The sequence below is a fragment of the Methanosarcina sp. DH2 genome, from assembly GCF_020804225.1.
Lineage (GTDB): Archaea > Halobacteriota > Methanosarcinia > Methanosarcinales > Methanosarcinaceae > Methanosarcina.
Window position 1 is genome coordinate 1 of record NZ_WJBI01000026.1, and the last position, 43,089, is coordinate 43,089.

31 protein-coding genes and 1 pseudogene are annotated in these 43,089 nt (G+C 43.2%); 7 read left to right on the plus strand and 25 right to left on the minus strand.

Annotation, left to right across the window (positions count from 1 at the left end; genetic code table 11):
- Positions 1–197 (plus strand): hypothetical protein (locus FXV91_RS19020; RefSeq protein WP_229392367.1); only part of this gene is annotated, 197 nt, incomplete at its 5' end.
- A gap of 49 nt (positions 198–246) precedes the next feature.
- Here FXV91_RS19020 and cobT read toward each other — a convergent pair.
- Both cobT and proS read right to left on the minus strand, forming a co-directional pair.
- Positions 247–1,296, minus strand: coding sequence for a nicotinate mononucleotide-dependent phosphoribosyltransferase CobT (gene cobT / locus FXV91_RS19025; protein ID WP_229392368.1), 1,050 nt, complete (start codon positions 1,294–1,296; stop codon positions 247–249).
- 636 nt (positions 1,297–1,932) lie between these two features.
- A complete protein-coding gene (gene proS, locus FXV91_RS19030; protein WP_229392369.1) occupies positions 1,933–3,375 on the minus strand; it encodes a proline--tRNA ligase in 1,443 nt (480 codons plus the stop codon).
- Positions 3,376–3,536: 161 nt separating this feature from the next.
- Between proS and FXV91_RS19035 the strand changes: the two genes are divergently transcribed.
- Complete coding sequence (locus FXV91_RS19035; RefSeq protein ID WP_229392370.1) at positions 3,537–3,842, plus strand: hypothetical protein; 306 nt, start codon at positions 3,537–3,539, stop codon at positions 3,840–3,842.
- On the opposite strand, the gene FXV91_RS19040 is transcribed toward FXV91_RS19035, so the two are convergent.
- The 6 genes from FXV91_RS19040 to FXV91_RS19065 all read right to left on the minus strand — a co-directional run bounded on the left by FXV91_RS19040 (position 3,839) and on the right by FXV91_RS19065 (position 11,384).
- Complete coding sequence (locus FXV91_RS19040; protein WP_229392371.1) at positions 3,839–4,483, minus strand: ZPR1 zinc finger domain-containing protein; 645 nt, start codon at positions 4,481–4,483, stop codon at positions 3,839–3,841. The genes FXV91_RS19035 and FXV91_RS19040 overlap by 4 nt on opposite strands.
- On the minus strand, positions 4,480–4,860 hold the full coding sequence (gene sepF, locus FXV91_RS19045; protein WP_229392372.1) for a cell division protein SepF: 381 nt from the start codon (positions 4,858–4,860) through the stop codon (positions 4,480–4,482). The genes FXV91_RS19040 and sepF overlap by 4 nt, the downstream gene beginning before the upstream one ends.
- A 183-nt stretch (positions 4,861–5,043) precedes the next feature.
- Positions 5,044–5,529: an RNA-binding protein gene (locus FXV91_RS19050; RefSeq protein WP_229392373.1), complete on the minus strand. Its 486-nt coding sequence runs from the start codon at positions 5,527–5,529 to the stop codon at positions 5,044–5,046.
- 160 nt (positions 5,530–5,689) lie between these two features.
- On the minus strand, positions 5,690–6,853 hold the full coding sequence (locus FXV91_RS19055; RefSeq protein WP_229392374.1) for an MFS transporter: 1,164 nt from the start codon (positions 6,851–6,853) through the stop codon (positions 5,690–5,692).
- 253 nt (positions 6,854–7,106) lie between these two features.
- A complete protein-coding gene (locus tag FXV91_RS19060) occupies positions 7,107–8,240 on the minus strand; it encodes an MFS transporter (protein ID WP_229392375.1) in 1,134 nt (377 codons plus the stop codon).
- Positions 8,241–9,368: 1,128 nt separating this feature from the next.
- Positions 9,369–11,384 carry a sodium-translocating pyrophosphatase gene (locus FXV91_RS19065; RefSeq protein ID WP_229392376.1) on the minus strand — a complete coding sequence of 672 codons (2,016 nt, stop codon included), beginning with the start codon at positions 11,382–11,384 and terminating at the stop codon, positions 9,369–9,371.
- A gap of 1,080 nt (positions 11,385–12,464) precedes the next feature.
- On the opposite strand from FXV91_RS19065, the gene FXV91_RS19070 reads away from it, so the two are divergent.
- A complete protein-coding gene (locus FXV91_RS19070; protein ID WP_229392377.1) occupies positions 12,465–14,495 on the plus strand; it encodes a sodium-translocating pyrophosphatase in 2,031 nt (676 codons plus the stop codon).
- A 707-nt stretch (positions 14,496–15,202) separates the two neighbouring features.
- Here the strand turns inward: FXV91_RS19070 and FXV91_RS19075 are convergent.
- Complete coding sequence (locus FXV91_RS19075) at positions 15,203–15,661, minus strand: hypothetical protein (RefSeq protein WP_229392378.1); 459 nt, start codon at positions 15,659–15,661, stop codon at positions 15,203–15,205.
- Positions 15,662–15,698: 37 nt separating this feature from the next.
- Positions 15,699–17,180 (minus strand): dihydropteroate synthase-like protein, encoded by a 1,482-nt coding sequence (locus FXV91_RS19080; RefSeq protein ID WP_229392379.1) that lies wholly within the window; start codon positions 17,178–17,180, stop codon positions 15,699–15,701.
- Between the two features lie 58 nt (positions 17,181–17,238).
- On the opposite strand from FXV91_RS19080, the gene FXV91_RS19085 reads away from it, so the two are divergent.
- Positions 17,239–17,376 carry a hypothetical protein gene (locus FXV91_RS19085; RefSeq protein WP_229392380.1) on the plus strand — a complete coding sequence of 46 codons (138 nt, stop codon included), beginning with the start codon at positions 17,239–17,241 and terminating at the stop codon, positions 17,374–17,376.
- 7 nt (positions 17,377–17,383) lie between these two features.
- Here the strand turns inward: FXV91_RS19085 and ftsZ are convergent, their stop codons facing one another.
- Positions 17,384–18,565: a cell division protein FtsZ gene (gene ftsZ, locus FXV91_RS19090; protein WP_229392381.1), complete on the minus strand. Its 1,182-nt coding sequence runs from the start codon at positions 18,563–18,565 to the stop codon at positions 17,384–17,386.
- Between the two features lie 1,016 nt (positions 18,566–19,581).
- Here ftsZ and FXV91_RS19095 point away from each other — a divergent pair.
- Positions 19,582–20,241 carry an HAD family phosphatase gene (locus FXV91_RS19095; RefSeq protein WP_229392382.1) on the plus strand — a complete coding sequence of 220 codons (660 nt, stop codon included), beginning with the start codon at positions 19,582–19,584 and terminating at the stop codon, positions 20,239–20,241.
- Between the two features lie 144 nt (positions 20,242–20,385).
- Here the strand turns inward: FXV91_RS19095 and FXV91_RS19100 are convergent, their stop codons facing one another.
- The 12 genes from FXV91_RS19100 to cdhA form a co-directional block, all read right to left on the minus strand.
- Positions 20,386–22,299 carry a beta-CASP ribonuclease aCPSF1 gene (locus FXV91_RS19100; protein ID WP_229392383.1) on the minus strand — a complete coding sequence of 638 codons (1,914 nt, stop codon included), beginning with the start codon at positions 22,297–22,299 and terminating at the stop codon, positions 20,386–20,388.
- A 111-nt stretch (positions 22,300–22,410) separates the two neighbouring features.
- Positions 22,411–23,043 (minus strand): archaeal proteasome endopeptidase complex subunit beta, encoded by a 633-nt coding sequence (psmB, locus tag FXV91_RS19105; RefSeq protein WP_229392384.1) that lies wholly within the window; start codon positions 23,041–23,043, stop codon positions 22,411–22,413.
- Between the two features lie 306 nt (positions 23,044–23,349).
- A complete protein-coding gene (locus FXV91_RS19110) occupies positions 23,350–23,862 on the minus strand; it encodes a TIGR00295 family protein (RefSeq protein WP_229392385.1) in 513 nt (170 codons plus the stop codon).
- 10 nt (positions 23,863–23,872) lie between these two features.
- Positions 23,873–24,367, minus strand: coding sequence for a transcription factor (locus FXV91_RS19115; RefSeq protein WP_229392386.1), 495 nt, complete (start codon positions 24,365–24,367; stop codon positions 23,873–23,875).
- Positions 24,368–24,487: 120 nt separating this feature from the next.
- Positions 24,488–25,687: an ATP-grasp domain-containing protein gene (locus tag FXV91_RS19120; RefSeq protein WP_229392387.1), complete on the minus strand. Its 1,200-nt coding sequence runs from the start codon at positions 25,685–25,687 to the stop codon at positions 24,488–24,490.
- A 23-nt stretch (positions 25,688–25,710) separates the two neighbouring features.
- A complete protein-coding gene (locus tag FXV91_RS19125) occupies positions 25,711–26,775 on the minus strand; it encodes a 60S ribosomal export protein NMD3 (RefSeq protein ID WP_229392388.1) in 1,065 nt (354 codons plus the stop codon).
- Between the two features lie 535 nt (positions 26,776–27,310).
- Complete coding sequence (gene acsC, locus FXV91_RS19130; RefSeq protein WP_229392389.1) at positions 27,311–28,720, minus strand: acetyl-CoA decarbonylase/synthase complex subunit gamma; 1,410 nt, start codon at positions 28,718–28,720, stop codon at positions 27,311–27,313.
- Between the two features lie 3 nt (positions 28,721–28,723).
- On the minus strand, positions 28,724–30,037 hold the full coding sequence (cdhD, locus tag FXV91_RS19135; RefSeq protein ID WP_229392390.1) for a CO dehydrogenase/acetyl-CoA synthase subunit delta: 1,314 nt from the start codon (positions 30,035–30,037) through the stop codon (positions 28,724–28,726).
- A gap of 263 nt (positions 30,038–30,300) precedes the next feature.
- Positions 30,301–31,062, minus strand: a complete 762-nt coding sequence (locus FXV91_RS19140) for an AAA family ATPase (RefSeq protein ID WP_229392391.1) — start codon at positions 31,060–31,062, stop codon at positions 30,301–30,303.
- 55 nt (positions 31,063–31,117) lie between these two features.
- Complete coding sequence (cdhC, locus tag FXV91_RS19145) at positions 31,118–32,527, minus strand: CO dehydrogenase/CO-methylating acetyl-CoA synthase complex subunit beta (RefSeq protein WP_229392392.1); 1,410 nt, start codon at positions 32,525–32,527, stop codon at positions 31,118–31,120.
- A 24-nt stretch (positions 32,528–32,551) separates the two neighbouring features.
- The gene (cdhB, locus tag FXV91_RS19150) at positions 32,552–33,064 is read right to left on the minus strand and encodes a CO dehydrogenase/acetyl-CoA synthase complex subunit epsilon (RefSeq protein WP_229392393.1); all 513 of its coding nucleotides are present in this window, start codon (positions 33,062–33,064) and stop codon (positions 32,552–32,554) included.
- A gap of 2 nt (positions 33,065–33,066) precedes the next feature.
- Entirely contained in the window at positions 33,067–35,484 is a 2,418-nt protein-coding gene (cdhA, locus tag FXV91_RS19155; RefSeq protein ID WP_229392394.1) for a CO dehydrogenase/acetyl-CoA synthase complex subunit alpha, read from the minus strand.
- Positions 35,485–38,428: 2,944 nt separating this feature from the next.
- Between cdhA and FXV91_RS19160 the strand changes: the two are divergent.
- Positions 38,429–38,710, plus strand: a pseudogene (locus FXV91_RS19160) (DUF134 domain-containing protein); the annotation flags it as partial.
- A gap of 562 nt (positions 38,711–39,272) precedes the next feature.
- Positions 39,273–39,908 (plus strand): LysE family translocator, encoded by a 636-nt coding sequence (locus FXV91_RS19165; protein WP_229392395.1) that lies wholly within the window; start codon positions 39,273–39,275, stop codon positions 39,906–39,908.
- Positions 39,909–40,157: 249 nt separating this feature from the next.
- Here the strand turns inward: FXV91_RS19165 and FXV91_RS19170 are convergent, their stop codons facing one another.
- Both FXV91_RS19170 and FXV91_RS19175 read right to left on the minus strand, forming a co-directional pair.
- A complete protein-coding gene (locus FXV91_RS19170) occupies positions 40,158–41,336 on the minus strand; it encodes an ATP-binding protein (RefSeq protein ID WP_229392396.1) in 1,179 nt (392 codons plus the stop codon).
- A gap of 937 nt (positions 41,337–42,273) precedes the next feature.
- The gene (locus FXV91_RS19175) at positions 42,274–42,585 is read right to left on the minus strand and encodes a DUF3303 family protein (protein WP_229392397.1); all 312 of its coding nucleotides are present in this window, start codon (positions 42,583–42,585) and stop codon (positions 42,274–42,276) included.
- Between the last annotated feature and the right edge of the window lie 504 nt (positions 42,586–43,089).

The following is a 43,089-nucleotide window of genomic DNA, read 5'->3' on the forward strand; positions in this document are numbered from 1 at the left end:
GGGTAGAGCCTCTGGACTCGCTCTCATTAGAGAGGGGGATGAAGGAAGAGGATCGCTCAGATATTGTTTTTAGGCTGAGTAGTCTCAAGGAAGCCCCTCCCTCAGACGATCCGGTTTGCCGGATTGGACAGGGAGGAGTAGTTCACTTTTTTGTCTGTTATTTGAAAAAAGAAAGGAAAAATCAACTCATTTGTTGAATAAACATTAATTTCCGCAAAAAAGCGGTTTAAAATTGGTTTTCTTTCTTCAGTGTCCCGCTTTGAGAAGTTTACAGACATTTTCCACTTCGGCTCTGAACTGGTCCTGGGTAATCCCGAAAAGGCCTGCAAGATACATGGCTCCGCCTGCACCTGCACCTTCTTTTATAGTGCCATTTTCATACCTGTGAAGCCCTTTAAGGCTTGACTTGCCGAAACCAGGGTCTGCAACGTACACTACAGGTACCCCAAGAGTTCTGGTCAGCTCAATGAAATTTGCGGATTTATCTTCCACTACATAGCGTGTGGTTGCGATAGCGAGCTTTTCCGTATTGAATCCCAGGTGTTTAATCAGGGCGTAAACTGCTGCCATCTGAGTCCCACCGGCAAGGACAACACTGGTTTCAGTGCCCTGGAAGCCTGCAACAAGGCCTACGACTGCAGGCATCATAGGATCTCCCATACAGGCAATAGCTTTCATGGGGTCGTCTTTCAGGCAGCCAAATGTAAGACCTGAGGCTTTCATTCCTTCTTCAACAACCTGTTTTTTAAGCTCAAGGGGATTTTCATCTGCGCTACTGCTAACATTTCCATTATATCCGAGCGTCATTAAAACTCCCATTGCCGTTGTTGTGCCTCCGGGGATGCTTTCTCCGATAATTACCTGATCTACCTGGTTTCTGAGCCTCTTGGCAAGGAATTTTGCTCGCTCGTAAATGCCCTGTACATCTCTTACTGCAATCGACTTCCGGATATCCTCTCCGGGCCTTGCTTTAAGGTCAATACACGGGACCTCCGGCGTTACTATTAAGCCGGAATTTATGAAATGATAGGGAACGTCAGTAAGCTTCAGCGCCGAACGGGTCATAATTGCAGGGGTTGGGGTGTCATAAGGAGGAGTCATGGGAAGCACCGGTACACTGATAATGTTTCCTGTTTCCATAAGTTCCGCATCCCCTGCAGGCGTATAGTCCGTAAGTTCAGCTGTTTTCCCTGCTGCTGAGAGTTTGGGTATATGTGCTGTTTTTGTGCTGGAAAGTATGCACAAAAACATCGGTTTTTTAGGCTTTTTCACTACTTCCGGTTCTATCCAGGCCATTCATATCTCCTCTATGAAATTAACGCAGATAAGTCTATACATCGCAAATAAGTCTATAAGTCACGGATAAGTCTGTGGATAATTCTCAAACTTTTTTCCGGAATGGATTTCGTATAGATAAGCGAGTTCCATGCATAAATTGAGATAAATTGATGTAAATTTCCTCGAAGTCCAGTGAAGAATTCTTCTACTTAGTATTTAATATTTATCGGCACTCAATTATATTTTAATTATACTCAAATTAACTTTACTTTATTTTGCCCAAATTCCAGAACCAGTTGATTAGTCTTCAAGAAACATATGGTAAAGATCAGTTGTGTAAAGGTATAAGGACATTTCATGTATCTATTTTGACTGAAGCCGGGCATTTATGATATGTTAGTTAGTAGAGGTTAATGCCCTGAAAATAAACCTTCCCGGGAAGGGCTGCCAGTTTTTTTTTGAAAAAAAATAGAAAATGACCGTCTGAAGGGATTTTCTCTCTGCATTTATCCTTATGATTATCTTACGCATCTATCCTTATGTTTGAAAACCCGGATTCTTTAAGGTAAATCGTATAAAAGAAAAAACCAGAAATATGAGGCGCAGCTGCCCCATATTTTCCTGCTAATATTTAAGAAATGATGTTTGCCTGGCTCAGTATGTTCTTGCAACGTAAACGCGGGTCTCTGTTTCTTCTCCGCAGGAAGGACATTTTTCCTTTCCTTTTCCTCTGGGGGTGAGGGGAATTCCAAGGATACCTGCCCCTATCCGGTCTTCCATTGCAAGTCCGCACTCTCTTTTGCCGCACCAGGGGATTGTTGCAACTCCTTTCTGAATCTTTTCCTTTACTTCATCAAGTTCGGTGCAGTCAAAGATACGGCTTTCGAGTCCAGACTCAGCTTTTTCATAAAGGCTTTTCTGGATTGCCTCAAATTTCAGGCGAACTCCGGTCTCGATCTCGGAAAGAGGGATCTGTTCCTTTTCCCCTGTATCTCTCCTGACAGTGACCGCAACACTATTTTCCAGGTCTCGGGGACCGATTTCAATCCTGAGGGGTACGCCTTTCATCTCCCATTTGTAATACTTTGCTCCGGGACGCAGGTCACTTGCATCGATCTCTACCCTGATACCTATTTTCTTCAGGCGCTCCTGGACATCCCTGCAGGCTGCAAGCACTTCTTCTGCCCCTTTCTTGAATATGATCGGGATAATGACTGCCTGTACAGGTGCTATTTCGGGAGGCAGGATAAGCCCTTTGTCATCTCCGTGGATGGAAATAGTGGCTGCAATGCATCTTTCTGAAATCCCGTAACATGTCTGGTGAGCATAGCGCTGTTCGCCGTCAGGAGCCTCGTACTTGATATCGAAGGTCTTTGCAAAGTTGTCGCCAAGGTGGTGGACAGTTCCTATCTGGAGTGTCTTCCCGTCAGGCATCACGGCATCAATAGCATCGGTGTAGTCTGCGCCAGGGAACTTATCCCAGTCAGGTCTCCTTGAGCGGAGCACAGGGACTCCCAGCCTGCGGTATATCTCGGTATATAGCCCAACAGCTTCCTTTACCTGAGCCTCTGCGTCTTCCCAGGTGGCGTGCACTGTATGGGCTTCTTTAAAGGAAGTGATCTCCCTGAGCCTTATCAGAGGGCGGGTGTGTTTTGTCTCATACCGGAAGGTGTTGACTATCTGATAGAGCTTGAGAGGAAAGTCTGCATGAGACCTGACCCACATTTTGTACATCGGATATATTGCAGTCTCACTTGTGGGACGGAGAGCAAGGGGTATGTCAAGAGGGTCTTTTCCTCCATGGGTAACCCAGTATACCTCATTCTCAAAGCCTTTGATATGCTCGGCTTCTTTCATGAACTCATTTTCGGGGATAAGCAGAGGGAAGAGAGTTTCCTGGTGTCCGCTATTGTCAAGAATTTCCCTTATGATATTGTAGGTATTCCTCCTTATGGCAAAACCGAAGGGGTACCAGACGTAAAGTCCCTTTACAGGGTAGCGGACATCCATTATTTCTGCCATCCACAGGAGTTCATTATACCAATCACTGAATTCCTCTTTTGGAGGGAGTGCTGCTTCTTTTTCGCTTTCTGCCATACCTTCACCGTATTATTGTGATTTCAGTTAATTCTTATGATAACCCTATCTGAAACTAGTTAATCCAGCATAGTGACTTCATCTATTACCTTATAACGGGATGTTGTCAGGTTATATGCCAGGTTATATATGAGGTGCTGTTACGTATTACGAGATTATTGTTGCATAATGGGATGTCGCTATCTCATATAATAGAACTAAGGACTGGGCTTCCTGGCGGCGTAACGACCTTAGCCGCAGGCACATTGTATTTTTCAACCCGTCACCTATCCGGAAGGCTCTGCTCATGGCTTTTCCGGTTTTGCACCCTGAGCGGCATATTCCTGCTGCTCCGTTTCAGTAGAAAAAATACATGTGCAGCCCTTGACGTGCTTGCCTTTATTGAAATAAAAGTAAATAACTATATGGGGGCTCCACCCCCAGAAATCCTGGCCGGGCTGTTACTAAAAATCGGAAAAAAGAATTAATCTCCTCCGAGGGGTTGGACGTTATCCGAAGTATCATGTTCAAGTTCGGATTTATCAACATCGAAAACTATCATGCCGGTGTTTAGCTTCTCAGCCTCTTCTTTTGAGAGGCTTGTAGCAACAGCCTTTTTTGAAATTATTGCGCTGTTCCCGAGTGGATCTTCAATAATGACTGTAATCTTTCTCTTGCTTTCCATCACTTCATTGAGCATGCACAGGAGTTCCTGGCTGCGGGCGAACTTCTCTTCATCCTCCTGCACCCATTTGCTGGCGGTCATAAGGACATTCTGGACCCTCTGCAGCACACCTTCGATGTTCGTTATATACGAATCAGAAACCGTGCCGGGCTCTACAGCAATCCCCATTTCCGGAATGCGAATTGTTCCTGAAGTTGAGCGGATGACTCTTGCATTCAGGTCTTCCTGGCTCTCTACTGACAGCTCGTAGCGCATGGGCTCCTTACTGGAGAGGATCATAGTATCTGCAAAACGGAAAGTGCACTCGCATCTTGCAGTTATGTACATGATCTCACCGAAGTAGGGGATATTATCTCTCTGCCACTTCATTACAAGGTCGCTCTGACACAGAGGGCAGGAGATCCTTGTCTCAAAGTTTTCATTCTTAAAATAATCCTGATTCAATATTTTCCACCAATAATCTTTGATCTGTCGATTTTAATGCCAGTAGGAGTTACAATCACAGTGTTTCCTTTGACGCCTGCAATATCTCCATGGACATCGACAACAACATCTTTCAGCTCTTTTAAAACCCTGTCCCTTAGCAGGTCATCGCCTCTGATGTTTGAGATATCAACCATAAGGATGTTTCCGTTGTAAATTTCCTGCTTGAGTGCGGAAACCTGGTTGATGCTTGATACTTCTGCAATTTTTACGTAAGTCTCTGCAGGCTCGTCCTCCATGACTTCTTCATATTTACTGAGGTCTATTTCAGTGTAATCTTCGGCACTGGTTGAACTTTTTACACTGCCGCCAAGGATTTTGTCTATGAGTTTTGCCATTTATGCACGCCTTTTGTATTTTTTTAAATTTGGATAGTACTGTCCTATATTGGAATCTATATTAATTAATTTTGCTATTATAAAGCCACACTGGTTTCCAGCTTCTGTTCAGAAGTTTTTTCGTTTACTGTAGAACAATTCATTCCTGAACAAAGTACCTCTCTACAGGCACTCTTAGTACTCTTATAACTCAAAATTCCAGATTTTATCCCCTACATGGGATATTGACTTTATGGCTTTTCCCGAATCTGCATCAACCATCTGTTGCCCCTCCATAAGGGCTTTTCCTATTGCAAGAGGTTTTCTGTGAGTTTCTTCTACTACAATCACAAAGTCCCCTTCTTTTATTTCATGGTCAGCTTCCACGATTCCGGGAGCCATAATGTCCGCTCCGTTTGAAACAAAACGAATTGCTCCTTTGTCTACGATAACAAGACGTTTTTGCAGCCCCATCTCAAGAGCTCCGCGGACCGTAGGGAAAAGATGCCCCTCTATTTCAAACAGAAGAGGCCTGCCTTCCACAAGGATAAGGGAATATTCATCCAGGGTAACCTTTTCGAGAGTCTTGTTTTCCAGCTCTATCATCTCTTCACCGAAGGCGGACTCAAGATCTTTTAGCATCTTAATCTTTGCATTTTTCCTCAGCTGAACTCTTGACTTTACTTTCAATTAATCACCTGATTTCAAAAAGTTGCGGTTATTCATAGGATAGGGTTTTTGAGCCTTTTAAAGCTTGTGTGGGGGCTCATATGCGATTTTTCCCGAAGACTTAATCTCTCTGTATGTTTTTTATTCATTGCTCCTGGCTTCTGCTCAACGTATTAGGTTTTTATTCAATTTTTATAAAAAGTATTATAAGAAGCGCCAGAGAACTTCCGAGAAATACTGTTTCATAGCCTAAAGGCTCTATAAATAAACTTCCAAAAACCGGTATCAGCCCGAGACCTGCATAAATTCCTGTATTAAATAGCCCCATTGCAACCCCACTCGAGCTGATTCTGGATACGGCAGCAACGAGGCCTATAACTGCAGCCCCTCCTCCTGCACCGATAAGGAAGAATGCCAGCAGAGGTGCTTTTACAGAGAGCAGAATCCCTGCAGCTGTAAGGATTACTCCTGCTCTTACTATGCTTTTATAATCCGCCCTGGTCCTTCCTGCAGCAAGGGAGCTTAACATTGCAGCCACGTATGAGGCAGAAATTGCAAGACCCAGCTCCGGTTTTGTTAGGAAGCCTGCACTGTAGTCCGCGTAATTTGAAGTCAACAGGCCTGTGGCTCCGTAGAGGAGAACTGAGATTCCCCAAAGTTTCCAGAAGCCGCTTTCAAAAAAGGCTTTTCCGGATTTTTCCAGATACTCGCCGGGTTTGAAAGTCACCTGGTTTTCAGGTTTCTCTCCTGAAGAGTCTCTAATATCTGAGGCGCCGGATTTTTCCTTTTTCCTGCCAGAGTTATCCGAATATATCAGTTTCCAGGCTTCCCGGAGAAAGAGGGCAAAAGAAAAGCCTGCAAGTAAAGTAAAGATGCTTATTGCAGTCTTGATCCCCAGTTCTGCAAGCATACCTGAAAAAAAAACTCCTGCAGCGAGTCCGGCATTTAACAGGAAATTAAATTCTCCAAGGCTTTGCTGGCGGTCTTTCCATTCCGAAAGTATGGAAAAAGCAGCAGGAAAAAAAGCCCCGCAGCCCAGGCCTTCTACGAAGCGTGAGATGCCAAGAACCCACAGGTTATCGGAAAAGGAAATAAAAAGTCCTGAAATAACAGTAAGTGTGATTCCCAGCCCTGCTACTTTCAGGTTTCCTGTCCTGTCCGCAAGGATTCCGAAAGGGAGCAGAGTGAGCAGGGCTCCTATAAAATATCCGGAATAAAGTAAGCTTGAGATGGCAGGGCTTGCGTTTCCCTTTCCTGCAAGCTCAGGAAGGACAGGGATTGCTGCATTGGAAAGACCCTGAATAGCAAAGACTGAAGAGTAAAGTATGAGTTTTTTCGAGTTCATGAGTTTTTCGGTTGTATATTTTTGCCAGTAATTCGGTCTTCTGTAACCGGTTATTTGATTTTTGCAATCGATTTTTTCCGCAATTTGATTTTTCAGCAGGCTTCCTATTTTCTGATTTTCCTGGGACCGAATTCTTTAGGATCCTTATTATGAATTTTTTCTTTTTTTACTGATGTCTTTATCTTTTTACTTGATATCTTTTTTACTTGAATCCTTGCTTCTGTCAACTCTTATTTGCTCTGGGCCCTGTTTTTCAGTCTTTCAATAGAAGAGTTCCTGCGAGAATACATCCGTTTGCGATAAATAACTTCTCAAAAGTCAGAACCTCTGTAAGGAGCCCTGCAGCAATCGGAAGCAGAGAAAGTCCTGCATATATGGTTGTGTTAAAGAGCCCCATGGCAAGACCTCTGTCTGCATCCATTCTTGCAACAGCAAGGGCAAAACCTACCATTGCAATTCCTGACCCGCCTCCAAGGCTTGAGAAGCCCAGGAAGGGGTGATTGATAGCAAAAAAGGCCCCAAGGGCAGAAAAAACCAATCCTATCCAGATTACGGTTTTTTCCTTTACGACAAAACGCCCAACCAGAAGAGAAGTGACCATGGCGCAGATATAGAGGCTTGCAATAGCGCTTCCAAGCTGGGCTTTTGTTAAAACTCCAAGACTATAGTCCGGATAGTAGGCTATGAGAACCCCGACAGCTCCGTTAAGGATGAAAGAACTCAGCCATATCACTGAATTGTGGCGGTTAAGGAGCCCTGCAACTTCCCTGAAAGAATGTTTAAAATAATTTTTATGAGAGCTCGGGCCTGACAGCAAATCCGATTTCTCACCTGTTTCTTTTGGATTAATAAGCTCTTTATAGCTGGGAAGAAGAGGGATAACCAAAAGAAGAGATAAAAAAGTGAAAATAAGGACAGCGCCTTTGAGGAATATTTCTGCCAGTAGCCCTGAGAATAGAGCTCCTGCAGCCAGTCCTGCATTGAAAAGAAAGGTAAATTCTCCCATGCGGCGTCCGGGGTCTTTGCACTTTGAAAGTGTAGAAAATGCTGCGGGAAAAAAAGCTCCGCAGGCAGAACCTTCAACAAACCTGGCAATTAAAAGAGCCCAGAGGTTTTCGGAGAAAAGGATAATCAGCCCTGAAATGACTGTAAGGACAATACCAAGTCCTATGAACCTGAGATTTCCGAACCTATCAGCCAGAATCCCGAACGGGAGCATTGTTGCAAGGGCTCCCAGAAAGTACCCTGAAAAGAGCAGGCTTGATGCGAGTTCCCCATACGTACTGTGGTAATGGGCTGCAAGTTCCGGAAGGATAGGTATTACAGCATTGGAGAGCCCCATAATTGCAAAAACTGCAACATAAATTAAACGCCTGTCAGGGTTCATAAAACTAAAAACCCGCAATCTCGTATAAGTTTCTTATTGTGGTGTTCTTTCAGAGCCTGTTACTTAGAGTATGTTACCTCTTTTTGAATGTCCTGCGGGTTTTTCTCTTGGACAGGCACAAAATATATATGCAAAACGTAGAATTCAAAATAGTGTTCTGGCATGATATTTTTGATATTATATTAGACTGGAATGAAATGCATAGCTATTTATATAATTAATTTGAATAGGTGTTATTGTGAGTAATGTGAGCGGGAAACTTTTTTCACATACCATACCCCCCACTCCCCATATGACCCCCCACTCCCCAACCCGCTCACACTACTTCTAATTATCCAGCATTTTTTTATCTATTTCTTCCTTTTTTGTCTATTTATGCCAGATCAAATTTTTTCTGTTGCTTCAGCGGATTTTTCAGCGGGGGCTTCCTGACTTTTTCGGTTTTTACTATGTTGCAGTGATTCAGTAATTTGTTTCTTGTCATGCATTGTGATATGGGGTTATAATAAGGCTCTTTACCTGGTAATCTAACCCTCGGATTGTTTTAGTCAAGAACTATCTATTAAGTCTAAACTTTCAGCGAATTTTACTACAATTAATTTTTCCTATTTAAGAACAATGAAATTACTTGCTTATTATCTTTTCTATTTTTATCTTTCTGTTCCGTACTCATTAAAGTCTTATTATTTCCTTTTTTCGTTATTCGTTTCTTTATAAAATGCCTTATGAATGTTTTAATCCCAAAACAAATTAATTCTGTTTTGTAAGAAGCAAATTACTTATAAATGTAAAATTCTTGGAGGGTCACTATTTGACTATAAAATAATAAACATAAAATTGTATGAAACTGATAATTTTTGCAGGAAACTTATGGAATAAAAGTAAAATTAATCCCGGATTCTACTTATTGAAATTAAGTAGTTATGTAAAAGTTGAGTATGCTATAAAAGTTGAGTATTCTATGATAACAGCCTCAAAGCACAGACAAGCCCTAGAGATGTAGAAAACAGAACTGAAAACCGGTAAATATTAATTAATATAATATAAATGATAACACATCATAAAAAAGTAATATGTGAAATTGGGGGATGAATCCCGGTTTAAGGGATTCCAGATCCTTCTCTTTCCTTAAAATAGGCCGCTGTGAATTATAAGGGATGAGAAGAGAATTGCCACCATGTTCACAACTTTAATCAGGGCGTTAAGGGCAGGTCCAGCAGTGTCTTTGAAAGGGTCGCCTACAGTATCCCCGACGACTGCAGCTTTATGAGCTTCTGAGCCTCTTCCGCCGTAATTTCCATCTTCAATCAGTTTTTTTGCATTGTCCCAGGCTCCTCCTCCATTATCCATCATGAGGGCGAGCATAAACCCGACTATAATAAGCCCGATGAGAAATCCTGCAAGCGCTTTCGGGCCAAGGATGAACCCTACAAGCAGAGGTACGATTACTGCAAGGAAGCCGGGCATTGCCATCTCATGGAGGGCTGCTTTTGTCACGATGTCAACACAGCGCCCGTATTCCGGCTTTGCAGTCCCTTCCATAATGCCAGGAATCTCTCTGAACTGCCTGCGGACTTCATTTACGACTTCAAAAGCAGCTTTTCCTACTGCACTCATTGTAACTGCACTGAACACGAAAGGCAGGAGGGCTCCGAGAAGAAGCCCTGCGAGCACCACCGGATCATCGAGGTTCAGGGACTGCCCCTGAAGGTTTACCTTGCTGCGGTAATGTGCAAATAGGGCGAGTGCACCCAGAGCTGCCGAACCTATAGCATATCCCTTGGTAACAGCCTTTGTAGTATTCCCCACTGCATCAAGGGCATCCGTAACTTTTCTGACCTGAGCCGGAAGATTTGCCATCTGGGCAATTCCTCCTGCATTGTCTGTAATGGGGCCGTAAGAGTCCAGAGCAACTATCATGCCTGTGGTTGAGAGCATTGCAACGGCTGCAATGGCAATTCCGTAAAGCCCTATCCCTGCGTCTGCAGCTCCCCCTACAATAAAGTATGAAGCGAGTATGCCTACCACAATTATTACGGTAGGTACGAGCGTGCTTTCAAAACCTATTGATAATCCTGAAATAATATTGGTTGCAGCCCCTGTTTCTGAAGAGGATGCAATTGTCTTTACCGGTCTGTAGCTTGTAGAAGTATAATATTCCGTAATCATCACCATAAGCACCGTGATAATGATACCTACGAGAGTAGCATAAAAAAGCCTTATATCTCCCATAAGGGAATCGGTTACGAAATAGAAAGCAATCAAACTGATAATTGCAGAGCCACCTACACCTTTGTAGAGAGCCTGCATAATCTTCCCTTCTTTTCCTATTTTCACAAAGAAGACAGATATAATTGATGCAAAAATTGCGACAGAACCAAGTATCAGCGGGTAGAGTATAGCATTTTCGTAAGTGCCGGTAATGAGGGAACCGAGGAGCATGGCAGCCAGAGAAGTAACCACATATGTCTCAAAGAGGTCTGCCCCCATACCTGCACAGTCTCCCACATTGTCACCTACATTGTCAGCAATAACTCCTGCGTTCCTGGGGTCATCTTCGGGAATTCCGGCTTCTATCTTACCTACAAGGTCGGCACCGACATCAGCAGCTTTTGTAAAGATCCCTCCGCCAACCCTAGCAAAGAGGCTGATAAGGCTAGCTCCGAAACCAAATCCTACAACCAGGTCAACATCCCCATACAGGATGTAAAAGCCACTTGTCCCGAGCAGTGCAAGCCCTACCACTGCAAGTCCTGTCACAGCCCCCCCGCGGAATGCAACTGACATGGCTTTCTCAAGCCCGCTTGATGCAGCATGAGCGGTCCGGACGTTTGCCCTGACTGAAACGCTCATCCCTATATAACCGGCAGCAGCCGAACTTATGGCTCCTGCAAGGAACCCGATGGCGATTTTCAGCCCATCATCAAGCAAAACGAGAATCAGGAACGAAAGAATGATTGAAACCATTGCAATCGTTTTGTACTGACGATTTAGATAAGCCATGGCCCCTTCCTGAATCGCTCCGGCTATTTCCTGCATTTTCTCATTGCCGGTATCTTCCTTCAGGATGCTTTTTGCGAAAAAAGCAGCGAATACCAGACTTATAACGCCTGCTAAAGGAGCAATAAATATTAAACCTTCCATAAATTTCCTATCCTTTGGTTTTGATACCCATTCACATTAACATATTTTTATAATCCCTTCAAGACTTCCTATCCTTTAGCGTCGATTTCCCTCTCATTATTTCCCTTTCATTATTTCCCTTAATACATTCATACATATATTTCTTTGAAATTTATCATGATTTTACGTATCAATTTAGTATTACTTTCAAGTATAATCTTTAATTGTCAAAGCCTCATTTTCGACGAAAGCGTAAATAGTTATTTTTTATATAAACTTTTGTGCCATTTTGCCTTATGGAAGGTTTATTTGCTCCTTACAATACGACAATTTTTTTCTCCTAAATAGTGATAAACAGAACTCGAATCTCCAGTATATGGAGTATATTTAAAGGCAAAAAGAGGGTCAGATTAAGGGTTTACTCAATATAGTCTCCGGAAATACCTGTGATTATTGTCCCGTGTTCTTTCCGGTACTTCTTTCGACGCTCTCAGTTTTGTCTCTGATTCTGTAAACAGATAGTGGATAAGAATGGAAATGAGGACGAAGAAACTGTTTTTTTCATTCTGTTCACCATTAGATATTTATTTATTCTACTAGCAAGGTAATAAGTTGCCGTATTCCTCCATCATTGAGAGGGGGAACCCTGGTTTTTTGCCTTGAGGGAATTGGGCAGGGACCAGACATGAGCAGGGGCCGTTCAACCTTTAAAGGTCTCATGTATCAGTAAGAGCTGTCTAATCAGGATGAATTGCCTGAATAATACAAGCATTCAACCAGCAAAAGTCGTTTAAATCACAGGAGCTATCTAAAAAACAAATCTATAACAAAAAAAGAAGGCAAAGTACCAGTCTATATTAGTCTATGGAACAGGCAGAATATAACTGTTGAGTAGATTTATATAAGATTGTAGCAACGTGTCTGTCCGCAATGATAAATTTTTGTTGTGTAGGGGCTGAAATTCCCAGTTCCTTCGGATTTTCAATGGAAAATCGAGTATTAATTTATATACAAAGACTCATTTATTATCACAAAAAGTACTTTGGAAGATTACTATCTTAAAGTGCTTTTGATGTGTTTTCCGGTAGGATGGTTGAAATTATGGATATGTTAATCTACCTTGCACCAATATGTGCCCTTATTGGTCTGATTTTTGCAGGTATATCCTACAAAAACGTCCGAGATGAAGGCGAGGGTAATGATCTTATTAAGAAAATTACTGCGTCAATTCACGGTGGAGCTATGGTCTATCTTAATAGGCAATACCGTGCGATCGCTGTTTTTGTTGTTTTCCTTGCAATCGTAATTGCGTTAATTCTGCCAAACGGAGTTCTCACCGCAGCATGTTTTGTTCTCGGTGCAGTGCTTTCCGCAACAGCTGGATATGCAGGGATGCTTACGGCTACTATTGCAAATGGGCGGACCACACATGCTGCCACTCGAGGTATTGGTCCGGCTTTTAAGGTCTCATTTGCATCCGGTACCGTAATGGGAATGAGTGTCGTAGGCCTCGGTCTCTTTGGACTGTCCATGGCATTTATAATTCTTGGAAGTACCTTTACAGACCTGGACCTGCTCACTACCGTAAACATCGTTGCAGGTTTTTCACTTGGAGCTTCATCTATCGCCCTCTTTGCGCGTGTAGGCGGCGGGATATTCACAAAAGCTGCTGATGTCGGTGCCGACCTTGTAGGCAAGGTCGAAGCCGGGATTCCGGAAGACGACCCGAGAAACCCTGCTGTAATTGCCGACAACGTCGGAGACAACGTCGGAGATATTGCCGGAATGGGAGCTGACCTTTATGAATCATATGTAGGTTCAATTGTTGCAACAATGCTTCTTGCAGCGTCAACAGCAGCAACGACTTTCCCTGGCATTCCAGTTCAGAATGTTGTTCTGGTTCCACTGATTATTTCAGCTGTTGGAGTTCTTGCATCTATTATCGGTACTTTTTTTGTCCGTACAAACAAGACCGAATCTTCAGCAATCCACATGGCATTTAATATGGGGCTGATTGTTGCAATCGTTCTTACTGTCATTGCTTCATATTTCGTTACAGGCCAGCTCCTTGGAGAGTACGGGTTGAATGTATTCTTTGCAACCGTTGCAGGGCTTGTTGCAGGTTTCCTCATCGGGCAGATAACGGAGCACTATACATCATATGATAAAAAGCCGACTCTCAGTGTTGCACATTCCTGCCAGACAGGCTCAGCTACAAATATCATCACAGGTTTTGCAAAAGGAATGGAGTCAACTCTCTGGCCTGTTATTATTATCAGTATTGCAATCTATATTTCGTTCCAGCTCGCTGGTCTCTATGGTATAGCTATTGCAGCTGTCGGAATGCTTGCAACGCTCGGGATCTCCCTCTCAGTCGATGCTTACGGCCCTGTAGCTGACAACGCAGGAGGTATTGCAGAGATGTCCCACCAGAAGAAAGAGGTGCGCCAGATTACCGATACGCTTGATGCAGTAGGAAACACTACGGCAGCTATGGGTAAAGGTTTTGCAATCGGGTCAGCAGCTCTTACTGCACTTGCCCTCTTCGCTTCATATGGTATTGCAGTCGGTCTCGATGCTATTGATGTTATGAATCCTAATGTCTTCATCGGGCTTACAATAGGTGCAATGCTTCCTTACCTCTTCTCATCAATGACCATCCTGGCTGTCGGAAATGCAGCAGGTGAAGTGGTTGTTGAAGTGAGGAGACAGTTTAAAGAAATTGTAGGTTTGATGGAAGGCACAGCTGATCCGGATTACACCAAATGTATTGCAATCTCAACACACTCTGCTCTTAAAGAGATGATTCCACCCGGAATCCTTGCTGTTGTTGCACCCCTTCTAGTCGGGCTTGTGCTTGGCCCCGGTGCTCTTGGCGGACTCCTTGCAGGTTCTGTTGTTTCAGGTTTCATGCTTGCAATCACAATGTCTAATGCAGGAGGTTCGTGGGACAATGCAAAGAAATACATTGAACTCGGAAACTTTGGTGGAAAAGGTTCTAATGCCCACAAAGCAGGTGTAACTGGTGATACTGTAGGTGACCCTTTCAAGGATACGGCAGGTCCTGCAATCAACATCCTCATTAAGCTCATGAGCATTGTGGCTGTTGTGTTTGCACCCTTGTTTATATGATTTAGTTTTTCCCTTCTTTTTTTATTTTTTTATTTTAGCTTAGTTTACTCTGGTCTTCCTTTCAGTGTTTCTTTTACTTACTTTCCAGTATTTCTCTTGCTTAATCTATGGCAGGTTGTTTATTTCCTGTGTTTCTTACTGCTTTTTTTGATTATCTGAAGAATGTGCCCTTTCTTCCAGATCTCAAGTTTTCCGGTTTGATGGCTCATGAGGGTTGATGGCTCATGAATTAATTATCCACAGCTTAAGCTCTATTGCGTACCAGGGATAAATGCAAGGAACAAAAATAGCATAGCATCAGCTCTTCATTCCTTTCTGTCCCATAGGCAAGCCTCTTGTTCACACTACGTAAGTTATTCACACACGAGATTATTTACACACAATTTTTTTCACACACTACAGGCTGTTCGTACACGATGGTTATTTATGTATCGAATAGCCAAAAAGGAATACAGTTTCCTATTTGATATTAATACAGTAAAAACCTTTCGGTTTTATACGGTATTCCGGAAGAGTTTTCTGCCTTTAATCAAAAACAATTTCTCTGAATGTGAATTCAGCTATTTTTTAAAATTTTAATTTATTTTGTAAACCCACTTTCTAAATAAGAGAAAAAAAGACCCTATGTAAAGGAAGAATATGTAAGGAAGGATATGTAAGGAAAATATGTCTGTTTTTAAAGCAGCGGTTTTTTCGGCAGGGGGAGTTCAGTTAACTCCCCTTACCTGAAGCAGCTGGAATTCGATCTCATCAGGGATTGTAGCAAGGAACACAAAAGTGTTATACCCCAGTTTCTGTACTTCTTTGATTGCATGCGCCTGGGCTTCATTCAGGTCTCTTGAGTCACTCACAATACAGAAGGACTTCCTGTTTCCCGTATTCACAAGGAAATTAAACGTCTTCCCGTGGATATTGAGGAAAGCAACCAGGTTCTTAAGCTCGTCCCAGGTATTGCACATATGAATGTTCCTTGACCCCATATTTTCCACATACCAGTCCCTGCTCACATAAGAGTAAGAAGCATACTGTTCGTTCAATTCATCGTAGGATTTGATGATTTTATTGAGGTCTTTCCTCAGGTTTACCCATTTCCAGTCCTGTGTTGTGAAATAGCGGGATGCCACTATCTCAAAGATTGATTGCTTATCTTCATTTTCGAGTTTCATTTTCTCACATCTCCGTGTCACCTGCTTTCCGGTGTGTTCAGAAAACATCATCCTGGGCATAACTCCGGTTAAAGCGCAGGGCAAGTTCGGCTTTTTCCAGTTCTCTTCCGAGGTATGCAGCATGGTCCAGGCGCGAGACCAGATCAAGTTCAAGTAGCGTGTCCATAACTTCCCTGGCATTCTCTCCTGCAACAGTGGCTTTTTCATGTTCAGCTACGATCAGTCCGCCGTTTCCGCTTATTTTGTCCGGCACAATCCGGACGCGAATGGGGCCTGCAGGGTCTACACGCCAGTTCTTCGAAGCTCTGGCCATGATTACTTTTTCAGGGAGGGGGCTGTCAGGGCGCCTTCGTTTTTCCTTTATGCAGAGAAGGTCAATGCCAAGGTCCTTCGGGGAGCTTTCTCTTATCCTGCAAAGCTGCATCATCTCAGAGGCTTTTTTCAGCTCTCTTATGGAGCCCAGGGCTTTATCACTGTATTCGGGGGTAAAAAGGATACTCGCCCCTGCTTCTGCTCCTATCCCGCAGAGTGTGGCATTCACTCCTATTGTGTCCACGTCCATGAGTTCCGTTACATTGCCAGCTCCGAAGAATAGTGGAACTTCAGGATACATCCTGTGAAATTCATGGTAGCGCACAATGGATTCGGTTATATTATGGCCTACAGGATCAAGGACAGGGTCAGCTATGATTTTTTCAATTCCGAGCCTGCGGGCAGCTTCAATATTTCTTCTCAGGCTTTCCAGGCTGTTTCCTTCATCAGGAATTACAACTGCTGCAACGCCTGCTTCTGCAACCGCCGGACCTGCAGTTTCCATGTTCGTGCCGTTAAGGCTCAGAACAAGGTCTGCTCCCGCTTCTATTCCTTCTTTTATCATCTCAGGGTCAAGTGTATCGATACTTATGGGGGTGCATGTGAGGGCTTTTGCAAGGGTTACTGTTCTCCGGACCTGTCCTGGTAGGGTGTTAAGTGTAGCTCCGAGGTCGATAATATCTGCTCCACGGGCGATAAAAGCTTCGATTTTTATCTCCAGGTCCGCAGGGTCCATTTCCGCTGCCCCTACAATCTCTCCCATGACTTTCATTCGGGCATTCCCTCCAAGCTTTATTTCTCTGAGGTTAACAGAGGAAATGGCTTCTTCTTCGGTTTTCCTGACAAGCTCAAGAGCCATCTCCTTTCGCACATCTGCGAGAAGCTCACATGCCGGAACTTTTTCGGAAAACTCGACCTCCTCTACAAAATGGAGTACGAAGCTGAGGTCATAAGCGTGCTTTGAACCCAGCCGAATTCTGCAGCCCAGTTCATCCGATGCCTTTGAGAAGTCCCCTGCTACAAGCCCGGGAAGCAGAATAAGGTCATACTTTTTTGAAAACCCTGCCTCCTGATAAGCTCTAATTAGCTTTTTCGGGGTAATAAAAGCGGCAATATCAGTATCTGCTACAAGGACGTCTGCTTTTTCTCCAGCTGCTTTTCTCACGGTATTTTCCGCAAGCCGCCCTGTTGCAATCAAAATCTCCATGTTTTTTAGATAGAATCGCTAATAAAAAAGAGTATCTGTTCGATAACCACTTCAAAAAATGAGTGTCTGTTCAGGAAAAACCCGAGCTTCCTGCCTTGAGGGAGCGTCCTCCTATAAGTCCCGGATTGTTCTCCGGAAAAATCCGGAGAATAACCTGAGGGGAGCCCGGAGATCCTCGGGTCCGGGCTTTGTCTGAGTCTGGTTTAATTAATGAAATCAATAATCGATTCTTCGTGTTTTTTTCGGAGTGGTCCTGCAGTCTCTCTTCTCCTGTCCGCAGGTGGTATTCTCCCGAATCTCTTTTCCTGGATAGGCTCAGCCTCGGCTCTGGACTCCAGGATTCCAGCTCCCGCCTGAGGGCCCAGGATCTGGGCAGACTGGACACCTGTCATGATTGCCATTACCCGGACTTTACCTTCATAGTCGTCCCTGATCCTTGCGCCCCAAATTACATTGGCACTTGCGGAAAGTTCATAGGTAAGCATGGAGGCTATTTCCTCGGCTTCCTTCAGGCTAAGGTCAGGCCCGCCTGTTACATGGACAAGACTTCCGGTTGCACCTTTATAATCAACATCAAGCAAGGGGTGGTTCAGGGCAGTCCTCACGACTTCCGTGCTCTTGTCCTGGTTCTTGGATTCCCCAACAAGCATTACGGCAACTCCACCGCAGCTCATAATGGTCCTGATATCGGCGTAGTCAAGGTTGATCAGAGAGGGCACTGTGATGGTTTCAGTTATTCCTTTCACGGTCTCGGCGATTAACTGGTCCATTACTGAGAAAGCCTGGTCAATCGGAAGGTTAGGTACGTAGTTAAGCAACCTGTTATTGTCAAGGACAATTACTGTGTCTGCTGCCCTGCGCAGCTCTTCAAGCCCTTCTTCCGCTTTGAATATGCGGGCTCTTTCGACCCTGAAAGGGCTAGAAACCATACCTACGACGATTGCTCCCTGTTCTTTTGCAACTTCGGCGACTACGGGTGCAACTCCTGTTCCCGTGCCTCCTCCGAGGCCTGCTGTAATGAAAACAAGGTCAACATCCTTTAAAACTTCTTCAAGAGTGCCTCTTGCAAGTTCTGCGGCCTTTTTTCCTGTTTCAGGATAGCCACCTGCTCCCAGGCCTCTTGTAAGGGTTTTTCCTACAAGGATTTTCTTGTCAGCCCTTACATTGTCAAGGTGCTGTTTGTCGGTGTTAATGCAAACTGTTTCTGCGCCCTCGATTCCTATGTTGTAGAGCCGGTTTACAGTATTGTTTCCTGCGCCCCCGCATCCGACAATCATAATTCTCGGCTGCCCGAATTCTTCAATGTCTTCATCGGAAGAGGAATTTTTTCGGTATTCCTTCTCTTTTTCGCTGAATTTCATTGCTTCCTGTACTATAGATTGCAATTTATCCCCTCGGTGGATTTCGTTTATTGCACTATTTTTATTTTTTCCTTTGACTCCCCACCCTCTATATCGGGGGGCAAATTTCTATTTATATTCAAGTTAAATTGGGGATAACCTGTAAAAACCCGGTAAAAGATTTTCATCCGTTATCTTTAATACGTTGGTATTCTACTAATCTTAAACATTTCGGACATATTTAAACAGTTTTTTAAAATTGTATATGAAGTTTAAATATATCACCCATAAATTTCATATATTTTACTTTTTTCTGCCCTTATCCCTGAACACTCAGGGCGGAAAAGCAGAGAACTTTCATAATATTTATATACTAATATCTGAAGTTTTTTATGGGGTCTTGTTTGTCAGGAAAGCTTTCATGATTATGCATGTCAGGGCAGTTTTTATTTTCTTTCTTGCCCGCTATTTTGCTGGTTTGCTTTCCTCAAATTATTGGATATGTAGCCTCTATGCTACTTTTTCTTTGAGACTCCCAAACCGGGATATTTTCAATTTAATGAAACTGTTTATATTATTACTTTTAAGTAGAATTCTTATCTTAAAAACTTTTTCGGTATCTTTCTAAGATTTCAAGGCTCTTGCTTATTTTTTCCAGTAGTGTGAGATAGCTACACATAAGTGTTTATATAAATTTAAGTTAAATCTTTTAAGTTTTTTTAATCATCTACTCAGATTATCACTCAAAATCTTTTAATTAGTTTATTCAGTTTGTAAGTTCTGAATAATCTGTTTCTTTTTATACAGGAAAAATACGGATATTTAAAATCTTTTTAATATTTACTTATAATAATTTTTACCTGTTTAACTGAATGCTAATTATTTAACTGTTTCAAAGAGAATGCCGGGAAAGCTTTAAGACTGCAAAATCGTTTTTACTTTGAATTACCTTACCTTAACTCTGTACTTAAACTGCACTCCGGAAGAGTCGTAAATTATTCGTTAACTTTTTCAAATATTTCGAAATAATTTCAGTTTCTTTCGGTTCAGGAGCCAGAAGCGTGTTAAAAGCATTAATTTTTGATATGGATGGAGTTCTCGTAGACTCCATGCCCTTCCATGCAGCAGCCTGGAAAAAGGCTTTTCTTGATGTGGGTATGGAAATCCGGGATGAGGATATCTATGCAATTGAGGGTTCAAACCCCAGGAACGGCCTTCCCCTGCTGATCCGAAAAGCCCGAAAAGAGCCCGAAGATTTTGATTTTGAAACCATCACCGCAATCTACAGGCAGGAGTTTAAACGGATTTTCGAACTGAAGGCTTTCGATGGGATGAAGGAGTGCCTCGAACTGCTTAAATCACGTTTTCTTCTTTCAGTAGTCTCAGGTTCGGACCGCTTTATCGTTAACGGGATTCTTGACCAGCTTTTTCCCGACGTATTCGATACTGTAGTCACAGGGGATGATGTTCTTAACTCGAAGCCACATCCGGCTCCTTTCCTGAAGGCAGTTGAGCTTCTTAAGGTCGGGAAAAAAGAATGTCTCGTGATCGAGAACGCCGTCCTGGGCGTGGAAGCGGCAAAAAAGGCTGATATTTACTGTATAGGCGTTCCCACGTATGTAGAGCCTTCAGAGCTCGATAGAGCGGATCTTGTGGTGGGAGACCATAGAAAGTTGATGGAACATCTTCTCAGCCTTGAATTTGCTCCGGGTCACAGGTAATATAAAATTCCTCTAAAGGTACATAAACACCGTTTAAAGGCAATATAAAAGTCCTGTAAAAGTCTTATTTTACTGTTAATTTATCAACCATCTTCTTATCATTGCAAAAAATATTTCTTAAAAAAGATTGTGGCCCCTGAGGGGTCACAGTAGCCTTACAGTTTCGAGGTTTGTAAGAGCACGTGTCTCAATCTTAAGTTTCTTGTAAATAGAACTTGCCAGGTCCACACAGGCTTTCTCGTCTCCGTGTTCGGTGAATACTCTTTCCGGACGGGGCTGCATTCTCTTGACATACTCCATAAGTTGCCTCCTGTCAGAGTGGCCTGAGAAGCCATCTACAACTTGCACTTCCATGTTCATTTTCAGAATTTCGGTGTTTCCGCTCTTTCCTGTCATGGGGATTTCTTTCCATCCCTTCTGGATCCTGCGCCCAACAGTCCCGTCAGCCTGGTAACCTACAAATACAAGAGTATTGCGGGGATCTCCGGCAAAAGTCCTGAAATAGTCCATAATAGGCCCTCCGTTCATCATGCCCGAAGTTGAAAGAATCACACAGGGATGTGGGTTCTGAAGTATCTTCTGGCGTGCATCATGGGAGTCAACTGGTTTGAAACATTCTGAAAGGAAGGGGTTCTGGCCTTTCTGGAAGATCAGTTTCCTTAAATCATTGTTAAGATACTCGGGATGAGTTGCGTGGATTGCAGTAGCTTCCCAGATCATTCCGTCAAGGTAGACAGGGACTTCAGGGATAAGCCCTTTTCTTATGGACTCTTCGAGCACGATCATAACTTCCTGGCTTCTGCCCACAGCAAAAGCAGGGATTAGTGCAATTCCTCCGCGCTCAACAGTATTCTTTACCACCATCTGCAGATGCTTTTCAGCATCCTTAAGTGCAGGCTGGAAGGCATTAGAATTCCCATAGGTAGCTTCACTGATAACTGTCTCAACCCTGGGGAACTTGTTGACTGCAGGATCAAAAAGCCTGGTTTTCTCATATTTGTAGTCTCCTGTAAAGACTACGTTATGGAGCCCGTCTCCTATATGGAAGTGAGAAATCGCCGAGCCCAGGATATGACCTGCATTGTGGAAAGTCAGTTTAATATCAGGGGCAATATCCGTTACTTCCTCATAGTCGAGAGGTATGGTGTGTTTGAGGGTCTTTGCTACCATCCCTGATTCGTAGGGGATCTTCTTCCCTTCCTTAGCTGCCACGTCAATGTAGTCGAGCTGGAGTAGCACCATGAGGTCTCTTGTGGGAGGTGTACAGTAGACAGGCCCTTCATACCCGTACTTGAAAAGCAGGGGTACAAGTCCCTGATGATCCAGGTGCGCATGAGTAACTATAACGGCATCTATCTGGTTTAATGGAAAAACTTCAGGAACATAGAGGAAAGGAGTCATGTTCTCGTCAGAGCCCACATTAACTCCGCAGTCAATCAGAATTCTGGATTCAGGAGTAGAAAGCAAAAAACAGCTTCGACCTACTTCTTTACATCCCCCAAGGGCTGTAACCCTTACCCACTGGTCTTTTGATGTACACTCCCTGTGAATTTTCCTCCCCACGGTTTTAAGGATTTCTTTTCTTTCTTTGAGGTTGTTCCTCATGAACTCCCTGATATTTTTCACTGTACGGGACTTAATAGGAGGAGTCCTGACAACTTTGGGAATCCAGCCGATCTGTTTTGTAATTTCTCTCAGGGTTGCTCCATGCTTTCCTATTACAAGCCCTGGCTTTTCGGCTTCAATGATCACTTCTCCGGAATCGGGGTCAAAATAGTAGCTCGAGATTACGGATTCTTTTGGAACAACTTCTTCAATTATAGAAATAGAATCTTCAGGAGTTGCAAGCACCCTGGGATCAGGACGCATGGCAATCCGTGTCCTGAGTTCTTTTGCCAGGTTGCGAATAATATTCCCGTCGTCTGCGAATTTACGAGGTTCTTCAGTGTATAGAACAAGCTGAGGCCCTTCGAATTCAACGTCGGTAATGGTAACTCCTGCGGGTAGATTTTTCTCAATTTTATGTTTGAGGTCTAATAGCACATCTTCAATAGGCATTAAGAATCTTCCTTTTTGTCAAAAAATCAAAAAGTATCTGGATGTTGAAAAAATAATATTTGAAAAAGGTGTTAGTTTGTATATTGGAATAAAAAACCAACAGTTAAATTATTAGTTTAATGAAGCCCTTCTGGATTTTACTTCTTCAGGATCCAGCCTTTTGAATGCCTCCTTTGTAATTACGACTACATCGATATTTTCTCCGGAAGCTGAGTCTCTTTTCGTTGCATTGTGAATTGCCCGAATCGCAAGATCAAGACCTTCTTTCACAGCCATATCCTCCCTGTACTGGTCTTCCAGTACTCCGTAAGCCATGGGAGAACCTGAACCCGTTGACGAGATCCTTGTTTCTTCAATACTTCCTCCCAATGGGTCCAGTGAGTAGATTGCAGGTCCGTTTTTGTCAACCCCTCCGATAAGGAGCTGGACCATCATAGGGTAGTAGCGGTTAGCATTCAAGAAATTCGACATCAAAGTGGCAATGCCTTTGATTGTCATGGATTCGTTCCTGCGCATTTTGTAGAGTTGTGACTCCACACTTACCAATCGCACAAGCTGCTGAGCGTCCCCTACCGAGCCGGCAGTGGTCATTCCCACCAGGTCATCGATCTGGTAGACTTTCTTTGCAGTTTTGCTTGCGATGAAATGCCCCATTGTGGCCCGCTGTTCACTTGCGAGCACAATTCCGTCGGTACAAACTACCCCTACGGTAGTTGTGCCCTTTAGATATTTGTCATTATCCATAAACATACCCTCATGATAAGCTGAAAATGAGAAAATGTCGCTAAAAAAAATGTTTTAGTTGAGGTGAGCATTTTTAGCTTAAATCGCAGGATTTAGCAATCCATTATCTCATTATTAATATCGCTATATATAAGTTTTCCTCCTTTTTTCTAAATGCGTTTGCATTTAAAAACGGAGGATTATATGATAAAATAATTTTTCGGTTTTTCTATATACTAAATGTCTTTATTGAATATCTTTACTGAATATCTTTATTGAATATCTTTACCAAACATCCTAATTACTCTCATTACAGAAAAACCGGAGTTAGCTTGAACGTTCTTCCACTTCTTCAGCGAGTTTCTTTACTCTCTGAATTACGTGTTCGGATACGTTTTTTTTACGCATGAGTTTTACTCTGTCCTGTATCGTTATCCTGTTCGTTCCTTTTACAAGGTTGTCGGCATGAGCAACGATCTTTTCCTCCAGAGTCCTGGGGAAATAATCATCTTCTGGAAGTCCTAATCCCTTTGCTTCTTCTTTTGAGACCCCTGCGCCTATATGCCTTTTTATTATCTCGGCAACTTCAGGTTCGACTCCTCTGCTTATAGCCAGCTTGAATCCTTCAACTGCATGAGCAATCTCATGTGTCCGGCACCTTCCAGAGTCGTGTAACAGAGCCCCTACTTCTACAAGCTCCAGATTCACACTCTGTCCTGCCGCTCTCGCCTTTTCTGCAATCTCGACTGCCAGTGAGGAAACTTCCTTGCAGTGTTCGATTACATTCGGGGCACAGCCTGATTCTTCAAGCAGTCTTATTGCTTCGGCTCGGGTAGTCAAGATAAGTCCCTTATACAGAGCTCAAGGCATCCACGCGTTTTTTCAGGACTCCTACAAAACGGGAATTATCGTAGTAGACCAGGTCTTCTCCGCACATGGGACAGAGAAATTCCGTTTCCGTTGCTTCGTCAAAAAGAAGACGGACACAGCTTTGCGGGCAAACATAAAACACATTATTCTCCTCAAATTCAAGACGAGTTTTCAGGTTTCGGAGCAATCTTTTCTTTTCCCTCATAAGCTGGTGCTCTATATCGGAAAAGTCCAGATGCCAGAGATAAGTCAGCCATCCGCTATTTGAATCTCTTTCTCTGCGGCAGATTGCAAATTTATTTTCGTAAAGTATAAAAAGAGTTCTTCTCACAGTATTCAGCAGAACTCCGGTTTTTGTAGCAACTTCTTCATCCGTGACCTCGCCTTCGGGCATCCCTTCTATCATTTTAAGCCCTTCTTCCCCTACAAGGCTCATGAGGTATCCTCTAATTACCTTGTCATTCAAATCTACCAAAGTGTTCACCTCGCAAATCCCTTATATGAATTGAACATACCAGTATTAAAGTTTACATTGAGCTTTTTCTCAAAAAGATCTTTCATATCTGGAAAAAACTGCACCTTTAGCAACTGAACCTCATGCTTTTCCGGCAGGGCTCAGAGACTCTCTTTTTTCTGTCTTTCGGTCTACAATAAAAGTCTTTACCCTCTCTGCCCCTCCTTCGAGAGATCGGACTGCCTCGTCTCTTGTTGAGGCTAATGCAAACAGGGAAGTAAGAGGCCAGTCAGGCTCGGTAACAGTTCCCTGGGACGGAATATCAGCACTTTTTTCCCTGAGAATGACGTCCATGAGTTTTCTGTCTATAAAAAGTTCTCGATCCGAGTAAAAAACTCCCCGCGCAGCAAATAATTTCGCTTCTGGTTTTTCCGGTAGTTCTCCTCTAAAGCAACCAACGTGCGCTTCAAAAAGGTTAATTCCTGTCGCCTTTTCAACAGTATCCAGACTGCCCTGGAATCTCGGGTTCACTTCAAGCACTACAGGCCCTTTTTCAGTGACCAGAAAGTCAACTCCGTTTGAGCCGAGGAGCCCGAGTTCAAGCACGAGTTCTTCTGAAAGGGCTTCCATCTCTTCTGAGTATTCTGTCCTGAAAGGGGTTATATTTCCGCAGTAGGCAAACGGCAGTCTCGAGAGCCAGGGTATGCCTATTAATTGCTCGTTTACAGCAACTGCCAGGGATTCATTTTTTGTGGAAAGCAAAGAGACACTTGCAGGTGTTCCTTCCAGAAACTGCTGAACTATGATTTCCTTCTCTGTGATCTCCTGATCCAGCTCGGATAATTCTTTCAGAGCTGACAGCAGTTCCTGCCTATCTCCTGCAACCCGGTTGAATATTCCTCCGCCTCCTGATGCAGGTTTGAGAATTACGGGATATTCAATTGCGTCCAGCTCTTCAGGAGAATAACAGCGAGGGTGGGGCATCCCCATAGCTTCAAGCCTCTTTGCAAGGTGCAGTTTGTTTGAAGCTTCCTGTGCTGCCTCAGGGCTGCTGGCAAGTACAGGGCAGGGAAAACTGCATGGATCCAGCATTTCCATTCCCGAGCCCGGTACGATGGCGTCAAAGTCAAGCCCGAAAGCATTCATTTTAGCCATTATCCATTGAGGGTCAAGCCGGTGAAGTTCGCTTGAAGTCCTGCACTCAAGGAGTGCTGATGCATATGCGCATTCCTGCAGGTCAAGATCTCGGAAAGCATCTATAGAGCAGACAGTATAACCCGCCTTGCTTGCGGAGCAGGCAATATTTCGCGTATCAAACCCAATTGTAAGGATATTCTGCATGTTTCTCCGTTTTTTCGGATTTCTTATTTTTCCTGCGGAACATCGGAATGTGTCAGCGCAAAGATTCCGTATTCTGTCTTCAGAACAGGGATTTCGCTGCCTGCCTCTGCATTAAAGGACATTGGTTTTTTTATTGCGACAGTTTCATAGGTTTCAGGGTCAAGCACAAGAATTGCATTTTCCTCGATTGAAACCAGAACTGTAAGTACCGCATCCCTTACATTTGCAATTTTCTCTGCACCTTTGAGTTCCTCAGGTGTTGAAATAAACCGGGAGCCGTCCTCAAGGCTTATCCCGTTGACCTTCTTGCCTGAACTTCTTATCTGGATAATTCTTCCTCTGAACCTTATCACATCCCCTGGCCTGAATTCCGGAAGGCGCATGGCAAAAGTAATTCTGTACACGTTTTTTCCGTCTTTCATGCCGACAAGGGTTGGAGATTCGGCAAAACTGCCTCCCAGCTCGGAGATGATTAGCCTGCAGACCTGCCTGCTGGCATTCATAGAGCCCATGTAAAGGTCGATACCTTCTTTCTGCTCCTGGTAGTCGCTTATAAATGCCAGACGGTCACCTTTTTTCTTCATGCTCTCCATGGCTTCACTGGCTATGGCAGTGCAGCGCCTTTTTTCTTCTTCTGCAGGGAACCTGCCTGCTGCCCTTATCTGGATGATCGCTTCAAAGTATCCTCCTGACTCACGGCTGCACATATCACAGGCTGTCCGCTGGACCCTTACTTCGGTCTCAGCTTCGGCATGGACAGGTTCTTCTCTTACAATTGCATCTACCTCGGCTTTCACAATGTATATGTAGGGCGTAACTTCCTTAGGCTCTAGATATAATTCTACATCTCCGGCTTCGCTGTGGATAAAAAGGGCGTTTTCTACTGCTTTCAGCACCACTTCTTCTATATTGCCGATATTTTCCCAGCGGCTTCTGTGGAAGTATGCTCCGCAGCTGGAACAGATCCTTAGATGGAGTACAAGGGGCAGCTCGATTAGTTTGAATGTTTCAAAGAAACAGTCCTTGCAAACGGAATCAAAAAGTTTGTCGCATTCTTTGCCGCATTTCGGGCATGTGATGGAATTCATCTATAATCCTTACTGATGGTCTTCTTGGAATAGTAGGTTTAGGGGCACTCAGAAAGTAGAATCTCTACAGTAATACTGAGCAGTTACCTGTTAAGCACTCTCATGCTATTTAAGAATAGCTGGATCTGCTGTCCTTCCTGCTTATCCATGCTCCTAAATATCTGGACTGAAATATAATTCAACCAGACAAGTAAACTAATGCATTTAATTTTCTAAATAAATATTGAAAAATATATAGTTTAGAAGCACATTAAATAGGGTTTTTCCTTATATAAATATTTGTATGATTTTTCCTTATATTAATTACATCCAGACGAGATGAACAGTTAGGCACAATAGAATAACAGTTAGACTCTATAAAGTAATAGAAATATTTACGCATCCTGTTAAATACGGTTAGAGCAACTGCGATACAGTAACTAAAAATACAGAGCAACTTCACGTAAAAAAAATTCATGGAAGGCTAATAAGAAAAGAAAAAAAGTTCCGTGTCGTAGAGACACGGATGCTTTTATATTTCCAATTGTTTCCTGAATTATTGTTTTGGGGGCCAGTTCTTCTCGATCCAGCCAGGGATACGGCCGGAGTCCATTGGGCCAACCTTTACATTTGCACCAAGCGTATCTTCGAGGTCACCCTGCAGACGGGCTGCAAGACCTGGAATGATAAGGGTTTTGTGGTTTGTGTCTGTCTTGAGGTCGAAGCCAGCCTTTTCAAAGGCGTCCTTTACCTTGGCGGAGGTCAGCTGACCACCGGCAACGGCAGCTTCCACACCAATACCATCGGTGTCAACTGCAAGCAGCCAGCATACTATGCCATTTGCTGAGATATCGCTCTCTACTGTATAGTAGGTAAGGGCGAAGTTGGTTGTGAAGAATACCGGGGAGTCTTTGTCCGGGTTTCCAACCTTGTACATACCTCCGTCCACGGAGACCGGAGTCCTCGGGTCGGTGTAGATGGTTTCTGCAAGGTGCACTTCAGGCAGGGTGGAATAAGGCTCCATGCTGTGGAGGATCATTATGTCGCCGTACCTGATGGTAAAGACTGAAGCCATAACGGTTTCCCAGTAAGAAGCACTGACAGGGTCTGCAATTCCTGCCATCCAGGCTGTAAGCGGGAGAGCCATGATCGGGTATGCGATCTCGGTGTCGCCCATAATGCCTGCTCTCCTGACTTTCAGGAAGTTGGTGAAGGTGTCCTTCAGGCCTTTGCCACTTGGGTAGGTTCCAGGGTCAAGCACAATGTCCTTAATACCTGCTTCTGCAAAAGTCTTTGCAAGACCTTTGAGGGCGTCAAGGTCGTTAAAGACCGAAACTACAACAGGGACCTTGTACTCAAGGGCGAGTTCTCCGACTTCTTTCCAGTTGTCTTTGTTTGCAGCGTAGAGAAGTGGGTTCTTGTCCTTTGCAACCTCAAGTCCTGCTTTAAGGACTGCAGGATTGAAGGAACAGAAGATCATGGGCAGGCCTGCTTCTGCTACCTTCTTGACAGCAGCAGCGAACTTTGCAGGGTCGTTGGAAGCGGCTCTGATTGCCACACCGTCGAGAAGCAGGTTGCGCCCTACATAGAACTTCTTGAAATCAGCGATCTTATTGACTCTCTCAACAAGAGCAGCTTCTTCCATGTTGTCTGCAACATCGAAGAACATCTTTGTCTTATTGAAGAAAGTGAGCTTGTGGCGGTACAGAACATCGTCTCCACCGATGTTTGCTGCCCTTTCGCCTACTCCAATGGTAACCTGACGAATCTCAGGAGCAAGGAGCCTGTCGAGTTCTGCAAGTTTCTTTGCAAACTTCTTTTCCTTAACCAGGGGTGGGCAGTCTGATGTCTTGCCTGATCTGTCGATAAGCTTGGAGGCAAATGCCATACATGTAGGCTCACCACACTCTCCACAGTTGGTCTGGGGCAGATACTTGTAGGCTTCTAATGGGCTGTTTATTTTCATGTTTTACACCTCCGCTCCGATCCAGTTGGCAATGTCAACAGGCTCTGCCTCGACTATGCCGAAAAGGGTCTGGGTGATCTGTTTCAGGACAGCGACCGAGGTCGGGTGCATCATCATGAAGAGGTCGTTTCCTGCAAGGGCCAGGGACAGACCTGTGACGATTTCCCAGATAGGTCCTCTGTACTCTCTCGGGCCCCAGTCAGAATCCTGTCCCAATGGAGAACTAACCATCCAGGACTCACGGGCACCCCATGCGTTGGTGGTACCTGAAGACATCGGGAAGGTCAGTTCGTCGTCACCCATAAGGGCTGCAAGTCTGATGCGCTCCATGTTGGTGTAAGCGTAGTCGAGACCATACCCGAGTGCTGCAGTGGTTGGGTCCATGATAATTCTGTCTCTGGGCACATTGCACTGCTTCATGAGTTTCCTGTTAAGTTCCTTCTGGGCATTCATGTCCAGCTGGGTCCAGGAGAGCACATCATGGTCGTATTTCAGTGCTGCTTCTGCAATCTTTGCGTAGTCCAGGTTCAGGCTGGCAGACGCAAGGAGGCAGCGCTCGCCTTCGGAAACTTCTGCTGCTTTTGCAAGAACTTCTGGGTCTTTCTGCGGGTTACCTGATCCGCCAATGGCTATTGGCACATCAACGGCCTGCAGGACTTCCTCAACTGTCTTGGCTGCATCCTTGGCAGATGTGTCCTTAATGAGCGGGTCGGTTGAAATCAGGTGGATTGTGATCATGTCTGCGTTGAATTTCTCAACGTTCTTCTTTGCCCATTCTCCAGGGCTGTCCATAACCTCGTCGTAGTTCTCCTTGACAGCTTTTGCAAGCCCTATTCTCATGTCGAACACGTCAATGGTAACCTGGTTCCTGTTCGGCATTGGAGCATCAAAGTAGAACGGAAGGGCTTTTTCGCCACCAAGCATAACCTGCTTGCCACGGCTTCCGCCGTCTGCAGAGGTGTTGCCTATGGGTACTTCCTGGATCTGAGTTGTCCATTCTGCGATGTTAGCAACATCGAATTTGGCAGAGATAAGGTCCTTGAGTTTCGGGGCTGCCAGAGCAGGGGAAACTGCAGGAGCAGCTGCCTGGGCACCAAAGCCTACCGGATAGCCAAACATACTGGCTATTCTTGCAAAGTGCTGGGCAAGTACTGCACTCTCTTGCCCGAGAGCTGCGGCAAGCATAGGGTCAAAGCCGCCTCCGAGTCCACCGAGATCAAGCTCAATGTCCCCTTCAATAGTCACACCTTCGAGGGCTTCTACATCCATTCCCGCGAACATGTTTGTTATATCTGATAACTTCATTTTCTTTGCCATGTAAACCTCACCGTTTCCGTAATTTTCCGTTTTTGTGAGTGACTTTATAATAAAGGATGTAATACAGGATGAATTTCCAGATTTTTCCCTTGTATAGAAACAGGGACCGGGGCAGGAACGTAATCCTGCTCCGTTATTGATGATTTTAAATACCGTTTCAAGCTCTTAAACCGGATATGGTCTCCTGTTATCTAATTCCGGTACGGTTTTCTGCATTTTTCTGCATTTTCTGCATAATCCACAGGTTCAAAAGGAAGCTGGAGTCAGTACCCCAGTTTTTGTACGATTTTTTCAATTTCTTTTGCAGCAACCGAATCATCCGGGATTTCAAAGAGAGGTATACCTTTTATATCCATTTCCTCGATTTTGGGGTCGAGAGGGATAGTACCTATCAGGCTAAGTTTCAGGTCGCCTGCCAGTTTAACGAGCTCTTCGCGGTTAGTATCCGTAACTTTGTTTGCAATAACGTGAATTCTGCCAACATTCGAATCCAGTTCAGTCACAAGTTCATGAATCCTTTCGGCAGTCCTGAATCCCCTGCGTGAGGCGTCAGTTACAACAATAAGGTCATCGATGTCCCGGATAATCTTCCGGCTGAAATGCTCAAGCCCTGCCTCCGCATCAATGATAACTACATCATAATTCACGATCAGTTTGTCCATTATGCCACGGAGGAGGTTGTTTACATAACAGTAGCAGCCTGAACCTTCTGGCCTGCCCATTACAAGCAGGTCATATCCAGGCATTTCCTCAATGATTTCGTATACCTTACTTTTGAGAATCGATTCCTTATTCATATCGGGGTTATCAGGCCTTGGTTTAGTGATTTCTGCCTGTAAAAACTCCTTTGCATCCCCGATTGTCTTTACGTTCTCACAGCCAAGGGTCTCAGGCAGATTAGTATCTGCATCTGCATCAACTGCCAGTATGAACTTCCCTTTTTTGGAAAGGTAGCGGATCAGAAGAGCCGCTACCGCTGTTTTACCAGTCCCGCCTTTACCCGTTATTGCAATTACTTTAGTCACAGAATACCCCTTTGGATTGTTTTTCGGTTTTAGGCAATTGCCTGTCGTTACTCAGTTACTTCTTTTCTTTCTTTTCGCTAATGATCATCCTGTCAATGGTGATCTTTGCGTTCTTGAAGGTCAGCTTTATTCCGCCACCTGAACCGCCTGACATCATTGGCATTGCAGGCATCTGGAAACCGGCTGCAGGCATCATCATTGGTGCTGCTGCAACGGCGACTTCTTCTTCCTCTTCTTCTTCCTCTTCTTCCTCTTCGGCAGCTACCCAGGTAGCAACTATTGGGTGCTTCTTCTCTTCGAGGAATGCCTTCAGGGACTGGATGTCAGTTGCGTCTTTCTCGGTTGCGATCTTGTCTTTGAGGTCTGCAGGGATGGTTTCGTCAATCTTCTCCTTAAGCATCGAGGGGAGCCAGACAACTCTGTTCCAGCCACCGTCAGCCTGGATGAACTTCGGGGAATAGAAGTAGTTGATACCGATACCGAGGAAACCTACGATCTGCTTTCCGCCACCGGTCTGACCTGCCATTGTGGAGAAGCCTATACCGTTCGGTGCCATTCCCTGGTACTCTCTGTTAACCCAGCCAATACCATCGACTTCAGGGATGTAGAACCCGACTACTTCAAAGCARCCGCAGGATGTGTGCGGGGAGTCGAAGAAGGAGTGTAGTTTGATCTTGTCGAATTCGCCTGCAGAGAGTTTCTTGGCAATATCGTTCACACCGGAGTATTCACCCATACTGGCATCAAGAAGGTCGCCCTTAGCGATTTCAAACTGAGGGCCTTCAGGGTCGACCTTTGCTGCTGCACGGCCGTCGAACCAGTTGATTGCACCACAGAGAGAAACCCTGTCAGGAGAAACTACACAGACGTTGGTCGGAGCAAAGGACTGGCAGAGAGTGCATCCGTAGAAGACATCCACATCTTCATCGTGCAGGTCTTTTGTCCTTAAGTCTCTTGCTTTGAAAAYYTCCTTTGCARCTTCGAGCTGCTTCTTGACCTCTTCTTCATCAGTGTAGAATGTCACCTGCATCTTCTCGATAAAGGGCAGTTCTGTTTTGAAAAGCATCATGACGGCTTTTCCGAAGGAGTCAAAGGAGTCCATCTTTGCAGCTGTGTCCTTGGAAACTCTCATCCAGACATCGTAYCTCTGGTTCAGGTGCATAATGCCCTGGCAGTAGTTAATGAAGTCGTGGACACGCCTTTCTACGACAGATTCAAGGTCAGCCTCGACAAGTTCTCCACCGATGTTGAAGATCATTGCCCATGGATAGGTCTTGCCTTCTTCCATTTCCTTAAGGTCAGGACCGACAATTGTGACGCTGTCGTCTACAATTGTATCCAGATCTGCTGCCCTGACAAGTTCGAGACCGAGGGATTTCGGACCCCCGAGCTCGACAAACATTCCTTCCTTTCTTACTCTTTCTCCTTCAAACATTGGGGAAATCTCAAATGGGAATTCTGCCATTGTGCTTTCGCCTCCTGAATAAAATTATAATGCCTCAATTAATTCATCCAGGGCAGCATAGTGATCTGCCTTGCTAAGGTTCCCGAAGGACATTGTTGCGTTCTGGATGTAGCTTCTCTCAATTGCGATTGATTTTACACTGGAAAAGTTCTTTGTTCCGGACAGTACCTGGTTGACGTAATATTTTATGTGGCCCAGGACGATGATTGTGTCGTAGGTCCCGTTGCCGTCAAGCCCTGGCCAGGCTGAATCTGTTACATAGAAGCCCAGCTGGTGCAGGTTRATGTACTTTGCATCCACGTCCTTGCCCACAAAGCCGGGCATAGAACTTCCGGTTGCTGCAATTGGAATATTTGCCTTCTGTGCAATCTTTACCGCCCTGTCCAGGAGTTCCGGATCAAGGACTTTGGTCCCTACCACAAGAAGCGGCCTCTTTGCTTTTGAAATGAGTTTGGCTGCTATCTCTGGGGTGGTTGCTTTTGCAGTTGTTACTCCGTAGCTGGTAAAGAGTTTGGTRTTCTTGGTAGTGTCTACCATTTTCAGGCCCCCTTGCAGAGTCTCTTRAGGTTCGTTGGCTGTGCCGAGACATCGAACTTAATCTTCGGGCCGGAGATGATTTTCTTCYTCTTCCAGTCAATTTCCCAGCCRTGTTCTGTTTCCAGCCTCTTGAGGAGCTCTTCACGCTTGGCAAGCGGGAGGTCGGCTTCATTTCTTACGAACTTCCACCAGTCGTCTGGCTCTACACCGAGGTACTTCTTGGAAAGCTCCATCCAGTGGGTCAGTTTTATGGATCTGCCCATGTTGTTATCGGACGGGCGGATGCAGGCTTTTGCCATCATTGGGATTGCTTCCTGCCAGGTTTCTGCAGTTGTCAGCAGGAATTCCGGTGCTGGTGGGATGTTCATCTCTGAGCCGTCTCTGSCATCAAAGGCTTTCCACTTGGACTCATCATAGTTCTTGGCAATCAGGGCTCTCCTGTACTTKGAACTGTGCGGGCCGAGCACTGCCGGAATACCATAGATGTTACATCCGGTACCGATTGMAGCTGCCTTCTGTGAGTATGCACCCCAGGCAAGTCCGCATGCRCCYACACGGKTGAGTGTGTAGTCTGCAATTTCTGCCAGGTTTCCTGCCATGGTTCTCTGGGCAAAGATTCCGGCAACTTTTTCAGCGGCTCCAGTAATGTGTGCGTTTGATACACAGGAACCATTGTTAAGCAGCCCGCCGCCTGAGAATGTACCGGGGAATCTTTCGTAAAGGGTCTTGCCGTCCTCGTCCTTGTACATACCAATGTCCATTGCGGAACATCCAGTCACGGCCAGGAGGTAGTTTCTCTTCAGGAACTCTTCGGCAATGTTGTACACATCTTTGGTACCGGCTGGGTAGTTCGGGCATCCGATGATTGCGATGATACCAGGGGTAGTTCCCATAACGAGGTTCAGGCCTTCTTTCCTGATTTCCGCGTCACTTACCTGTCCTCTACCGGCTCTGACCCATCCTTTCTCTTCACTGATGGCTTTTTGTGCAGCCTTTTCAATTACGTTCAGGATTGGGATTTCCTTCTTACAGACCTGTTCGCAGCGGCGGCATCCGATACAGACATCGTGGATGGCTTCTAGGTACTCGTAGCTTCCCTTGGCTGCATATTCCATGGCTTCTGGGATGTCCTGCTCTTCCGGACATGCCAGCAGGCATTCTCCGCACTGGACGCACTTGTCGACGTATACCTTGAATTCTTCATCAGTCGGAATTGCTGTTATGCCTTCTGCATCGCGGATAGGAGCCATTACCTGGGCGAGTTTCGGGACGAGTTCTCCAAGTTTGTCATAATCAAGCATTACACAGCCCGGAATTGTCCCGGACTTGAGCTCCTCGACTATTGAATCAACATCGGCATCGGTACGGTCCGGCAGGCCCATCATGATCTTTTCGTTGGATGCGATCACAGGGATCCTGAGCTTCATAGATTCAGATAAGACGTCACCGCGGACGCACTGTTCGTCGGTAACAATGACATCAGGCATTCCGGAGCGAATAACCTTCAGTTCCTTTGCCAGGGATCCTACGATCTTTGCGTATGGAGCTCTCCTGTCAGACTCCTTGTACCTGCTCATGTCAAATGCGGTACAGCAAAGCCCTGCAATCTCCATCTGGTCGACAAGGTTGTTCTCTTCCATGTAGTCCATGATGTAGGTTACACCGGCTACGTTGTGACCGATTACAACAATGAGAGGCTTGGATTTGTCAAGGGTTCCCATACCGATTTCAATGAGCGGGGCTTCGGGGTCAGCTTTCGGGAAGTCATATGCTGAGATCTGGGCAATATCAGAAATTTCCATGCCGACGTGATCCAGGCTGCCGCTAAATAGGGACTTTGAGTCGTAGTCAATTTCTGCGCTTTCCTGACCTGCGTGGATGGTTGCAAGGAGCTGGGTRAGCTGTTCTTCAACATACTCCATTGGGGCTCTGCATTCTCCGAGGGTCTTTGGGCTGAGTCCTGTACAGATTGTRACRTTGGGGGTCAGGACGTTTGATTCTCCAAGGTTGAGGGGGAGGTCTTCTCCAAAGACTTCTATTACATGGTCAAGCAGGTGACGGCCGTGGGCGGCGTGGCAGGCAGTACCTGTAATTACACGGAGGAAGAATTCCCTTCCTGTTTGGCCAGCCATGTCAATTCCGCAAGCACCTCTCTTGTTTCCGGAAAGGTCACATGGTCCGTAGGTACAGTAGCAGCACTGGTCACACATAGGGGTCAAAACAGGCTCATAGCGGTCAAGAAGAAGCAAGTTCCAGCTTCTGTAGGATGCTATGCTTGCCAGAGCAGTGGGACCCATCGGGCCTAACTCTTTTGCTTTTTCTTCAGCAGCCTCCTTTGCTGCCCCTACAATGTTGTTAATAGTGATCTGAACGGATTCCAGATCCTCTATAGAAAAACTCCCGGTAGTTAGTTTGCTCATATGAGCTTTACCTCCTAAATTTGTTTAAAGTTACTTTATCAGACGATTTTCGAAACTTTCAGCTATTTAAATGACATTTTTAGTAGATCGTTTTTAATTTTTTATAGAATTTACACACTTACAATACAAAATTAAGTACAGTAAATTAAGCAGTTAAAACTTGAATTTTTAGAGATTTGGGAGTTCACTGCTTTTATTTTAGCCATCAAGTGGGTAAGTCCTATATTAGTAAATGTTTGATCTCAGAAAAATAAAAGAGATCTTAGAGACTATCCAAAAAGTTCTATGCATGTTGTAAAATTACAATTAGACAATTAGTGTTTATTATCCGGAATCCATTCTTTTGTTATATGCCGTTTGTAGAAGTTACAATAGGTCACAGCACTTTTCGGATACACTCCTAAATTACACATTAGCGATGTATTATAAATAATTTACACTTTTGTTCTGTTAAAATATAAAAATAAATAATTCCGTTGTATAATTCCTATCTAAACTCTTACAAGCCGTTGACTCGTGATTAAGCATGAAAAACGGCATCATATGCTCATTTTTCATAAGGAAAGAACATGAAACTATTCGAATAGGAACAAAACAAAAGTACCAGTGATTATCAGAACTTTTACGTTAAATTCGGTGTAAAAGGCAGAAAATAGCCACAGGACTAAAGGGCATATGATACAAAACTATTGAGTAAACGTCATAGTTATAATCGCATTTTACACAGTTATGAGTTTATTGCTATTGGTTCTGTACTTAAAATACGGAATCCTAAAAATGGATTCAGAACTTATTAATTTTATCAACAGTTAAATTACTGTAGCATTAGTTATTTATACTTCATCTCTTTTGTGTATTTTGACGGTCGACTGAGTTAAACGGAGTATCAAGAATCCCAAAAGCTATTTATTACAAACTCAATGAAATTCTACAAACTCAGTGAAATTCCACTAAGTGTTCTTGTAATTATTAACGTGTCCTTGGAAAAGCTTGAAGCATTTGTCTTTGCGACATTCTCCAGGTAGAGCAGAATGAGGCTGCTGACAGAATGGGATATCCCGGAAAACTTTCTGGAGCGACCTCCAAAAGCCCCGGGAAAAGTATGGGGCCTTGCTTTAACGAGCTACTTTACTTTTTCTTCAGCAGCCTCTTTTGCTACCCCTACAATATTATTGATAGTGATCTGAACGGATTCAAGACCTTCTGTAGAAAAACTCCCGGTATTTAATTTGCTCATTTTAGCTTTACCTCTTAAATACGCTTAAAGTCGCTTTATTAGAGGATCGTATTTACGATATTTAACATACCGATATTGACTGTGCAATTAATACTGACGTCTGCTTGAAAGTCCCAGCTATTTAAATGACATTTTTAGTAGATCGTTTTTAACTCTTTATAGAATTTACACACTTACAATATAAGATAAAGTACGGTAAATTAAGCAGTTAAAACTTGAATTTTTAGAGATTTAGGAGTTTACTGCTTTTATTTTAGCCATCAAGTGGGTAAGTCCCATATTAGTAAGCGTTGTGATCTCAGAATAATAAAAGAGATATCAGAGACTATCCGAAAAGCTCTATGCATGTTGTAAAATTTACAATTGGACAATTAGTGTTTATTATCCGGAATCCGTTCATTTGTGATCGCTGATTGTAGAAGTTACAGTGGGTCACAGCACTTTTCGGATAGACTCTAAATTACACATAAGCGACGTACTATAAATAATTTACACTTTTGTTCTGTTAAAATATAAAAATAAAAAAATCCGTCGTATAATTTCTATTTAAACTCTTACAAGCCGTTGACTCGTAATTAAGCATGAAAAACGGCATCATATACCCATTTTTCATAAGAAAAGAATATGAAATTATTTGAATAAGAGGCAAAAAGAGATTACCAGTGGATTATCAGAACTTTTACGTTAAATTCGGTGTAAAAGGCAGAAAATAGCCACAGGACTAAAGGGCATATGATACAAAACTATTGAGTAAACGTCATAGTTATAATCGCATTTTACACAGTTATGAGTTTATTGCTATTGGTTCTGTACTTAAAATACGGAATCCTAAAAATAAATTCAGGACTTATTAATTATATCAACAGTAAAATTGATGTAGCATTAGTTATTTATACTACCTCTCTTTTGCGTAATTTGATAGTTGACTGAGTTAAGCGGAATATCGAGAATCCCAAAAGCTACTTATTACAAACTCAGTGATATTCCGCTAAGTGTTCTCGTAATTATTAACGTGTCCTTGGAAAAGCTTGAGGCATTCGTCTTTGCATTGATGATTACCGGACAATATGTTATAGGTGCTTTTGAGATCGTCCTGTTACTATTTTTGATCGACTTCGTTATTATAAGCTATAGCGGTGGACAATTTCAGGCAACCAGGTGACCTGAATCATAAATATTACAATGAAAAATGAGCTTTACGCTTCGGTTTCTTCTAACGAATAGAATATTTATACAGTGTCCTTTGATTTTTGATATTCTCATTTTTCTAAAAAATTCGATGTCTCTGAAATATCTTTTTGTATGGAATAACTGTATCAATAAGTAGTATCTGTAAAATTAAGGTTATATGTTGGGATAAGCCACCCTGGAGTCAATGGCTACAGAGGGTTGCATAATTTTGTCTTTTATATGCTGATATTCGGAGGCATGTTCACGATATTCATAGTGAGAGAGAAAAACTATTTTCTGAAATCTGTTCCCAGCAAAACACTTATGACCTGTATGCGGAGATTTTTTGGTAACTTTAATCGTCTCAAATTTTGGGATTCCTGGTTTGATGGCATTCCAGCTGAGTATATACTTTTGGCGTTACATGGTAGCTTGTGTTTACTCTAATCCTTAATGACGATGTTAAGGTTAATACTTAAAACTTTAAGTAAAATATTGATCGATAGATATTTATTATGTATCGCATAAGTGTAATTGATGGTCAATAGAGTTAAGCGCAGGGTATCTTGCTTTCCAAAGGCCACTTATTACAAGCCCAAAGAAATCCCTCTTTGCTGTCTGGAAATTGCCAACCTATCCATAGAAGAGCTTGAGGCCATTCGTCTTTGCGACCTTCTACAGATAGAGCAGAACGAGGCTGCTGACAGAATGGGAGTATCCCGGAAAACTTTCTGGAATGACCTCCAAAAGGCACGACAGAAGGTAGCTGATGCTCTTGTCAATGGAAAAGCGATAGAGATCTCTGGAGGAGAATACGTTAATACTGGTGAATGCAAGGTCAATTTTCTCTGCAAAGAATGCGATCATGTATGGGAACTAGGGTTCGATCAAGATCGTCCTATAAGCTGTCCGAATTGTGGTTCTGGTCTAATTTTCCGACTCGGCGGCGATGGAAGAGGAAAGAGGTTTATTGAGAATGATTATTGTTGTCCAAAAATAAGGGAAAGCAGTAGGAATACTGGTGAAGAAAGCAAAAAAAAGTGACAACAATAGATATACCATCGATGAGTGATACGGACTGGAGTCTGATGTATGTGCCCATTTTGGCTCATGCGAACATTTTACCATTATAGATGTACGTGATAGAGCCACTACTGGAATCAGGACGATAAGCAACAGGGCTCCCCATGGCGAGCACAATTGTGCTGCCCCTTCGAGAATCTTGAAGTCGCAAAATGTCGGGATCTTACCTGTCTCGGGCATCGGCGAAAGAGCGTTAATCTAGCTCGCTGAAAATAAAATTGCTTGTAGATTGACATACTTTTTGTAGATAAAGTATACTTTTTATTCCACGCATATTGGTAAGTTTTTAGAGGAAAAAGTGAGAAAGCTTGATAGAACAATCGCAATTAATCTATTTATTGCAGCTTCCGCAGCCCTTACAATTCTTCCTGGCCCCGATATTCTATTCGTGCTTACTCAAAGCATTTCGCAGGGCAAGATGGCAGGTGTTTCAACAGCAACAGGTTTGTGCACAGGCATACTCGTTCATACAAGTGCAGCTGCACTCGGGATTTCCGCTTTGATCTATAAATCAGCTCTTGCTTTCGAAATCGTAAAATATGCCGGTGCAGCCTATTTGCTCTACCTTGCCTGGCAAGCTTTGAGAGAAAGCGGGGAACTGGTATCTTCCACTCCGGTACGGGAAACCGATAACTTCGCTCTTTACAGGCGCGGGATCTTTATGAACGTCCTGAATCCTAAAGTCGCTCTCTTCTTCCTCGCGTTTCTCCCTCAGTTTATAAACGTAGAATCGGGTAATGTCCCGCTGCAGATGATATTTCTGGGAGTAGTATTTCTGATACAGGCCTGGCTGATCTTTTCCGCAATCTCTGTTTTTGCAGGGACAATCGGAGATAAAATAGTACAGAAACCGGGGATCGGCAGATATATTAACTGGGGAAAAGCAGGCATCTTTACTATAATAGGGGTAAAACTTGCGCTGTCCCATAAATAAATCCATTAATCGGTTGTAAGTCTATAAATAAGCCCATAAAATAATTCATAATAAGTGAAGTGTTAATAAGTTCACAAAATAATCCATAATAAGTGAAGTGTTATGAAAAACTGGGCGCAAAAAGTTTCCAGACAATAATATTAAGAGAAGGGTGCAGTAGCCAGCTTTCAATCCAATTTTTGTTTTTGAACCTTTTGGACCGGAGGCAAAGTTACTCTATTGATTATACTTTTACTCGTTATTCTGTTTTTACTCACTGCATGTCTTAAGGATACTTCGCTTGATCCAGATTCTAAATACGTTGTCCAGTATGCCGTACATTCCATCTTCCGGCTTTTCAACTGTCATAGTATTGTAAAGATCTTTCATCGATGTTGTTAGCGATGAGGCAGGTGTTTGCATATCAGATGAGATTTCGTGTAACCTTCGGTATTTCTCCCTGGACAAAAATTTAAGTATCGTTTTTTGCTGATCGCTAAACTTCCATTCATAGCGTGCTTCAAATTCGCTATCGAATTCATTTAACATGGAATTAAAAGCACTTTCAACATCTTCCTCATCAATGATATTTTTATTTTTTAGAATTGAGTTCTGATACAGGATAAATCCTATTTTCTGGAAATAAAAAGGAAAGCCTCCAATACATACATATATTCTTTTCAGAGCCCTGTCAGTAATCTGTATATTTTGTGTCAAGAGACGGTCTCTTATATATTTTGTAACGTACTCCTCTTCTATAGGCTCAAGCTGAATTCTTGCAGCCATGAGGTACAGCGGAGAATCTGGCTTTAAAAATACTTCATGCAAAAGGGATACTGAAGATCCAGAGAAAATATATCTGACAGAAGGCTGGCTGTCCATCTGACTTTTTAATGTATTGAAAATATATCCGTTAAATCTCCTTAATTCCTGAAATTCATCAAAAGCGAGAATTATCGGTTCTTTCTTTTCTCCTGAAAATCTCCTGATGAAATCAAAGGTTTCGGCAACCAGTTCTTGTTCGTTGATATCTTTTTCCCGAAATCTGAGGTAAATATTCCCTATGTGTTCGATACTACCTCCAATCTCAGAAAGTGATCTGTAAGCAGCCGTAATCTTTCCTTTAAATACCTGGGAATATTTCTGCACAAGCCCTTTAACATGGTGTTTTTCCTCGTATGCTACAAGCAAAGCTCGTGTAACTATTCTGAAAAAATCACTCAGGCCCGTCATTTCCCTGCAATTGATAGTAACGAAGAGAACTTCACCTTCAACACTTGTTTTAAGGTTTCTGAGCAGTGAAGTCTTACCTATTCTGCGCGGTCCTATGATAACATTGTTCTGTGCCAGGGTTCTTAAGTCCATCTTCAATTTTTCAATTTCATTTTTTCTTCCTATGAAATAAGGAGGCTGGACTTCTCCACCCACCACGAATAGAGATTCAGGCATGGTTTTCTTTCTCCTGCTGTGTATATTTCTATCAAGGACACTTTTTGTTACCTTTATAGTTAAAATCAAATATATTTAAAAATAACTAATAAAATAGTAGTTAAAGATAAATATATTTGAATTTAACGATGCATCTATACATGAAAAATTGAATTGACATAAACTCGCCAGGTGTATCAAACTTAAAACCTTAGTGTGACAGTATAATTCCACTCAGTATGAGACCTCATTTTTTTGTCAAAATCATTTGACAGCCTGCAAAAACTTCATCAAATCTCCTCTAAGTTGTCATTTTTCAGCTCTATAACCTCTAAAAAATGAGAAAAGAGAGAATCTGGCTCTGTTATTCCATTTTAGCATTTTTGGCATCGTATTTTTTATACAGTAATCCATTTACGGGAAGGATGAAATCAGGCTTGTTAGAACTTATCAGGGTAATCTATCAGAGTTCTCCTCTCATAAGCAGTTATAATAATTTCATTATAATGATCCAAAGGTCGGCAGTGAGACTGATACATTAGATTGTAAGGACTGTAACTATGTGGTCAGATTCTATTCCGAAGGAGGTCTGCAAAAGATCAAAAAGCCGTGTTCAAACACACAATAGTTTCCATCTGCACCCCAGACAGAACAGTTTCATACAGAACAATTTATATCTGTCACGAAGGCTGCGGAGAGCTTTGACTGGGTGAGAATGGGACGGTAAAGGTTACATAGGAGATATAGGAAATAGACGGAGAAAAAGAGAATCTGGAATTGAAAAGTACTAAGTAATTTGTATTCTCCGAAACTTCGTAGCATAAACAGAACATTAAATAGAAGGTAATAAAAACTGCTCAAACGCTTATAAAAACAGAATAATCTGCTTTGTTTGCTATTGAGCAGATAACAGGTAAAAGCAGGTAAAAGTATCGGGAGATATGCAGGAACACGTATCTCAGGGAGAATTTTCCGCAGTTAAATTTCCCATGCATTTTGAGGCAAACTTTTTAAATTCTTCAGCTCCGATGACAGGAAACACTTCGATATGGCACAAATCGGTAAATGAGAAATTGTAAGTCACATAATCTTTAATGGACTCTACATCATAAACAGTGATTATACGTCCTCCTCCAGCATCAAACCACTGGTTAACAACTTTCAGCCCTTTTGAAGAAACTTTACTTTCCACATGTTCCCAACGTTTGAATACTTTCGCACTGTTTTCAAGCTCAAATGTTACTATATCCAATAAAAGCATGTTTTTCATTCCCGCATTTGATTGGGATTTATATATTTAATATGTATTATAACATGAATTATATGTCCTATATATCCATGCCGATTTTGTAAGGCGGATAAATTTTTTGAGGAAGATTATATATTAAATCCGGATGTTTCTAAGTCTTTTTTATAATATAATTGAAACGGGAGACCCGCTTAAAACAAATAATGGATACCTTCTCGTGCTCGACTAGTGTTTAACTCATGCTTGAAACTTGATCAATTTTTAATGAGAAACTACTACATTACAAAAATAGAAGTGGCTAAACTATCAAATAGAAGTTAATGTATTATCAAATAAGACTGTACAACTCACTTTAAATAAAACTGTATAACTCACTTTATTAATAATAGGACTTACGCACTTGCCTGCTTTGCAGGCAGCTTTCGAGTTTTTTACTTTTTAATCTAATTCATATATTGGTTTTCTGATATATTGACTTACAGCGTTTCTTGTAATGCTTAACTTTGTTTCAAACCATGTAATTCC

Excerpts from the sequence above, each read along its gene's own strand:
- FXV91_RS19170 (WP_229392396.1), bottom strand. The coding sequence starts at position 41,336 with ATGCCTGAATCTCTATTCGTGGTGGGTGGAGAAGTCCAGCCTCCTTAT.
- proS (WP_229392369.1), bottom strand. The coding sequence starts at position 3,375 with ATGGCAGAAAGCGAAAAAGAAGCAGCACTCCCTCCAAAAGAGGAATTC.
- cdhD (WP_229392390.1), bottom strand. The coding sequence starts at position 30,037 with ATGGCAAAGAAAATGAAGTTATCAGATATAACAAACATGTTCGCGGGA.
- FXV91_RS19080 (WP_229392379.1), bottom strand. The coding sequence starts at position 17,180 with ATGGAGATTTTGATTGCAACAGGGCGGCTTGCGGAAAATACCGTGAGA.
- psmB (WP_229392384.1), bottom strand. The coding sequence starts at position 23,043 with ATGGATAATGACAAATATCTAAAGGGCACAACTACCGTAGGGGTAGTT.
- cobT (WP_229392368.1), bottom strand. The coding sequence starts at position 1,296 with ATGGCCTGGATAGAACCGGAAGTAGTGAAAAAGCCTAAAAAACCGATG.
- FXV91_RS19060 (WP_229392375.1), bottom strand. The coding sequence starts at position 8,240 with ATGAACCCTGACAGGCGTTTAATTTATGTTGCAGTTTTTGCAATTATG.
- FXV91_RS19120 (WP_229392387.1), bottom strand. The coding sequence starts at position 25,687 with ATGCAGAATATCCTTACAATTGGGTTTGATACGCGAAATATTGCCTGC.
- FXV91_RS19085 (WP_229392380.1), top strand. The coding sequence starts at position 17,239 with ATGAGTGTCTGTTCAGGAAAAACCCGAGCTTCCTGCCTTGAGGGAGCG.
- FXV91_RS19125 (WP_229392388.1), bottom strand. The coding sequence starts at position 26,775 with ATGAATTCCATCACATGCCCGAAATGCGGCAAAGAATGCGACAAACTT.
- FXV91_RS19075 (WP_229392378.1), bottom strand. The coding sequence starts at position 15,661 with ATGAAACTCGAAAATGAAGATAAGCAATCAATCTTTGAGATAGTGGCA.
- FXV91_RS19055 (WP_229392374.1), bottom strand. The coding sequence starts at position 6,853 with ATGAACTCGAAAAAACTCATACTTTACTCTTCAGTCTTTGCTATTCAG.
- FXV91_RS19070 (WP_229392377.1), top strand. The coding sequence starts at position 12,465 with ATGGATATGTTAATCTACCTTGCACCAATATGTGCCCTTATTGGTCTG.
- FXV91_RS19175 (WP_229392397.1), bottom strand. The coding sequence starts at position 42,585 with ATGAAAAACATGCTTTTATTGGATATAGTAACATTTGAGCTTGAAAAC.
- FXV91_RS19065 (WP_229392376.1), bottom strand. The coding sequence starts at position 11,384 with ATGGAAGGTTTAATATTTATTGCTCCTTTAGCAGGCGTTATAAGTCTG.
- acsC (WP_229392389.1), bottom strand. The coding sequence starts at position 28,720 with ATGAAAATAAACAGCCCATTAGAAGCCTACAAGTATCTGCCCCAGACC.
- FXV91_RS19100 (WP_229392383.1), bottom strand. The coding sequence starts at position 22,299 with ATGCCTATTGAAGATGTGCTATTAGACCTCAAACATAAAATTGAGAAA.
- sepF (WP_229392372.1), bottom strand. The coding sequence starts at position 4,860 with ATGGCAAAACTCATAGACAAAATCCTTGGCGGCAGTGTAAAAAGTTCA.